This window comes from uncultured Intestinibacter sp., assembly GCF_902468165.1.
In the GTDB taxonomy this organism is placed as follows: Bacteria; Bacillota; Clostridia; order Peptostreptococcales; family Peptostreptococcaceae; genus Intestinibacter.
This window is the reverse complement of record NZ_CABQXJ010000006.1, coordinates 1-57,671: the sequence shown is the minus strand read 5'-3', so window position 1 is coordinate 57,671 and position 57,671 is coordinate 1. Positions and strand designations below refer to the sequence as shown.

The 57,671-nt window shown below is 29.7% G+C and carries 54 protein-coding genes (1 of these 54 running past the window's edge); 10 read left to right on the top strand and 44 right to left on the bottom strand.

Annotated elements, in window-relative coordinates; genetic code table 11:
* The 14 genes from lon to RDX53_RS02210 all read right to left on the bottom strand — a co-directional run.
* Positions 1-608, bottom strand: partial view of an endopeptidase La gene (lon, locus tag RDX53_RS02275; RefSeq protein ID WP_307993648.1) — the 5' end (the start) only. 1,750 nt of this gene lie to the left of the window's left edge; 608 of the gene's 2,358 nt are visible here — the first part of the coding sequence; its start codon is at positions 606-608; its stop codon lies off the left edge, out of view.
* A 300-nt stretch (positions 609-908) separates the two neighbouring features.
* Positions 909-2,156, bottom strand: coding sequence for an ATP-dependent Clp protease ATP-binding subunit ClpX (gene clpX, locus RDX53_RS02270; RefSeq protein WP_195929623.1), 1,248 nt, complete (start codon positions 2,154-2,156; stop codon positions 909-911).
* Between the two features lie 38 nt (positions 2,157-2,194).
* A complete protein-coding gene (gene clpP, locus RDX53_RS02265; protein ID WP_195929622.1) occupies positions 2,195-2,776 on the bottom strand; it encodes an ATP-dependent Clp endopeptidase proteolytic subunit ClpP in 582 nt (193 codons plus the stop codon).
* A gap of 80 nt (positions 2,777-2,856) precedes the next feature.
* Positions 2,857-4,140 carry a trigger factor gene (gene tig, locus RDX53_RS02260; protein WP_195929621.1) on the bottom strand — a complete coding sequence of 428 codons (1,284 nt, stop codon included), beginning with the start codon at positions 4,138-4,140 and terminating at the stop codon, positions 2,857-2,859.
* Between the two features lie 132 nt (positions 4,141-4,272).
* Positions 4,273-4,749, bottom strand: a complete 477-nt coding sequence (locus RDX53_RS02255) for a metallophosphoesterase (protein WP_195929620.1) — start codon at positions 4,747-4,749, stop codon at positions 4,273-4,275.
* 24 nt (positions 4,750-4,773) lie between these two features.
* The gene (gene rph, locus RDX53_RS02250) at positions 4,774-6,123 is read right to left on the bottom strand and encodes a ribonuclease PH (RefSeq protein ID WP_195929619.1); all 1,350 of its coding nucleotides are present in this window, start codon (positions 6,121-6,123) and stop codon (positions 4,774-4,776) included.
* 177 nt (positions 6,124-6,300) lie between these two features.
* Positions 6,301-8,319, bottom strand: coding sequence for an NAD-dependent DNA ligase LigA (gene ligA / locus RDX53_RS02245; protein ID WP_195929618.1), 2,019 nt, complete (start codon positions 8,317-8,319; stop codon positions 6,301-6,303).
* 189 nt (positions 8,320-8,508) lie between these two features.
* Positions 8,509-9,444: a phosphoglycerate dehydrogenase gene (locus RDX53_RS02240; RefSeq protein WP_195931917.1), complete on the bottom strand. Its 936-nt coding sequence runs from the start codon at positions 9,442-9,444 to the stop codon at positions 8,509-8,511.
* Between the two features lie 123 nt (positions 9,445-9,567).
* Positions 9,568-10,131, bottom strand: a complete 564-nt coding sequence (locus RDX53_RS02235; RefSeq protein ID WP_307993647.1) for a carbonic anhydrase — start codon at positions 10,129-10,131, stop codon at positions 9,568-9,570.
* Positions 10,132-10,318: 187 nt separating this feature from the next.
* Positions 10,319-10,741: a DUF3783 domain-containing protein gene (locus tag RDX53_RS02230; RefSeq protein WP_195931852.1), complete on the bottom strand. Its 423-nt coding sequence runs from the start codon at positions 10,739-10,741 to the stop codon at positions 10,319-10,321.
* Positions 10,742-10,765: 24 nt separating this feature from the next.
* Positions 10,766-11,830: a lysylphosphatidylglycerol synthase transmembrane domain-containing protein gene (locus tag RDX53_RS02225; RefSeq protein WP_307993646.1), complete on the bottom strand. Its 1,065-nt coding sequence runs from the start codon at positions 11,828-11,830 to the stop codon at positions 10,766-10,768.
* Between the two features lie 120 nt (positions 11,831-11,950).
* Positions 11,951-12,349 carry a hypothetical protein gene (locus tag RDX53_RS02220; RefSeq protein ID WP_331606549.1) on the bottom strand — a complete coding sequence of 133 codons (399 nt, stop codon included), beginning with the start codon at positions 12,347-12,349 and terminating at the stop codon, positions 11,951-11,953.
* A 221-nt stretch (positions 12,350-12,570) separates the two neighbouring features.
* Entirely contained in the window at positions 12,571-13,173 is a 603-nt protein-coding gene (locus RDX53_RS02215) for a hypothetical protein (protein WP_307993645.1), read from the bottom strand.
* Between the two features lie 148 nt (positions 13,174-13,321).
* Positions 13,322-13,885, bottom strand: a complete 564-nt coding sequence (locus tag RDX53_RS02210) for a DUF5662 family protein (RefSeq protein ID WP_195931877.1) — start codon at positions 13,883-13,885, stop codon at positions 13,322-13,324.
* A gap of 538 nt (positions 13,886-14,423) precedes the next feature.
* On the opposite strand from RDX53_RS02210, the gene RDX53_RS02205 reads away from it, so the two are divergent.
* Complete coding sequence (locus tag RDX53_RS02205; RefSeq protein WP_195929977.1) at positions 14,424-17,093, top strand: cation-translocating P-type ATPase; 2,670 nt, start codon at positions 14,424-14,426, stop codon at positions 17,091-17,093.
* A gap of 123 nt (positions 17,094-17,216) precedes the next feature.
* A complete protein-coding gene (locus tag RDX53_RS02200; protein WP_295572903.1) occupies positions 17,217-17,873 on the top strand; it encodes a hypothetical protein in 657 nt (218 codons plus the stop codon).
* Positions 17,874-18,004: 131 nt separating this feature from the next.
* Here the strand turns inward: RDX53_RS02200 and larA are convergent, their stop codons facing one another.
* A complete protein-coding gene (larA, locus tag RDX53_RS02195; RefSeq protein ID WP_295572906.1) occupies positions 18,005-19,300 on the bottom strand; it encodes a nickel-dependent lactate racemase in 1,296 nt (431 codons plus the stop codon).
* A gap of 175 nt (positions 19,301-19,475) precedes the next feature.
* Here larA and RDX53_RS02190 point away from each other — a divergent pair, with 175 nt between their 5' ends.
* From RDX53_RS02190 to RDX53_RS02175, 4 genes are all read left to right on the top strand, one after another.
* Positions 19,476-20,564: a macro domain-containing protein gene (locus tag RDX53_RS02190; protein WP_307993644.1), complete on the top strand. Its 1,089-nt coding sequence runs from the start codon at positions 19,476-19,478 to the stop codon at positions 20,562-20,564.
* A 107-nt stretch (positions 20,565-20,671) separates the two neighbouring features.
* Positions 20,672-21,325 carry a hypothetical protein gene (locus RDX53_RS02185; RefSeq protein WP_307993643.1) on the top strand — a complete coding sequence of 218 codons (654 nt, stop codon included), beginning with the start codon at positions 20,672-20,674 and terminating at the stop codon, positions 21,323-21,325.
* A gap of 122 nt (positions 21,326-21,447) precedes the next feature.
* Positions 21,448-21,582 carry a hypothetical protein gene (locus tag RDX53_RS02180; RefSeq protein ID WP_279325551.1) on the top strand — a complete coding sequence of 45 codons (135 nt, stop codon included), beginning with the start codon at positions 21,448-21,450 and terminating at the stop codon, positions 21,580-21,582.
* Between the two features lie 322 nt (positions 21,583-21,904).
* A complete protein-coding gene (locus RDX53_RS02175) occupies positions 21,905-23,260 on the top strand; it encodes an MATE family efflux transporter (protein ID WP_295733123.1) in 1,356 nt (451 codons plus the stop codon).
* A 72-nt stretch (positions 23,261-23,332) separates the two neighbouring features.
* On the opposite strand, the gene RDX53_RS02170 is transcribed toward RDX53_RS02175, so the two are convergent.
* From RDX53_RS02170 to RDX53_RS02130, 9 genes are all read right to left on the bottom strand, one after another.
* Positions 23,333-23,611 carry a hypothetical protein gene (locus tag RDX53_RS02170; protein ID WP_295761999.1) on the bottom strand — a complete coding sequence of 93 codons (279 nt, stop codon included), beginning with the start codon at positions 23,609-23,611 and terminating at the stop codon, positions 23,333-23,335.
* 33 nt (positions 23,612-23,644) lie between these two features.
* Complete coding sequence (locus RDX53_RS02165) at positions 23,645-24,442, bottom strand: hypothetical protein (RefSeq protein WP_295675188.1); 798 nt, start codon at positions 24,440-24,442, stop codon at positions 23,645-23,647.
* Between the two features lie 15 nt (positions 24,443-24,457).
* Positions 24,458-26,647, bottom strand: a complete 2,190-nt coding sequence (locus tag RDX53_RS02160) for a cation-translocating P-type ATPase (protein WP_295761996.1) — start codon at positions 26,645-26,647, stop codon at positions 24,458-24,460.
* Positions 26,648-26,674: 27 nt separating this feature from the next.
* Positions 26,675-27,052 carry a cation transporter gene (locus RDX53_RS02155; RefSeq protein ID WP_195929984.1) on the bottom strand — a complete coding sequence of 126 codons (378 nt, stop codon included), beginning with the start codon at positions 27,050-27,052 and terminating at the stop codon, positions 26,675-26,677.
* A 33-nt stretch (positions 27,053-27,085) separates the two neighbouring features.
* Positions 27,086-27,646 carry an HMA2 domain-containing protein gene (locus tag RDX53_RS02150; protein ID WP_295761994.1) on the bottom strand — a complete coding sequence of 187 codons (561 nt, stop codon included), beginning with the start codon at positions 27,644-27,646 and terminating at the stop codon, positions 27,086-27,088.
* A gap of 184 nt (positions 27,647-27,830) precedes the next feature.
* Positions 27,831-31,064, bottom strand: a complete 3,234-nt coding sequence (locus tag RDX53_RS02145) for a two-component regulator propeller domain-containing protein (protein ID WP_307993642.1) — start codon at positions 31,062-31,064, stop codon at positions 27,831-27,833.
* A 216-nt stretch (positions 31,065-31,280) separates the two neighbouring features.
* Positions 31,281-32,651, bottom strand: a complete 1,371-nt coding sequence (locus RDX53_RS02140; protein ID WP_307993641.1) for an MATE family efflux transporter — start codon at positions 32,649-32,651, stop codon at positions 31,281-31,283.
* A 199-nt stretch (positions 32,652-32,850) separates the two neighbouring features.
* A complete protein-coding gene (locus tag RDX53_RS02135) occupies positions 32,851-34,179 on the bottom strand; it encodes a CoA-disulfide reductase (protein WP_307993640.1) in 1,329 nt (442 codons plus the stop codon).
* 112 nt (positions 34,180-34,291) lie between these two features.
* Positions 34,292-35,680 carry a cation:dicarboxylate symporter family transporter gene (locus RDX53_RS02130; RefSeq protein ID WP_295675199.1) on the bottom strand — a complete coding sequence of 463 codons (1,389 nt, stop codon included), beginning with the start codon at positions 35,678-35,680 and terminating at the stop codon, positions 34,292-34,294.
* A 465-nt stretch (positions 35,681-36,145) separates the two neighbouring features.
* On the opposite strand from RDX53_RS02130, the gene RDX53_RS02125 reads away from it, so the two are divergent.
* From RDX53_RS02125 to pcp, 3 genes are all read left to right on the top strand, one after another.
* On the top strand, positions 36,146-36,835 hold the full coding sequence (locus tag RDX53_RS02125) for a DUF969 domain-containing protein (RefSeq protein ID WP_295575725.1): 690 nt from the start codon (positions 36,146-36,148) through the stop codon (positions 36,833-36,835).
* Positions 36,835-37,764 (top strand): DUF979 domain-containing protein, encoded by a 930-nt coding sequence (locus RDX53_RS02120; protein ID WP_007285673.1) that lies wholly within the window; start codon positions 36,835-36,837, stop codon positions 37,762-37,764. The genes RDX53_RS02125 and RDX53_RS02120 overlap by 1 nt, the downstream gene beginning before the upstream one ends.
* A gap of 94 nt (positions 37,765-37,858) precedes the next feature.
* Positions 37,859-38,500: a pyroglutamyl-peptidase I gene (pcp, locus tag RDX53_RS02115; RefSeq protein ID WP_007285672.1), complete on the top strand. Its 642-nt coding sequence runs from the start codon at positions 37,859-37,861 to the stop codon at positions 38,498-38,500.
* Between the two features lie 119 nt (positions 38,501-38,619).
* Here the strand turns inward: pcp and RDX53_RS02110 are convergent, their stop codons facing one another.
* The 20 genes from RDX53_RS02110 to RDX53_RS02015 all read right to left on the bottom strand — a co-directional run bounded on the left by RDX53_RS02110 (position 38,620) and on the right by RDX53_RS02015 (position 56,654).
* Positions 38,620-39,633, bottom strand: coding sequence for a phosphotransferase (locus RDX53_RS02110; protein WP_195929687.1), 1,014 nt, complete (start codon positions 39,631-39,633; stop codon positions 38,620-38,622).
* Between the two features lie 62 nt (positions 39,634-39,695).
* On the bottom strand, positions 39,696-40,247 hold the full coding sequence (locus RDX53_RS02105) for a BMC domain-containing protein (protein ID WP_195929686.1): 552 nt from the start codon (positions 40,245-40,247) through the stop codon (positions 39,696-39,698).
* Between the two features lie 48 nt (positions 40,248-40,295).
* Positions 40,296-41,627 (bottom strand): SLBB domain-containing protein, encoded by a 1,332-nt coding sequence (locus tag RDX53_RS02100; RefSeq protein WP_195929685.1) that lies wholly within the window; start codon positions 41,625-41,627, stop codon positions 40,296-40,298.
* Positions 41,628-41,644: 17 nt separating this feature from the next.
* A complete protein-coding gene (locus RDX53_RS02095; protein WP_295761984.1) occupies positions 41,645-43,057 on the bottom strand; it encodes an aldehyde dehydrogenase family protein in 1,413 nt (470 codons plus the stop codon).
* 60 nt (positions 43,058-43,117) lie between these two features.
* Positions 43,118-44,266: a cob(I)yrinic acid a,c-diamide adenosyltransferase gene (locus tag RDX53_RS02090; protein WP_195929683.1), complete on the bottom strand. Its 1,149-nt coding sequence runs from the start codon at positions 44,264-44,266 to the stop codon at positions 43,118-43,120.
* Between the two features lie 18 nt (positions 44,267-44,284).
* Positions 44,285-44,557: a EutN/CcmL family microcompartment protein gene (locus tag RDX53_RS02085; RefSeq protein ID WP_195929682.1), complete on the bottom strand. Its 273-nt coding sequence runs from the start codon at positions 44,555-44,557 to the stop codon at positions 44,285-44,287.
* A 27-nt stretch (positions 44,558-44,584) separates the two neighbouring features.
* Entirely contained in the window at positions 44,585-45,430 is an 846-nt protein-coding gene (locus tag RDX53_RS02080) for a flavoprotein (protein WP_307993639.1), read from the bottom strand.
* Positions 45,431-45,441: 11 nt separating this feature from the next.
* Positions 45,442-46,263, bottom strand: coding sequence for an ethanolamine utilization protein EutJ (eutJ, locus tag RDX53_RS02075; protein ID WP_195929680.1), 822 nt, complete (start codon positions 46,261-46,263; stop codon positions 45,442-45,444).
* Positions 46,264-46,271: 8 nt separating this feature from the next.
* A complete protein-coding gene (locus tag RDX53_RS02070) occupies positions 46,272-46,910 on the bottom strand; it encodes a phosphate propanoyltransferase (protein ID WP_195929690.1) in 639 nt (212 codons plus the stop codon).
* 33 nt (positions 46,911-46,943) lie between these two features.
* Positions 46,944-47,222 carry a propanediol utilization microcompartment protein PduA gene (gene pduA, locus RDX53_RS02065; RefSeq protein WP_195929679.1) on the bottom strand — a complete coding sequence of 93 codons (279 nt, stop codon included), beginning with the start codon at positions 47,220-47,222 and terminating at the stop codon, positions 46,944-46,946.
* A gap of 12 nt (positions 47,223-47,234) precedes the next feature.
* Positions 47,235-47,903, bottom strand: a complete 669-nt coding sequence (locus tag RDX53_RS02060) for a BMC domain-containing protein (protein ID WP_195929678.1) — start codon at positions 47,901-47,903, stop codon at positions 47,235-47,237.
* Positions 47,904-47,922: 19 nt separating this feature from the next.
* Positions 47,923-48,297, bottom strand: a complete 375-nt coding sequence (locus RDX53_RS02055) for a glycerol dehydratase reactivase beta/small subunit family protein (protein ID WP_243269549.1) — start codon at positions 48,295-48,297, stop codon at positions 47,923-47,925.
* A complete protein-coding gene (locus RDX53_RS02050) occupies positions 48,290-50,113 on the bottom strand; it encodes a diol dehydratase reactivase subunit alpha (RefSeq protein ID WP_195929676.1) in 1,824 nt (607 codons plus the stop codon). The genes RDX53_RS02055 and RDX53_RS02050 overlap by 8 nt, the downstream gene beginning before the upstream one ends.
* A gap of 22 nt (positions 50,114-50,135) precedes the next feature.
* The gene (locus tag RDX53_RS02045; protein ID WP_195929675.1) at positions 50,136-50,654 is read right to left on the bottom strand and encodes a diol dehydratase small subunit; all 519 of its coding nucleotides are present in this window, start codon (positions 50,652-50,654) and stop codon (positions 50,136-50,138) included.
* Between the two features lie 14 nt (positions 50,655-50,668).
* Positions 50,669-51,373: a propanediol/glycerol family dehydratase medium subunit gene (locus RDX53_RS02040; protein WP_195929674.1), complete on the bottom strand. Its 705-nt coding sequence runs from the start codon at positions 51,371-51,373 to the stop codon at positions 50,669-50,671.
* A 17-nt stretch (positions 51,374-51,390) separates the two neighbouring features.
* Positions 51,391-53,052: a propanediol/glycerol family dehydratase large subunit gene (locus tag RDX53_RS02035; RefSeq protein ID WP_195929673.1), complete on the bottom strand. Its 1,662-nt coding sequence runs from the start codon at positions 53,050-53,052 to the stop codon at positions 51,391-51,393.
* Between the two features lie 58 nt (positions 53,053-53,110).
* Entirely contained in the window at positions 53,111-53,950 is an 840-nt protein-coding gene (pduB, locus tag RDX53_RS02030) for a propanediol utilization microcompartment protein PduB (protein WP_195929672.1), read from the bottom strand.
* A gap of 27 nt (positions 53,951-53,977) precedes the next feature.
* Positions 53,978-54,259, bottom strand: a complete 282-nt coding sequence (pduA, locus tag RDX53_RS02025; RefSeq protein ID WP_195929671.1) for a propanediol utilization microcompartment protein PduA — start codon at positions 54,257-54,259, stop codon at positions 53,978-53,980.
* A gap of 354 nt (positions 54,260-54,613) precedes the next feature.
* Positions 54,614-55,417: a response regulator transcription factor gene (locus RDX53_RS02020; protein ID WP_195929670.1), complete on the bottom strand. Its 804-nt coding sequence runs from the start codon at positions 55,415-55,417 to the stop codon at positions 54,614-54,616.
* On the bottom strand, positions 55,410-56,654 hold the full coding sequence (locus tag RDX53_RS02015; protein ID WP_195929669.1) for a PocR ligand-binding domain-containing protein: 1,245 nt from the start codon (positions 56,652-56,654) through the stop codon (positions 55,410-55,412). The genes RDX53_RS02020 and RDX53_RS02015 overlap by 8 nt, the downstream gene beginning before the upstream one ends.
* Positions 56,655-56,998: 344 nt before the next feature.
* Between RDX53_RS02015 and RDX53_RS02010 the strand changes: the two genes are divergently transcribed.
* Positions 56,999-57,634 carry a hypothetical protein gene (locus RDX53_RS02010; protein ID WP_307993638.1) on the top strand — a complete coding sequence of 212 codons (636 nt, stop codon included), beginning with the start codon at positions 56,999-57,001 and terminating at the stop codon, positions 57,632-57,634.
* Positions 57,635-57,671 lie beyond the last annotated feature (37 nt).

Below are 57,671 nucleotides of genomic sequence, written 5' to 3'. Positions count from 1 at the left end.
ATTGAATATAAAAGCTCTAGTCTTTTTGCTATGTCAAACTCTTCTAGTATTTCTTGTTTTTGTTCTGGTTTTAAGTATATATTAGAAGCAATAGTATCAACAAATCTATCTGCATTTTCTATTTCTTCTAAAGATACTAGTATTTCTGGAGAAACTCTATTTCCTATGTTTATATATTCTTCAAAAGAGTCTAAAACATTTCTTACTAAAGCTTCTATTTCTATATCATTTTGAGTTGTAGTTTCATTATATATTATTTCATCTACAACAGCTTCAAAATATCCTGCATCTTGGTTAACTTCTTTTATTTTACCTCTTGATATACCTTCTACTAAAACTCGTACAGTATCCCCAGGTAATTTTATCATTTGTTTTACCTTACAAATTGTTCCGACATGATAGAAATCTTCTTCTGTAGGTTCATCTATTTCTGCCTCTTTTTGAGAAGTTAAAAATATTAACTCATCAGCAAGCATAGCTTCATCTAAAGCTTTTAATGAAACTTCTCTACCTATATCAAAATTTAATATCATATATGGAAAAATTGCTAATCCTCTTAGAGGAATTAATGGTAATTTACGTTCTATTTTAGTGTATTTATTTTCCATAATTTCACTCCTTAAATTATTTATACAATTCTGCTGTCTTACTAAAAATCTTATAGACAATACACTAATTTCCCTAAATATATGTTTATATAATAATATATCTTAATGAAATTTTTATATTGCTTTTTATATTATATATTTACATAGTTTAATTTTCAACATAAATACAAATATACTACTATTTTTTACTTTTATTATCCAACCCTATTCATCAATAATTTAATGTTCAAAAAAAGGAGCTAAACAAGCTCCTTTTTAAATCCAATTTATATGCATATATATATTTAAAATATATATTTATTATGCACTTTCTTCTTGATTTTTAAGTACCATTACTGGTTCACTATCGCCTTCTACAGCTTTTTTAGTTACTATTACCTTTTTGATATCGTCTCTTGATGGAACTTCATACATGCTTTCCATCATAACACTTTCAACGATACTTCTAAGACCTCTAGCACCTGTATTTCTATCGATAGCTTTTTTAGCAATAGCTCTCAACGCTTCGTCTTCAAACTCTAACTCTACATTATCTAGCTCTAATAATTTTTTATATTGTTTTACTAAAGCATTTTTTGGCTCTTGTAATATTCTCATTAGTGCATCTTCATCTAGTAGTTCTAATGTTGCAACAACAGGTATTCTACCTATAAATTCTGGTATTATACCGAATTTAAGTAAATCTTCTGGTAGAACTTTTGAATATATTTTTCCTAAATCTATATTCTTTTTACTTTCTATTTTTGCTCCAAATCCAAGAGTTTTAGTTTCCCCACGTCTTTGAATTATTTTTTCTATTCCATCGAAGGCTCCACCTAGAATAAATAATACGTTTGTTGTATCTATTTTAAGAAATTCTTGATGAGGATGCTTTCTTCCACCTTGTGGTGGAACATTTGCAACTGTTCCTTCAAGTATTTTTAATAATGCTTGTTGAACACCTTCACCACTAACATCTCTAGTGATAGATGGATTTTCTGATTTTCTTGCTATTTTATCAATTTCATCTATATAGATTATGCCTCTTTCTGCTTTTTCTATATCGAAATCAGCAGCTTGGATAAGTTTTAATAAAATATTTTCAACATCTTCTCCAACGTAACCAGCTTCTGTTAAAGATGTAGCATCTGCCATAGCAAAAGGAACATTTAATGTTTTTGCTAATGTTTGAGCTAATAAAGTTTTACCAGAACCTGTAGGTCCTAATAAAAGTATATTACTCTTTTGAATTTCTATATCTTTAGAAGTTGCTTTTTTGCTGTAAATTCTCTTGTAGTGATTATATACAGCTACTGATAATATTTTTTTAGCTCTTTCCTGACCTATGACATAATCATTTAAGATTTCCATCATTTCTTTAGGTTTTGGCAGAGATAGAGTATCTTCTTCTAAAGTTTCTTCCATCTCTTCTTGTATTATTTCATCACAAAGCTCAACACATTCATCACATATATAAACGTTTGGCCCTGCAATTAATCTTCTAACTTGATCTTGAGTCTTTCCACAGAATGAACATTTTAATTGTCTTTTATCTTCATATTTTGACATATTAAGCACCTCTTCCTAAAACTACGCTCTTTCTTCAATTACTTCTTTTCTATTACTTCATCGATTAGACCGTATTCTTTTGCTTCTTGAGCACTCATAAAGTTGTCACGTTCTGTATCTTCTTGTATTTTTTCTATTGGTTGCCCAGTTCTCTCAGAAAGAATTTGATTTAGTCTTTCTCTTATTTTTAGAATCCATTTAGCATGGATTTCTATGTCTGTAGCTTGACCTTTTGCTCCACCTAAAGGTTGGTGTATCATTATTTCGCTGTTTGGTAATGCAAATCTTTTTCCTTTTGCCCCTGCATTTAATAAGAATGCACCCATTGAAGCAGCCAAACCTATGCATATAGTGCTAACGTCTGGTTTTATATATTGCATAGTATCATATATAGCCATACCAGCTGTTACACTACCACCTGGAGAATTTATATATAGATGTATATCTTTATCTGGATCTTCAGCCTCTAAAAATAATAACTGTGCTACTACTAAACTAGCTGTAGTGTCATTTACTTCATCACTTAAGAATATAATTCTATCTTTTAAAAGTCTAGAATATATATCATAGGCTCTTTCTCCCCTACCTGTTTGTTCTACTACTGTAGGTACTAATGCCATAATTCATACCCCCTCTATTCTTTGTGGATAAATTTGTAGTAGTTTATTAAAACTACTACAAATCAGATTTTATTTTATTATTATGCTATAACAGCATTTTCAACTAAGAAGTCTATAGTTTTTCTTATTCTTAATTGACCTTTTATATCTTCTAAATCAGATGGTTTTAAAGCTTCTTTTATTTGAGCTAATGTCATGTTGTAAGCTTCTGCCATTTTAGCAGCTTCTGCTTCAACTTCTTCTTCAGTTACTTCTACGTTTTCTGCTTTAGCTATTGCATCTATAACTAATGAAGCTTTAACTGATTTTTCAGCATCTTCTTTCTTTTCATCTCTTAATTCTTGCATAGATTTACCAGTCATTTCTAATAATTGTTCTACGCTGAATCCTTGGTATTGTAAAGAGTAGTTAAGTTCCATTATAGAGTTATCTATTTGAGCATTTACCATAGTTTCTGGAACTTCTATTTCTGTGTTAGCAACAACTGCATCTACAACAGCGTTTCTTTCTTCACCTTTAGCTTTTGCAGCAGCTTCTTCTTCAGCTTTAGCTTTAACGTCAGCTCTTAATTCTGCTAAAGTATCGAATTCAGTAGTATCTTGAGCGAACTCATCGTTTAATTCTGGTAATTCTTTAACTTTTACTCCATTTACTTTAACTTTGAATACAACTGGAGCTCCAGCTAAATCTTCTGCATGGTAGTCAGCTGGGAAAGTAACGTTAACGTCAACTTCTTCTCCTGCTTTTTTACCTACTAATTGATCTTCGAATCCTGGTATGAATGAACCTGAACCTATAACTAAGTTGTGTCCTTCAGCTTTTCCACCTTCGAAAGCTACACCATCTTTGAATCCTTCGAAGTCTATGTTAGCAGTATCTCCATTTTCTATTTCTTTATCTGAATCTACTAATCTAGAAGCTCTTTCTTGTAATTCGTTTAATTTAGCATCTACTTCTTCTTCAGTTACATTATAGTCAACTTTAGCTACTTCTATACCTTTGTATTGACCTAATTCGAATTCTGGTTGAACTTCAACTTCAACAACTAATACTAATCCGTTGTCTTTGCTTATTTCTTCAACATCTATGCTTGGTCTGTCTATTGGAGCTAATTGTAACTCATCTAATGCACTTGGGTATACTTCTGGGAATACTATATCTATAGCTTCTTCGTAGAATACTCCTTTTCCGTAGTTGTTTTCTATTATTCTTCTAGGTGCTTTACCTTTTCTGAATCCTGCTATGTTAAATCTTCCTTTATTTTTATTGTAAGCTTTGTTTATAGCAGCTTCAAATTTGTCGTTGTCTATAGTTAATTTGAAATTTACAACGTTACCTTCTTTTTTAATTAATTCTGCTTTCATCTAACTTTATCCTCCTAAATATATATGTAATCATTTTAGAATAATTTTAAATTTAATTCTAATAAATATCTAACTCTTTAATTATATCACAACCATTTTTTTATTTACAAGTGTTCCATAGAATTAGAGGGTTTATATTTTTAGCCTTTCATAGGTAATTTCTCCATTTTCTACATCTAATATACCAATACCTTTGCTTGAACCGCCTCTAGGTAAAGATGTACTTCCTGGATTAATAAATATAATACCGTCTTTTTCTTTATAATATGGTACATGTGAATGGCCAAATATTACTATATCAGCTTCTTTATCTTCTGCTCTTTTTTGCAGCTCATCTAAAGAATACTTTATTCCATAATTGTGTCCATGGCAAACAAGAACTTTTTTGTCCTCAGCCATAAACGTCTCCTCATCCTTCCCTGGATCAGAATAAAAATCACAGTTGCCTTTTACAGCAACAACTGGTACATCAGTCACAGCCTCTAGATAGTAAGAATCATCTATATTATCTCCTGCATGAACAATCAAGTCGCAATATTTTAAGTACGGAATCGCTTTGTCCATTGCCGCTGTGAATCTATGAGTATCACTAACTATTCCTATTCTCATTATTATCCACTACCTTTATATTATTTATCTTCCTACTCTTCTTGATAATTCTTCTTTCATTAATTGTAGTGCGTTTGCTCTGTGGCTTATAGCATTTTTTATAGTTGCTGGCAATTCAGCAAATGTTTTATTGTATTTGTTTACTATAAATAAGTTATCGTATCCAAATCCATTGCTTCCCTTTTCTTCAAATCCTATAGTTCCTTCGCAAGTTCCTCTAACAACGAATTCTTTTCCATCTGGGAATACTACCGCTATACAACAAACAAATCTAGCATTTCTTTGGCTCATAGGTGTATTTCCTAATGATTTTAATAGTTTTGCTCTATTTTCTTCATCAGTAGCATTTTCTCCTGCATATCTAGCAGAATATATGCCTGGTTTTTTACCTATTGCATCAACTTCAAGGCCAGAATCATCAGCTATAGTTATCATTTTTGTTCTTTTTGCAACTTCTCTAGCTTTTATTAAGGCATTGTGTTCAAATGTTTTACCATTTTCTTCGATTTCTAGTCCACCAAGGTCGACATCTTTCAATGAATATATATTATAATCTAAGTCCTTTAATATGTCACCTATTTCTTCTAATTTGTGTGTATTTCCTGTAGCTATAACTACGTCATTACCATAATCCACACCTAGAATCTCATCAGCTATTTCACCTAAAGCTTCCCTTTGAGCTTTTAGTAACATTTTATTACCTTTTTCTCCTAGCTCTAGAAGTTTTTCTAAATCTTTTCTTGAGAAAGGACATTCTTCCCCTGTTCCTTGTAACTCAACAAATTCACCTTTATCAGTCATTATTATGTTCATATCTACTTGTGCTTTTGAATCTTCTTCATAACATAAGTCAAGTAAATATTCTCCATCTACTATACCAACACTTATTGCTGATACAAAGTTTCTAACTGGCATATGTTTTATTACTTTATCTTTATGTAATTTATTTATAGCGTCTAATACAGCTACAAATGCCCCTGTGATTGATGCTGTTCTAGTACCACCATCTGCTTGTATTACATCACAATCTATCCAGATAGTTCTCTCTCCCAATTTTTCTAAATCAATTACTGACCTAATAGCCCTACCTATTAATCTTTGTATTTCTTGACTTCTACCATCTATTTTACCTCTAGATGCATCTCTTATTTTTCTTTGTTGAGTCGATCTAGGTAACATAGAATACTCTGCATTTATCCATCCAGTTCCTGTGTTTCTTAGAAAGGGAGGAACCTTATCCTCTATAGATGCATTACATAATATTTTTGTATCACCCATTTCTATAAATACAGACCCCTCTGCATATTTTGTATAATTTCTAGTTATTTTTAAATCCCTAATTTGATCAAACTCTCTACCATCAATTCTAGTCATGTTTTTTCCTTTCTAAAATCAAATACTTCTCTTGAATATTAAATTCGTAAATTCCGTTAAATAACTTCATTCTCTAAATAATTCTATCACTACTTTGACTAATTTACTACATTTATAAGGTAAAATCAACTTTTATATAAGGATGATGAAGTTATTAACGGACGTTTTTGATTAATTTTATAAATTACTTAAAACCTCTTCGTTAGTTTTTAAATTTATTAATTGTAAAAATTTATCTTCGTCTATAACTTTTATGCCTAAATCATTAGCTTTTGTCAGTTTAGAGCCGGCTTCTTCACCTGCTAAAACGAAAGATGTAGATTTACTTACACTTGAAGTAGCCTTTCCACCTCTTTGTTCTATCATTTCTTTAGCATCATTTCGTTTTAATGTTGGAAGAGTTCCAGTTAAAACTATCTTCATTTTTTCAAATATTTTCGGTATATCTTCATTTCCTGATTCAATTAATTTAGTATTTACCCCTGCAGCTTTTAGTTTGTCTATAACTGATATATTTTTTTCTTCTTTAAAGAACTCTACTACACTATCTGCCATAGTTTGACCAAACTCTTCTAGGTTTATTAATTCTGATTCTGTTGCATTCATTAATTTATCTAAATCTTTAAATTCACTTGCTAATATTTTTGCAGCTTTTGTTCCTATTAGTTTTATACCTAGTCCATTTATAAATCTCCATAAATCATTTTCTTTTGATTTTTCTATGGCATTGATTAAATTAGTCGCTGATTTATCACCCATTCTCTCAAGAACTGATATTTGTTCTTTTTTAAGGTAATATAAGTCCGCTATATCTTTTATTAATCCTTCTTTTAATAATAAAGTGATTATAGATTCTCCTAATCCGTCTATGTCCATAGCTTCTCTAGATGCAAAATGGATAATTCCTCTTCTAATTTGTGCAGGACAAGATATATTTATACACTTAACTGCTGCTTCTCCTTCTAGTCTAACTGTAGGCTCACCACATACTGGACATTCTTCTGGCATGTTAAATGTTATTTCATCACCTGTTCTTTTCTCTTTTATAACTTCAACTACTTGTGGTATTATGTCCCCTGCTTTTTGAACTAATACTGTATCGTTTATTTTTATATCTTTTTCATTTATATAATCTTCATTGTGAAGTGTTGCTCTACTTACTGTTGTTCCGGCAAGTCTTATCGGTTCTAAAACTGCTGTTGGCGTTATTGTTCCAGTTCTACCAACTTCCACAACTATATCTAATAATTTTGTTTGTTTTCTTTCTGCTGGGAATTTATATGCAATTGCCCATCTTGGACTTTTCGCAGTATAACCCATTTGCTCTCTTTGAGCTAGGTTATTTACTTTTATAACCATTCCATCTATTCCAAATTCTAAATCTTCTCTATGATCAGTCCAATATTTTATATGTTCTATTACTTCATCCATAGTCTTGAATACTTTAAAATCTGGGCTTACTGAGAAACCTAATGTTTTTAAGTATTCTAATGATTCGCTATGTGTTTTAAATTGTTTAGAATTCATATCCTCTAAGTTAAATATAAATATATCTAGAGGTCTTTTAGCTGTTAATTTAGAATCTAGTTGACGTAAAGACCCCGCAGCTAAATTTCTTGGATTGGCATATAAAGGTTGGTCTTGTTCTTCTTGGATTTTATTTATTGCTTCAAAATCCTTTTTAGATATATAAACCTCTCCTCTTACTGTAAGTTCGTCTTTTTCATCTATATTAAGAGGTATATTTTTTATAGTCATTAAGTTTTTAGTAATATCTTCTCCAACAGTACCATTTCCTCTTGTAGCACCATTTTCAAATATTCCATTATTGTAATTAAGTCCTACTGATAGACCATCTATTTTAAATTCAACTACATATTCAACATCTTGCCCTACTGCATCTCTAACTCTTGAGTCAAAATCTTTTAAATCTTCCCATGAATATCCATTAGAAAGACTAAGCATCGGTATTTTATGTACAACTTGTTCAAACTTGTCTAATGGTTTCCCACCAACTCTATTTGATGGTGAATCATTTCTTTTTAATTCTGGATTTTCTTCTTCTAACTTGATTAATTCTTTCATTAAATTATCATATTCAAAATCTTCTATCTCTGGTGAATCTTGATTATAATATTTGTCATTGTGATAATTTATTAAATTTATCAATTCTTCAATTCTCTTTTGAGCACTCATACATTAAACTCCTTAACTTTTTATATAATCATAGTATTATCTAAATTCTACTTTTTTAATGCTAATATTAAATTAATAATATAAGATTATTTTTTAACTAAATATAAATTAGTCTTATTTATATTATCATAAATTTGTAGATTATTTTATAACCCAAGAAAAATTATCTTTATTTAAAAACTCTATTTTTTAATATCCTCTTTCTATATTTACTATATTATCTACTTGTTTGCCTTCTTTATATTTTTTTAAATTAGAATACATTAATTTCTCTACTCTTATATCATTTTTATCAGATACCCAACAATTATGAGGTGTAACAATTACATTGTCAGCATCCCATAGTGGGCTTTCTTTTGGAAGTGGCTCTTGTTCAAATACGTCTAATGCAACACCCTCAAATTTATCTAGATATTTTATTAAATCTTCTTCGTTGACGATTTTTCCTCTTCCAACATTTATAAAGCTAGAACCTTGTTTCATTAATTCAAATTTATCCTTATCAATCATTCCTATTGTATTTTCTGTGCAAGGCATTGTACTAACTACTACATCGCAGTTTTTAAATATTTCATTTATTTGATTTTTTCCAAAGCATCTATCAAAATATTCTACTTCACGTCCATTAGTATTGTACCCCCATATTTCCACTCCAAATCCATTAAGTCTTTTTGCAGCTTCTACAGCAATTGTTCCTGTTCCCAAAAAGCCAATTCTACTTCCATAAAGTTCACTTATTCCAAAATCCATATGCCAAACTTTATCTTGCTGTTGTTTATAAAGCATTTTAGATTTTTTATATATTTCTAATATGCACATAACTATCCACTCTGACATAGGTATGCTATATCCACCTCTGTTGTTAGTTACTTGTATATTTTGTTTTATGACTTTTTCTTTTGGTAATTGATCAAATCCTACACTTGTAAGCATTATATATTTTAAATTTTTCATTTTTGATATATCTAATCTTTTAAAAGGATTATAAGTGACTAATATATCTGCATCATCTACTTCTTCACAATTTTTGATTTTCGATTCAGATATTCTTATAATCTCATATCCTAGACTTTTTATTTTTTCTAATTGTTCGTCACTAATTTTTACAGTAATTAAAACTTTCATAATTATTATCCCCTTTCTATAGTTAATTTAATTATAATCAAAAAAAAATTGAGATACATATATCTCAAAACATTAAATATAATATTATTTTATTTTAAATTTATAGTTATTATTCATTTTTTATTATTTAATATCTTCACATATAACTTCTCCTGATTCTATATCGTACATAGCTGAAATGATTTTTAACTTATCTTGCTTTTCTAATTCACTTAAAACTTCACTTTTTTTCAAACATTCTACACCATATTTTGCATTTAATACTTCTGCCTTTCGTTGGTCTTTTTCAGTTCCAATAGCTTCTGAAACTTTTTCAGTTATAGACTTTATATAACTGTGTCCTTGATTTCTTACTGTTGCATCAACTGCTCCACAATGAGTATGTCCTAATACAACAATTAACTCAACTCCTAAATGTTCTGATGCATATTCTGCTGAACCTATTTCAAAATCTCCAATTATATTTCCTGCATTTCTTATAATGAATAATTCTCCCATACTTGCAGAAAAAATATGTTGTACTGGAACTCTAGAATCAGAACAAGTTATTATTGTTACATAAGGCTTTTGTCCCTTATTTTTTAATTCTTCACGCAGTTCCTGATGAAAAATTGATGGATTACTCTGACATTCTAAATAAAGTTTGCTACCTTTTTTTAATTTTTCTAGCGCTTCTAAATAATGCATACCATCTCTCCTTTTAATTATAATGTATGAAGTTTTTAAGTTTTTGCATTAATAAATTTAATTCCACAGCAAATTACAAATTCCTTTAAAATCTTATAATTTCTGCTTTTTAAAATTAATTTTTACCTATTAAAAAATCACATAAAAAATAGACCCTATATAAAAATAAGGTCTATTTCAAAGTTTATTATTTATGTTCTGCAAATTGTCCTTTAGATATTGCTTTTCTCTCTTCTTTTAAGTTGTATATTAATGTATTTAGTTTCCAGTCTATTGATACTTCTGTAACCATAGCAGTTAATGGTCTTCTTATTTTCATCTTTTTTAATCCATCTAAAAATCCAGAAACTCTAGTAGTCGGTATATTATTAAATATAATAGCTTTTTCACTCCATACTTCTTCATTATCATCAAGCATATTTCCGTCTAATATATCGTTTATTTTTGTATTTCCATTTTTGCTAGTTACAGCTATTCTATCTCTTATCCCAGCAAAATTGCTTACTGTTTTTATTGCTGCAAGTTCCTTAGCATTAAAATTAACTAATATCATGCAACTTCTATCATGTAAGTTTTGTTGTTCGTTTTCATTTATTTTTTTAAATGTCATAATTTATCTCCTTAAAATAAAAATTTATATTTTACTAACGTTGCTATTATCTGCAATTGTCGGTTTCTCTTTAATTTGAGCATGTGTCAATAATGTCAATATAGCACTTGTAATCAAAATAAAATAATATACTAATGCGCCATATAAAAGTACTGCATATCCCAATATTGATTTTGGAAATACGCCATTAAATATACTAAAAAATGTTATCTCATTAGCACCTATATTACCCGGAGTTGGTATAGGTGAAACAGCCATATATAAAAGTGTTTGTAAAGTTATTAAATAAACAAGATGATTTTGATTTAAATTAAATGATCTATATATCCAATAAGATATGCTAAAATACGCAGTAAGTTGGATTACTGTTAATACTGTTGTTTTAAATAATAACTTTTTATTTGTTATAAAAAATTTAACTGATATGCTGTATTCATCTATAAACTTATTTATTTTCTCTTCTTTATTTTTTAAAAACCCTAGAATTTTAAATTTTGAAATATGTTGTATTAAAAAACTACTTACAGCCTTTAGTTTTACAGGATTTAAAATTGCTAAAACTGCTATTAAAATGGTAAACGCATTTATTCCTAAACCAAGTATAACTAAAGATATTACCCCTAGTATTTGACTTTTTAATATTCCCATATTTAATACAAATAATACTGCACAGTATATAGTTACTACAGATTGATACAATAACGTTTTGTTTGTTATTATTCCTGTAGCTTCACCTAATGGAACTTTATATTTAGATAAAACATATATAAGCATAGGTTGGCTTCCAGATGCAAATGGTGTTACTAGGTTATAATAAAATCCCATACTAGCCAACTTAACGCCTAATAACTTTTCGTTTACTTTATATTGAGCATCAAGTATTTGTTTTAAAATTATTCCTTCTAAAATCATATATACTAAGATTGCACAGACTCCCATTACTATGTATTTTTTATTTATTATATCTTTTATTTTTTCTATAGAATTTATATCTAAATTTTGAAAAACTAAATAAACAGTAAAAATCATTAGAAATAATAGAAAACTATATTTTAATATTATATTCCTGTACTTCTTAAAAAACTCCATAATATTCTCCTCTTCACCCAATAAATATATTATATTGCTAATAAATAAAAATTTATTATATTTATGTATAAATATACTTTAAAGATTAATTATACCAAATATTTGTTTTACGGTTTATGATTAAAAATTATTTTTATTTCCTATAAATTTTGTACCTACTTTTTTACCTTCTAAAATATCATAAATTTTCTCAGGATGTTTTCCGTTAGTAATAATTGTATCAATACCTTGATTAACAGCTAATGTCGTAGCTTGTAATTTTGTTATCATTCCACCTCTTCCATGACTTGAACCTGATCCACCAGCAGATTCATATAACTTTTCATCAATACAATCTATTGTAGATATTAATTTTGCATCAGGAAATAAACGTGGGTCTTTGTTGTATAATCCATCAATATCAGAAAGAATTATTAATTTTGATGCCTGACATAATACTGCGACAACAGCTGACAACATATCATTATCACCAAATAATCTCTCTTCAGACTCGATTTCTGAATAACTGACAAAGTACACGCGAGCCTATCAAATGCTCTCAAATCACTCTTTCCATTTTCATTAGTTAATGTTGAAGTTCCAACCTTTACAACTACACGATTGTGATGCTTATTCATTTTCTACACCTCGATTATTTTTACTTATTATTCATACAAACTTATATTACTTATCTATAATTTTAGTGTAGCACTTAGTATATTATTGTAAAAGTGAATATTTATAATACTTAATATGATGATTTAAGATTTATAATTACTTATCTCCTGCTTAACCTCACTTCTAATATCTTCAAGGTCTTTTTTCTGATGCTCGCTCATTTTAAGTCCATAATTATTAGCCAATTCTAATATAATTTCACATTCATCATCTTCACACTGTAGCCATGCATAACTTAGTGCACCTTTTAATTCTTCACCATTTGACAATACTTTTGTGTCTTTATCATCTTCTATTAATTGTTTTTGAGTTTCTAACACATCTATATATCTAATCGCAAGTTCTTTTAGCTCTGGATTTTTAAAATCTAATTTTTTATATTTCTTTATTTTATCGATTTTCTGCTGTATAAATACGATTTGTTGGTCTTTTATTACTTTATCTTTTTCTTGTTGACTTAAATTATCAAAATCAACATCACTATAGTCTTTATCTAGCTCGGAATTGCTTATTAAAGCATATACATCATTTATAAATTCTTTATCATGGTAAGTTTTTTGTGTTTGGGATTCACTTTTTACATTGCTATTTTCAGTAGTTTTCTTAGTTGTCTTAATTTGACTAATACAACCGACTAATGTAGTTCCTAGCATAAAGACAAGCAATAAATTTATTACTTTTCTCATAAAAATCACCTCTCTTCATCAGTTTTAAAATATTTACAACCTCTTTCCTTAAATTCTCTAAAGTATAAAAATATCCTTCCTTTTTTAAACTACAATTACATACATAATTTCCTTGAAATTAAAAAAATTAGCTAAAAAACTTATTTAGCTAATTCCTTATTTTTATAATATATCCTGTTTTTTTGATATTTTTAATATATTTAAAAGTCTCTTCTTCGCCTTTTTCATCTAACATTACAAGTAAAAATTCTAACTCATCTGATGTCTCTTGATGAATTTGCATTCTACCTTTTGCTCTTAAAAAGTAGTCTAGTGGAGATCTATCTGTATATTTATCTCCCATATATATCTTGCTCGCTGCCACTCTATCACAAAACATCTCTATCAAATAATTCATAGGCATCTTCACTGGTTCTATAGTTCTAGTTTTAGTGTTATAATCCGTCCAGTATTCAAAGTGATGCTTGTTTCTACCTTTGTGATGCATCCATGCAGATGAATAACCCTTTGCTTCTCTTTCAGCTTCGTTTGGACTTCTAGTCCCCTGATAATACTTAGCCCCTACTATAAACTCATGAAAACTATATTTAGATAAATCATGCAGACATCCCTGCCATAAAATCCCTGCCTTAAAGCAATGTTTTATTACTTTATGCCTATGTTTAGTAATTGTGTTAAAGTGCTTACATGCGTTTATTATAAAACTGCTCAATAAAAAATCACACCTCCCATTTATTTTATTGTAATAGACAATTATTTATAATTTTCTCTCATATTATTATATTATTTTTTTATATAAATAATTTTACCATTCTTTTTGTATATTTTAAAATAAATTAAGGTTACAGTATTGAAAAAAATATTGCTAATTTCCAATTTATCGATATTTTATATATTAATTTTACAAAAGATATTATTTTTCTTTATTTTTCTTGATTAAATTACATTTTTATTAGATCTGCATTACAGCTCACCTAAATGTTACTATAAATTTATTATATTAAATTTTTTTAACAAAAAATCTGTTGTATTTTTTGCCAATTATTAATATAATATAGAAAAATAAAAAATTCCCTTGAAGGGGAGTAGCTTTCACACTGTGATAGTCAATCGTCATTTCGGATTTTATCCCGGTTGACTAGCGAGTACATAAACTTGTTAGCAAGACCTTCAAAGTAGATTTTAAATTTATTAATAATCTACTTGGAGGTCTTTTTTATTTGATAAATTTAATATTAGGAGGAATAAATATGTTTTATCAAAAAGATTCAGTTCAAGTTTTAAATGACTTAGATAGTAATTTGACTGGATTAACACAGGAGGAAGTAACATCGCGATTAAAAAATTATGGTCGTAATGTATTAAAAGAAAAACCAAAAACACCAACTTGGAAGTTATTTTTAGAAAGTTTCAAAGACCCATTAGTTATAATCTTGCTAGTTGCAGCAATGACACAAGTATTTTTAGGAGATACAGTTGAATCACTTATTATATTTGCAGTTTTAGGAATAAACGCAGTATTAGGAGTAGTTCAAACAAAAAAAGCAGATAGTTCACTAGATAGTTTAAAAAAATTATCAGTTCCAGAAGCAAAAGTAATTAGAAATAATGAGAAACTCACTATCTCGTCACAGGAATTAGTTCCTGGTGATATAGTACTTCTTGAGGCTGGGGATTATGTTCCTGCTGATGGTAGAGTTATCGAATCTCAAACATTAAAAGTTATTGAAGGAATGCTAACAGGTGAATCAGAACCAGTTTTAAAAAATGCTGATACTATAAATGAAGAAAGTTCACTAGGTGATCAAAAAAATATGGTATTTAGCGGTTCTATGGTTGTCTATGGTAGAGCTACTTATGTAGTTACTTCATGCGGTATGAATACACAAGTTGGTAAAATAGCAAACCTACTTGAAACTGCTGAAAATAAACAGACACCTCTTCAGCAAAAACTAGACGATTTCGGTAAAAAATTAGGAGTCGCAATAGTAATCTTAGCTACACTTATATTTGCACTAGAAGTTTTTAGAGGCGGCGATTTAATGAATTCGTTTATGTTTGCTATAGCAATTGCAGTTGCTGCAATACCAGAGGCCCTAACTTCTATTGTTACAATAGTTTTGGCATCTGGAACAAATACAATGGCAAAAAGACAATCTATAATTAGAAAATTACCTGCTGTTGAAACTTTAGGTTCAACAAGTGTCATATGTACTGACAAAACAGGTACCCTAACACAAAACAAAATGACAGTAGTTGAAACTTATCTTTATGGACCTGATAGCGATAAGTTCAATGGGTTTGATTATATAAAAGATTATACTAATACAAACTCTAACAATAATGAAAATACATCAGATGGCACTGAAATCGCTGTATGTGCTTGTGCAATACAAGAAAGATATTTAAGTTTATCTTCTATTCTTTGTAACGACTCAGATGTAAACGAAGAAGGAATAGAAATAGGCGACCCTACTGAAGTAGCTCTTATAAATTATGCAGAAAAATACGACGTAGATTATAAATCTATAAGAGAAAACTACACTAGAATATCTGAAATACCATTTGATAGTGATAGAAAACTTATGACTACTGTAAATTTAATAGATGATGAAAATATTATGTTTACAAAAGGTGCACCAGATGTAATATTTAAAAGATGTAAATACGCACTTAAATACGACGAAGTTGTAGAAATATCAGACGAAATTTTAGATGAATATAAAAAAATAAATGAAAACTTTTCAAATAGAGCTTTAAGAGTTTTAGCATTTGCTTATAAAAATGTATCTGATGAATTTAAACCTAGTTTAGATGATGAAAATAACTTAATCTTAATAGGTCTTATGGCTATGATAGATCCACCTCGTGAAGAAGTATTTGATGCAGTAAAAGAAGCCAAATCTTCTGGTATAAAGACAATAATGATAACTGGGGACCATAAAACTACTGCTGCTGCAATAGCTCGCGAAATAGGCATAATGGAAAAAGACGACCTAGCTCTTACTGGCCAAGAATTAGATTCTCTTACTGATGAGGAACTTGATAATAAACTTGAAAAAATATCAGTTTATGCTAGAGTTTCTCCAGAAAATAAAATAAGAATAGTCAAAGCATGGCAGAAAAAAGGCAAAGTAACAGCTATGACAGGTGATGGTGTAAATGATGCACCTGCTCTAAAACAGGCTAATATAGGAATTGGAATGGGAAGTGGTACAGAAGTTGCAAAAGATGCATCTGCAATGGTTTTAGTAGATGATAACTTCGCAACTATCGTAAATGCAATTGAAGTTGGTAGAACAGTTTATAATAATATTAAAAAATCAATTACTTATCTTTTCTCAGGAAATTTAGGCGGTATAATAGCAATATTATTCGCTGTGTTTGCTGGATGGGCAAATCCATTCACTACTATACAATTATTATTTATAAACTTGGTAACAGATTCTCTACCTGCAATTGCATTAGGTTTTGAAAAACCTGAAAAAGATACTATGAATAAACCACCTAGAGACCCTAACGAAAGTATTTTATGTAAAGATACATTGAAAGTAGTTCTTACAAGAGGTTCAATAATAGGTATAGTTACAATACTTGCTCAATATATAGGAATGCAGACATCAGATGCTTTAGGTGCAGCTATGGCATTTATAACAATTACATTGTCTAGAATAATACAAACATTTGCTGCACGTTCTAATAGCGAAACTATTCTTAGTTTGGGAGTTACAAGCAACAAATATGCACTAGGCGCAGTAATTATTTGTCTTGGAATGTTATCACTTACTTTCCTTCCTTTCATGAGAGGAATATTTGCAATACCATTGACATTTGAACTTAAAAACTTAGGTGTGTGTCTAGCTTTAGCAATAACTGCTGTAGGATGTATGGAAAGCAGTAAATTTGTTAAAACAAAATAATAATTAGAATAAATATAATCCTTTAGGAATACAGTTTAAGTGAGAAAGTAATTTATTTTCTCACTTATTTTTTTCTAAAAGATAATTTTGATATATTTATCAAATGAACAGGAGGTAATTTAATTGGCCAACTCTGAAAAAATTAAACATAGAAAAACAGGAATTGTCATAATTATAGCATCAATTTTAGTATTGATTATGCACATGTATATTTTATCAGCATTATTATTTTTACTTGGAATAATCGTTATTTTATCACCTTTTAAAACAGATACGATTGAATTGAACGGAACTTCTACTGATGATGAAGATTGTAAGTATCGAAATTGTAATGATTGTAATGATTGTGATGAAATAGATGATGAGTATTGTAATGAAGATAAAAATGACAGTGTCGATAATAAAGACGATATTGATAGTCAGATTGATATTTCTGAAGGTGAAGTCGATATTTTGCCAAGTGCTAAAACGGAAATTGAGACGAATGTTGATACTTTGTCAGGTACTGAAACAGAAATTGATCCAGATATCGATAATTTATCAAGCACTGAAATTAAAATTGAGCCGGATGTTTATGCTTTACCGAGTGATGAAACGGAAATTGAAACAGATATCGATACTTTACCAAGTACTGAAACAGAAATTGAGCCGGATGTTGATGTTTTGCCAAGCGATGAAACGGAAATTAAAGCAGATACTGAGGAAAATATAGATGATAATCCAATAGACTCAAGTAAAAAAGATGATATTGATGATTCTAAAAGCGAAGATGATAAGTAAGATGAGCATTAATTAGATTTTTATATAAGCTTAACTAACGATTTTAATAAACATTTTAATATTATACTAATTTAATCAATCAAATTAGGTCGCACTAAATTGTGCGACCTTTGTTTTTATATAAAATATTTTTATCTATATTTAGGTAGTGTATTAGCACCATGTGGTAATAATGCGACTTTCATGTTGTCGATTGAACCATTATTTAATTCTTTTGCTACTCTCAATGCTTCATCTAAAGTTTTAACAACGTGTATTTTTGTATTCTTAAATTTATCTGCTGGTATTTCAGTCACTAATATCATATTATATCTTTCTGCTGTATCAGAAAAATCAAATCCAACAAATCCACCTATTGAGAAGTCAGCTCTCAATGCTCTTTCTCTATCTTCCATATTTGTAAATTTAACAATTTGATCTTCACAATCTTGATTTCCAAATCCTTCACTACATTCTGATAGTATTATCATTGTTCCACCATCATCTATCATACTTTTAGAATTTGAAAGTGTTTTAGAAGTTTGATATAAGTTTATATCTTTTGGGAAACCGCCCGCACTAGCTATAACTAAATCTGCTCTTTCGTCAACATAAATACCGTCTATAGAATCTACTAATTCAGTTGCTGCTTTATGAGCTTTTATCCAATCTCCTGCAAATGCTGCTATTATTTGTTGGTCTGAATTTGCAACAACATTTAATAAATATGCTGGTTTTGCCATTGCCGCAGCTTCTTCTAAGTCATCATGGAATGGATTTTCTTTTGATAAATTTCCAGAATAAACATTTTCATTTATACCTTGTCCAAACCCAGGATTTAAGGCATTACAGTGGTTAGTATTTATAGTTTCTTTTCCTGCTATTCCAGGGACTAAGCTCTTTCTTCCTCCACCATAACCTGCTAAAAAGTGATACACTACTCCTCCAGTTAATATAATTTTATCTGCATCAATTGCATATTTATTTAACCATACTGGAGTTTTTCTAGATGTCTCACCCATATAAACTAAATGTTCTTTATCATCACATTGATGGTCTACTATTTTTAAACGTTTAAATAAATCTTCTCCTAATAATTCTTTATGTTCTGCGTCTGTTTGTATTCTATGAGTACCACAAGCAGATACGATGATTATATCTTCGTCTGCTATACCACATTTATTTAATCTATCAACTAATATTGGTAAATATGTAGGTATAGCTTGCCATTTTCTTGTTATATCAGATATTATTATTGCTACTTTGTCCCCTTTTTTAACTACTGTTGAAATATCTCCTGCTCCAATTGGATTATCTAAAGCATATTCTATATGCTCTTTTACACTTCTCTGTGGCAAATCCACAACATTAGACTCCAACTCGCAGGCAATTTGTGTTTCTGGTATATTTACTTCAAATTCAATATTACTATATTTCATAGTATGCATAAAATAACCCCTCCTCATATAAATGCCCATAGGCCTTCCCCTTTTTATAATAAGTTAATTTTATCACAAATTACTATTCAATGGAATTTTTTCATTTTATTTTATGTATATTTTTTCCATGATATAATAAACTTAGTATCTATTTCAACTATATTAATTAATCGAGGTGACTTATATGCCATTTGAAATAATAAGACAAGATATTACCGATATGAAAACAGACGCCATTGTAAATCCTACAAATAATAAACTTCAACCAAGTAGTTCTGGTGTTTGCAGCTCTATCTTTAAAAAGGCAGGATTTCAAAAACTACAAAATACTTGTCAAAAAATAGGCAGCATTAAAATAGGTGACGCAGTAATTACAAAGGGTTATAACTTAGGATGTAAATATATAATTCATACAGTTGGTCCCGTTTGGCGTGATGGAAAAAATAACGAATCTACTCTACTTTATAATACATATATAAATTGTTTGAAATTAGCTAAATATAAAAAGTGCAAATCTATAGCATTTCCCTTGATTTCTTCTGGCAATTTCGGATACCCCAAGGACAAAGCTTTAGAAATTGCAACAAAGGCTATAAAAGACTTTCTTTCTGAAAATGATATGCTCATTTATTTAGTTGTATTCGACAAAAAATCTTTTAAAATAAGTAAAAACTTATTTGATTCAATTAAACAGTATATAGATGATAATTACGTTGATGCTCATAAAGACAAACGCTACAAACAAAACATTGATATTTTAGATGACGTAGATTCTTCAACTGTTCTTTATAGTATGACTAAGCCTAAGTCTAAATCTAAAAAATCAAAATTATTTTCTAAAAAATCTTCACCTATAGAGATAAATGAAGAAGCTTCACCTCTTCCTTTTGAATTAGATGATGAAGAAAGTTTACTTCATGCTCTTTCAAATACTGAAGATACATTTTCAGAAAGTTTACTTAAACTTATAGATGAATCTGGACTAACGGATGCCCAAGTATACAAAAAAGCCAATATAGATAGAAGGCTATTTTCTAAAATTAGAAAAAACAAAGATTATACCCCTAGCAAATCTACAGTTTTATCTCTAGCAATAGCGCTTGAACTCGATATAAATAAAACAAAAGACTTGCTTAGAAAGGCTGGATTTGCCCTATCTCACAGCAATAAATTCGACATAATTATTGAATACTTTATATCTAACAATACATATGATATATATACAATCAACGAAGTTCTTTTTGCATTTGACCAAAATACACTCCGAACTTAAAATTTGTCGCATTCTAGGCGACCTTTTTTTTGCAACCTCTTAGTATACTCTAATTATATTAAACAAGGGTATTTAAAAATTAATTATAAATCTAGGAGGTAATAATGATGAAAGAGAATTTAACTGAATTAGTATTTATCTTAGATAAAAGTGGCTCTATGTCCCCTCTTGTCGATGATACAATAGGCGGATTTAATTCACTTCTTAAAAAACAAAAAAATGAAAAAGGTCAATGTGTAGTCACTACTGTACTATTTAATCAAAGCATTCAAATTTTACATAATAGAATTCCTATTGAAGATGTAAAAAACATGACCGAAAAAGAGTGTCAACCTATGGGCTCTACTGCTCTACTAGATGCAATGGGCTCTACTATTGATAAAATTAAAAATGATCATGTAAATACTCCAAAAGAAAAAAGACCTAATAAAGTTTTATTTGCAATAATCACAGATGGTGCCGAAAATTCTAGCACAGAATATAATCTTAAACAAATAAAAAATTCAGTCAGCGCATGTCAAGAATTATTAGGTTGGGAATTTCTTTTTTTAGGTGCAAATATAGATGCTATTGAAACAGCTAGTCAATTTGGAATTCCTAAATCTATGGCAGCAAATTATAATTGCGATTCAGAGGGTACAGAGCTAAATTTTGATGCAATAAATGACGTACTTTGTTGTGTTCGTAGAGATGAAGATATAAGTGATGATTGGAAATTGAAGATTGAAAAAGATTTTAAAAACAGAAGAAAAAATAAATAGTTTTTACTTTTTTATATAAAAATTAAATTTGCTAAAAGTTTTTTAAAAAATTGTCAGCATAAATTTATTTAAAATACACACCATAAATTTGAGATTATTCTTATGGAGGTGTAATACATCATATGGCAAAAGACAGTCAACCAGACAATAAAATGGCAAGAATGAAAAAATGTAATTGTCAAACTCCAATTACTAAAGAAAATCAAAATAAAAACAAAAATGCAAAACACAAATCAGTAAAAAACAATGATGTTTAATCTCTAAAATTTGAGGATATTCCCAAGTAAAATTATTATTTATTTTTGGAATATCCTCTTATATTTATTCTTTTATATTATAGAATTTTTTTCCTTACATATAAATTATATTGACTCCGTGTATACAATATATTATTATAATAGCATACAAAATTTTTATACAGAAAAGAGCCATAATAAGTGGCGTATTATATTTTTTATAATCGCTTTAGTACTATTTTGGTTCTGATCACCTTTTGATTGATAAATCAGCCAAATAAGTACAATACTTATTTGGCTTTTTTTGTTACATAAATTATTATAATTTGAAAGGAGAATGTCTATGGAAAAATTAAATTTACTAAAAGATAAAGAAAGCAAAGTATTTTTTCATTATTTAGTACCAGCAGTTTGTTCAACATTAGTTACATCAGTTTATCTTTTAGTTGATACCCTTATAATAGGTCAAGGCGTTGGTGCTTTAGGGATTTCTGCATTAAATATATTCATGCCTTTCTTTTTATTATTTAACGGAATTGGTTTATTATTTGGAATAGGCAGCGGAATTTTAATATCATCTGAAGATGGAATGGGAAATAAGAAAAAAGCTAACCAATACTTTGCAACTGGATTTGTATCAATATTATCAATAGCAATTATTTTAGGTTTAATATGGAATTATTATTTACAACCTTTATGTGTAATCTTAGGAGCAAACAGCGATACAATAGACTTAGTTTTAGAATATGGTAAATGTATAATGGCATTTGCACCAGTATTTATGATGTCTAATTACTTTGCACCTATTGTGAGAAATATGAAAAACCCTAAACTAGTTATGTGTGCTGTATTAACAGGTTCAGTTCTAAATGTAATTTTAGATTATGTTTTTGTTTTCCCAATGGATATGGGTATGTTTGGGGCAGCTGCTGCAACAGTAATAGGTAGCTTAACTACTCTACTTGTTTTATCTACTCATTTTATTAAAAAACAAAACAGAGTAAAAATAAACAAAGAAACAATATCTTTAAACCTTTTAGCACCAATTTTTAAATGTGGTTTTTCAAGCCTTATAATGGAGGTTGCAAGTGGATTTGTAATATTTATATTTAATATCCAAATCTTAAAATATATTGGAAATAACGGAATTGTAGTGTATGGAATAATATCTAACTGTGTATTAGTAGGTCTTGCATTATTTAACGGTGTGGCTCAAGCAGCTCAACCAATTATCGCAACTAACTTTGGTGCTGGACTAAATACACGTGTGAAAAAAGTATTAAAATACGCTTTAATAACTACAACTATAATAGGTGTTTCACTATTTGCAGTAGTATTTTTATTTACAGGACAAATTATTAAAGTATTTGTGCAAGCAAATTCTGAAATACTATCTGTTGGAATACCAGCATTAAGACTTTATTTAAGTGCTTTTTGCATAATGAATATAAATATATTAATATCTAGCTATTTCCAATCTGTAGGTAAAGAAAAAGTAGCTATATATATTTCTATAATAAGAGGATTCTTATTAAACATAGTGTTAGCATTTTTACTTCCATCTGTACTTCCTTCAACAGTACTTTGGGTAGTAGTTCCAGTAAGTGAATTAATCACTTTAGTTTGTATAACAGTTTATGCTAAAAGAAATACTTCTTTTGAAAATACATCATTAAATAAAGAATTAATATCTGCATAGAAAAAGGGAATGACCCTCTCGTCATTCCCTTTTCTAATTTTATTTTAGCATAATATTTTAGATTATTATTTATTATTCTGCATAAGCTGTTGCTTCCATAGTAGACTCAACATTTACTTCTTTTTCTGCTATTAAATCTTCTATTAATTCTTTTGATTCCATTAACTCTTCTAATGACATATTTGCATAATCTTTGTGGTTAACAGTTTGTACGTTTATACCTTGTTTTTTTAGGAATCCATCTACTTTAGTTTGATTTTTTTTGTATATATAATATCCTACTGCACAAACGCCTACTCCTACTGCTGCTCCTTTTAAATGATCTTTGTTTATTGCATCTAGTACTACCATAATATCTCCTCCTGTGTAGTTAATTTATAATATTTATTTAAGGTTAAAAAACATCCCTTCATTGTTAATGCTTCCTCCGCCTCTATATCCAAAGCCGGAGTTTAAGCTATTTTGTCGTTCGATTATTTCATTTGCAAATAATCGAAATGAATCAAGTTTGTTGTTGTTATTAATATCTTCAGATAAAATTGAGATATCATAACATGGTTTATCTTCACATCTCATTTTTGATTTCTCAATCTTTAAGATAAAAGTTTCATTTGATTTTTTAAGTATATGTCTGCCAAATGTAGTTATCCAAGTTACTAAAGACGCATTTAACATATTGCCTTCTTTTCCAATTGAATTTATTAAATACATTATAGACATCACCTCTGGGTCAATTGTGCCCCTTTGTCTCATTTCTGAATAACCATGTTCTACAATAGCCCCTACTGTAGTTCCTGTTGCCAACCATTTCAAGAACTCTTGAACCTGTCCTGTTGGACTTACATATTTTACTATTTTTGCCCCTAATATTAATATTATAGAATAATACGATAAAAGTGGCATATCTGTTTTGTTATTATTAGATATAAATTTTATTTTAGAAAATCCATATATCTCTGATAGTATTGTTGCTATTTTAAATATTACATTTTCCACGCTTATTTTTTTTGAATTAAACTCAACAAGCAGTGTTTTTATATAAGGGTTGTATCTTACTAATTTTATCCCTTCTTTTTTTGTAAAGAATTGATTTAATTTAATTTCATCTATAATAGAATGCGATAATTTTACCCTTATTCTTCCCTCAATCATATGTTCAACTAATATTACTGGATAGTTCAATTTAAAGTAACACCTCTATCTCTTATTTTCAATTTTTGAAAATAGTAATCTAATTGAATTTGAAACTACAAATATTGTACTAGAGTTGTGAAGTACAGCTCCCCAAAATACTGGTAAAACACCAGCTGCACTAAACACAAGTCCTAAAGTATTTATTCCTATAACCAATCCAAAATTTTCTTTTACTACTTTCATTGTCTTTTTAGATAAATTCATAACTGCTGGAAGTGCCATAGGGTCATCTGTTTGTATTACTACATCAGATGTTTCGATTGCAGCATCTGTGCAACCTCCTCCTAATGATACTCCTACATCAGCATATGCAAGTGCTGGAGCGTCATTTATTCCATCTCCAACCATTATTACCTTAGAATTTTTAGATTGTAATTTAAGTATTGTTTTTGCTTTATCTTCTGGAAGTAATTCAGCTTCATATCCATCGACACCGACTTTGCTCGCTACTATACTAGCTTGATCTTCTATATCACCAGTAAGTAGAAGAATTTCATCGACACCTTGATATCTTATATTGTTAAGAGATTTTTTCATATTTTCTCTCATTTTATCTTGAATTCCAATTACCCCTAATAATTTTTCATTTTGTGCTACATAAACTATACTTTGACCTTTTTTCTTTAAATTAAAGGCTTCATCTTCTAAAGTTATATCTATGTTATTTTCTTTTAAGAAAGTTTTATTACCTACTCTAATTATGTCTTCATCTATATTTGTTTCAACACCTTTTGCTATATGGGTAATTACTTCTCCATGCTTTGGTATTTTTATACCTTCACTTTTAGCTTTAGATAGTATTGCACTAGCCATAGGATGTGATGATGTTTCCTCTGCTGCTGATGCAATTTCAATCAATTCTCTCGAAGTTATATCTTGTGCTGTTACTATATCTAAAACTTCTGGTTTACCTTCAGTTAATGTACCTGTTTTATCTAGTATTAAAGTATCGGCTTCTGCTAATGCTTCTATATAGTTTCCACCTTTAATTAATATACCATTTTTAACTGCATTGTTTATTGTTGCTGAAAATGCAGTCGCTGTCGATAATTTTATACCACATGAATAATCTATTACCATCATATTTAGCGCCCTAGTTGGACTCTTAGTTGCTAGGTAAGTTGCCCCTGCTAAGAAGAAGTTAAATGGTATTAAGTAGTTTGAGAATTTATCAGCATAATCTTGTACTTTTGCTTTATTACATGCTGCATCTTCTACTAAGTTTATAATTCTTGAAACTACAGTATCATCTCCAGCTCTTTCTGTATTTATAACGATATTTCCGTTTTTAACTAATGTTCCTGAATAAACTTCACTTCCAATTTTCTTTATATGTGGAACATATTCACCAGTTACAGCTGACTCATCTACTATAGCTTCTCCACTTATTATTTTTCCATCGACGCATATTTTTTCACCAGTATGTACTACTATTTTGTCTCCTACTTTAGCATCTTCAACTGATATACGTTTAACTGCGCCATTTTCATCTTGTTTCCAAACAAATTCTTCATTTAAATCTATCATATGTTTAATCGAATCTCTTGTTTTTTTCATTGTATAACTTGTCATAAATTCAGCTATATCTGATAATAAAATTATTGTAAGTGCTGAAGTTGAGTTTCCAAGTAATATACTCGCAACTATAGATGAAATTGTAAGTGTATCTGCATTTGGGCGTTTGTGTTTAATCATCCCGCCTATCCCATCTTTAAATAGAGATTTAGTTAAATACAATGCTCCAAGCGAGCAAGGATTAAAAAATCTCTTATAAACAGGGAATATTTCTGCATAATTTGTTTTCTTTATTACTGAATAAGTAATTAAACCTGCATTTAATACAAGTCTCTTACCTATATCATTTACATCTTCTTCTCTTTCTCTTTCAATTATATTTGAAGCCTCTAGTTCTCTATGTTGTTTGTATGCATATAGATAGTATTTATTTAATATATCTGATATTAAATTTTTTAAGTCAGCTTCATCAATTCTATCTTTATCAAAAATTATAAGTATATTACTTGTTATATTATTTATTGTTACTTTTTTTATAAATCCTAAATCCATTATATCTTGTAAGATTTCTTCATTAAATTCTTTAAGATATCCGATAGCCTTACAATTTAAACGAATTCTCCCTGGCAATGAATGGACTATATTTAGCTCAAATAAGTCCTTTTTTTGTCCAAACACTTGCTATCACCCCATTTTTATTATTTATTATATTGTTTTTATTGCTTCATTTAATTTCTGCTCTAAAGTATCTATCACAAATTCAATATTGTCTTGTCCGTTTTCTTCAATCAACTTGAAGTCACCTAGAACTATATCTATTACTTTATTTATCCATTTTATAATTTTTTCTTCGTAAGTCTTTTTCGTATCATAATTTATAACTACGCTTCCAGTTATATAATTAAACTCTACGTCTGTTATACCCTCTAGCATTTTTAATCCCTGTACTACATATTTATCATATTCTTTTGCCTCTTGTGGTATTTTAGATGCATTACTTACTTTAAGTCTCAATCTCCCCGGTATTGAATGTACTACTTTAAATTTTATAAAATGTTTAATTATGTGATTTTTTATATTCATTTTATTAGCGCTTCCTTTCTCAGCTGATTAATATTATCTTGTGATAAGCGAGTATAACCACCATAAGCATGTAAGCCCAGCAGGTCTAAGGCCTGGTCTAGTTTTAATATCATACACTGCATATACACAAAGAAGTAGCATTACTGATGATTTTAAATCTAATATGCCACTAGTCTTTTCATATATTGTATGACTTAAACTCTCTACTATATTTGCACTTTCTCTTGTTATTAAAGATTTGTTTTCATTATGAGCTTCATCTTCTAATCCTAATACCTTTAGTATTATTCCTATAATAAGCATTGGCTGGATTGTTTCTTCATTATATTTTATAATTACTGTTCCAATACAAGGATTCACAGATATATCTATTATCCCCGGTATCTGTGAAAAAGTGTTTAATAATGCTTGCTCTCCCTGCTGATTTCCCTTTAATACCTTACATTGTATTCTTATTCTTCCTTTTATAGAATGTTTTACTTCTAGTATATCTTTGAAATTTGGTAGCTGTGGTTTATATTGATCCTTTTCTTGCTCAGATGTCAGTAAAAAACCCGATGCCAAAATCAACGCTGTTATTAAATTTCTGTTCATAGCAACCTCCTGTTGAAATAGCCGTTTCAATTATTTTACCACATTTTACCTCCAAATGCGACATTATATATTTCTATACAATCCTTACTCGTATACAAGAATAGCCCATATTCGATACGATAATTGTTGTTTTCGTATACAAATATAGGCTATTTATATATATTTCTTTACAAAATATATCTATTTATATAATGATATTTTCATCTATGCTATCATCAACTGGTAATATAATTGTAAATTTAGTTCCTTTATTTACTTCACTTTCAACATATATTTCTCCATTGTGCATATCGATTATATGTTTTGTTATAGTAAGACCTAGACCACTTCCACCTTTTACTTCAGTGTGCTCGTCTACTATTTGATTAAATCTATCAAATATTGCTGCATGATATTTTTCTTCTATTCCGATTCCAGTATCTTCAACTATTATTTTTACTTTGTCTCCTAAATCAAGAATATCTACTTTTATATCTCCACCTACTGGAGTAAATTTAGCTGCATTGCTCAGTAAGTTTATAATACAACGCTCTATTTCATTTCTATCGCATTTTATGATTTTTTCTTCTGTATTAGTATCTATAATTAAATTTAATCCCATTGATTCTATTGCATCTTTAAGACTAAGTGCTGATTCTTCAACTATATATACTATATCTTCTTCTTGAATATTTATTTTATATTTTCCATTTTCAATTTTAGTAGTATCTATTATGTTGTTAATTAAGTTTAGTAATCTCTTAATATTTTTATTCATAACAACCATATACTCATCTATCTTTTCTCTTGATATTCCTTTTGGCGATTTATTTAAATTAGTTATCAATTGTTCTACTGAACTTATCACATTTAATGGTGTTCTAAGCTCATGAGATAAATTTATAAAGTAATTATTTTTATTTCTCTCTACCTCTATAATTTTATCAAATAGCTGTTTGTTCGTTTCCATCTCATTGCTAAGTGCTTCTGTTCTAACAGCTACTAAATTATCTAATCTTTTAACTTTTGTACTATTGTAGCAGACTAGCATTATTATCATTACAATATAAGATATTATTGCACCTTTACTTTTCCAAAGTGGTGGTTTTATAGTAAATGTAACTTTATACTCTTCTCCCATTACACCTTTTTGGTTTCTCGCTTTTATTTTAAAAGTGTATTTTCCTGGGTCCAGCTTATTAAATAAAACTTGGTTATTACTTGTAGATGTCCATTCATCCATAACACCTTCTAATTTATAATAAAATTTTAAGTTGTTATTTCTGTATTGTGGTATAAAATAAGATATTTTTAAATCATTTTGATCATATTTAAATTGTAAATTATCTATATTTTTATATTTTTCTCCATCTACCATAAAGCTCTCAAATGTGATTGTTGGTTCGTAATATGAGAACATGGCTTCTTCGTCTGCTGGGTTAAAAATATTTAAACCTTTTATCCCACCAAATATAAACTCACCGTCTTTCGTCTTATACTCTGATTTATCATTGAATTCATTGCTTTGTAATCCTTCAGCCGTACTTAAATTTCTAAATTCATTAGTTTTTAAATCAAACTTTGAAATTCCTTTATTTGTACTTGCCCATGGATTACCATCATCATCAATTAACACTCCATAAACAGTATTGTTACTAAGACCATCTTCGTCAGTATATTTTATAGACGTTCCATTAGATTTATAAAATTTAACTAGACCATCACTTGTACCAATCCATAATATATTGTCATTGCCCTCGGCTATACATTTTATTGTATTTATTTCTTCCTTAGTTTCATGGTCAAATAGTTTAAAGACTTTTATCTTGTCTTGATTTACATCTATTTTTATCATAGAACCAGCTGTATAAGTTCCAAGCCAATATACTCCATCTTTATCTTCAAAAATTTCTTGTATATGAGCGTCACCGACTTTTTCTTTAATAGTCTTGTTAAGAGTATCTATCATTTTATCAACCGTTACTATCTTCTCAGTTTTTATATCTAAAATACTTATACCATCTTGAGTACCTATCCATAAATACCCTCGACTATCGATTAACAAGGATTCTATCATATCACTTGTCATCCCATTATTCATGGTGTATTTTTTGACTTTCATTGTCTTTCTATTTATCTGATTCAGTCCATAATCCGTTCCAACCCATACAGTATCTCCACTACCTTGGATAACACGTATCAAGTTGCTTGTTATATCATAAGTCCCTTCTCCTGCCGAAATCTTAATATATTTATTGTTTTCTCTATCCATAATATTAAGACCTTTATCTCTTGTACCTACCCATATTAGGCCATCTTCATCTTCATATACACCTTGTATTACATTTGAGCTTAAAGAATTTTTATTTAATGGATCGCTTTTATATTGAATTATTTTATTATTTGGATTAAATATACTAATTCCTGTATATGTTCCTACCCATATTAATCCTGTACTATCTTGCATCAGTGAATATACATTGTCATCTAATAAACTATTAGAGTCGTAATTATTATGATATGTATAAAACTTATTATCACCTAAGTATTTACAAAGACCTGAATCCGTACCTATCCATATCATCCCATTTTCATCTTGTATTATTGATTTTGTGGTGTTAGAAGGTATTGTTGTATCGTCATTTGCATCATGGTAGTACCTAATGACCTTATGTGTTTCACCATTTTTAACAAGTATTTTTATTAATCCGTTGTTATTGGTCGAGACCCATAGATTGTTTTCATCATCAATTAAAATAGAATTTATTCTGTCGTCTTTTAATGTTTCGACATTCTCATGAGAAATATATTGGGTGATTTTCATAGTTCCTCTATCCATTTTAATTAAACTTTTGTCAGTTCCTATCCATATATTATGAAAATTATCTTCTTCAATGTCCATTACATCTTCCTTGCTGAATACATCTTCTTCGCTTAAAGATACTTTGAACTTGTCGAATTCTCTATCATACATATATACATTATCTTGTGTTATTACTAAAACTGTTCCTCTTTTTGTTAATAAAATACTTCTTACTTTAAAAAAAGTATTTCCATCTTCATCATGCTCATAGTTTGTAATTTCTTCTGTTTCTAAATTTATTTTACTTATCCCCTTATTTGTTCCAACCCAAAGATTTTTTTCATTATCCTCTTGAATACTTAGAATATAGTTATTAATTATTGTATTTTTTTTATCTTTATCTGCTTTATATACCTTCATCTCAAACCCATTGTATCTATTTAAACCTTCGTTAGTACCTATCCATATATACCCATTACTATCTTGGTATATAGTTTGGGCATTCGATTGTGATAGTCCATTTTCTATAGTTATATGTTTAAAATTTATATGTTCTTGTGCTTCAGATATATTAGTTAGAGTAATTATAAAAAATACCGATACTAAAACTGCTAAAATACCATTTTTAAAATTCATAGCTTCACCCTCTATTATAGTAAATATTTGCTAAATAATATTTTATAAAATATTATTTAAAAGTTCAATCATTTAATCGTATATATTTGCTATCTTGTGTTATTATTCGATTATTTTCGATTAATCTTAAGTCAATATAACTTACTATGTATAATAAAATAAAAAATAATAAAAAATAGCACTAGACAGATTTTATCTATCCAGTGCTATTTTTTATTATAATTCTTGAGCTGCTTCTAACTCTTCTTTTAAATTATTTCGTTTATCTATTTTTTTCATTTTTATATAATAAGTCAACATAAGTGGTACTGCTGCTGATATCCATGCGATTGGATCAGATAAACATATACCTGTAAAACCTATAACTTTTGGTAATGTAAAAGCTACTGTAGCTCTTGCAGCTAATTCAAAGAATCCTGCCATCATTGGTACAAATGATTCTCCCATTCCTTGAAGCACGTTTCTATATACAAATATAAATCCTAAAGGTATAAAGAATATTGCAGAATAATTTAATACTTGTTGAGCATAATCAAATATTTCTGGCGTTGGATTTTCTATAAATAACATTACAAAATATTTCCCAAGTGTAACTAATACAACTCCAGCTATTAAACTTGTTATTATTGAAACTATATTCATTATTTTTATTCCGTGTTTTATACGATCAAATCTTCCAGCACCTAAATTTTGTCCTGCATAAGTTGCAACTGTAACACCGAAAGATGTAGATGGTTGCATTACTAATTGAAGAACTTTTGATGCTGCTGTGTAAGAAGCTATTACTACAGAACCAAATGTATTTATTGCACTTTGTATTATTATTATACCTACTGCAGTTACTGAAAATTGCATTGACATTGGTATTGCAATTTTTAAATGTGTAGTATAATATTCTTTTTCAACTTTGAAGTCTTCTTTTTTAAGTCTTAATATCTTGAATTTCTTATAGCTATATATAAAACAAAGGACTGCTGATACTCCTTGTGCTATATTAGTTGCATAAGCTGCTCCTGCAACCCCCATATTAAAGTTTATTATGAAAATTAAGTCTAAAATAACATTTAGAATTGATGCCACTATTAAGAAATATAATGGAGTTTTACTATCTCCTAATGCTCTTAATATTCCTGCTGCCATATTATATCCCGTTTGAGTTATTATTCCTGCATAAATTAATGTGATATATACCCTTGCATCTTCATAAATATTTTCTGGTGTATTCATCATATTAAGAAGTGGTTTTACTGCTAACAATGCTACTATTGTGATTATTACTGTCAATACTATAGTAAGTGTTATATTACTTGCTACTGCTTTTTTTACACCTTTTTCGTCCTTTGCTCCGAACTTTTGTGCTACCAAGACGGCAAATCCACTTGTAAGTCCTAATACTAGACCATTTACTAAGAAAAATAGTGAATTACATGCACCTAATGCTGCAAGTGCATTAACACCGACAAATCTTCCTACTATTATAGTATCGACCATACTATAAAGCTGTTGAAAGATATTTCCGATTAAAAGCGGTATAGTAAAATAAATGAATATTTTTAGTGGATTTCCCTTTGTCATATCACTAGTCATAATTATTCCTCCTTATATTTATTTAATTTTTAAAATTTATAATTGTATAAAAAGACCCTCCTTATTATTACTCGAATAAAGAGAGTCCTATTTATCTTGTTTATCTATACTTATTTTAGATAGTAAAATTACTTTAACGTATATTTTAACATCTTTTATTGTTATTGGCTATAGATTATTCTTATTTACATATATTTTATTATTTAGATACGTTTCCTGCTATATTAAGTGCATCCCATGTTCTAGCAAATGGTGGTGCATAACATAAATCAAGCATTCCAAGTTGTTCTGTTGTCATTTTTGTAAATATTGCAGTTGCAAGTACGTTTGTTCTTTGTACTGCGTCTGATTTACCTACTGCTTGTCCACCTAATATTACTTTTGTATCTGCATCATAAATTAATTTTATAGATATTTTTTCTTGTCCTGGACAATAATCAGTGTGATTTTTATCTGTTATAAATGTAGCTTTGTAATTTAAGTTCATTTTTTTAGCATCTGCTTCTGTTATTCCAGTTGATGCTGCTTCCATATCTAATAATTTTATACAGCTTGAACCTAATGTCCCTTGGAATGTTTCAGATTTTCCACCTAAATTAGATCCAACTATACGACCTAATTTATTTGCATTTGTAGCAAGTGGTATATAAACTTGTTGTTGTTTTACAAGGTGGTATACTGTTGCACAATCTCCAGCAGCATAAATATCTTCTATAGAAGTTCTTCCTTGATTGTCTATTACTATTGCCCCATTATCAAGCATTTCTATGCCTGTATCTTTTAAGAATGATGTATTTGGTCTTACACCAGCAGCTAATACAACTAAATCTACTTCTACTTCATCAGTATTAGTTATAACTTTAGTTTTTCCATCTAAAGTATCTATAGATGTTACCATTGAGTTAAAGTATAGTTCTATTCCATGAGCTCTTAAGTTTTCTTCAAGTATTTCTGTAACTTCTTTATCAAGTACATTTTCAAGTATTCTATTTCCCGAATTAAATACACAAACTTCTTTGCCTAATTCTTTTGCAACATCTGCTACTTCTAAACCTATAAATCCAGCCCCTATTACAGCTATCTTTTTAATAGATTTATCTTGCATTTTTGCTTTTAACTTTTCTCCATCTTCTACACTTCTAAGTGTATAAGCCTTTTCTATATTTTTTATAGGTGGTATTACAGTAGCTGCCCCTGTTGCAATCATCAGTCTATCATAATTATCTGTAAAAACTTCACCACTTTGTAAATTTTTCACTTCTATTGTTTTTGTTTTTACATTTAAACTTACAACTTCGTGCTCTATTTTTACATCTATTCCTGTTTCTCTAACTTTTTCTGGAGTTCTAACTAACATTCTATCTACATTGTCAAAATTACCCCCAACATAATAAGGTAGTCCACAAGCACCAAAAGATATATGTGGAGATTTTTCATATACAACTATCTCAGCATCTCTGTCAGTTCTTCTTAATTTAGCAGCTGCACTCATTCCTGCAGCAATCCCTCCAACTATAATTATTCTCATATTTCCTCCTAAATCTGTCTTAAATTTAGAGGACGAACCAAAAGCCAGAATTTCTCCCATCTAATAGCACGCCCTCTTATCTCAAAATTATTTTATTCTATTTTAAAAGAAATTAAACAGCTTTTTGAACTGTCTTATTTGCTTTTTCTTCATCTCTTTTTAAACTTCTATCTACAATAATTGAACTTGCTATTGTACCACTTACGTTTAACATAGTTCTACCCATGTCTATTATTGGGTCAACTGCAATTACTGCTCCAAGAAGTGGGAAGTATGCTTCCATACCCATACCAGATATAACTACAGATATTGCTATTGTAGCAGTACCTGGAAGACCAGCTATACCAAATGAACTAATTGCTATGATTACTAAAAGCATTATACAGAAACTTAAATCTATAGGTGTATTAGTTATTTGTGCAAGCATTATAGCTGTAAGTGCTGGATAAATTCCTGCACAACCATTCATACCCATATTTGTTCCTAAACTAGCAACAAAACTTGCAACCCCTTCATTAACATCAAATTTTTTCTCTAGAGTTTCAATTGTAACAGGTAATGTTCCTAAACTTGAACGAGAAGTAAATGCTATAATTAATGGTTCTGAAGCATTTTTTATATATGTTATTGGGCTAACTCCATTTAACATAGCTAATGTCATATGAACTACTAACATTATAATCACTGCTAAATATAGACAAACTATAAATTTACCAACAGATGCAAGTACACCTATTCCATTTGAAATTATAGTGTTTGCAAGTAAAGCTATAACTGCATATGGCATAAATTTAATTATTGTCATAGTTACACTTATTATTATTTTATAAAAAGCTTCAACCCATTTTACAAAAGGTTCAATAGTATCTGCATGTTTTTTGCTTAAACGTCTTATTGAAGTTCCTATAAATGCTGAGAATATAACTACACCAACTATATTTCCTTCTGCCATAGATGATACTATATTACTTGGTAAAAGTGCTCTTATTGTTTCAGATAAAGAAACTGCTTCTCTTATTTCAGCAGTGTTGTTTCCTGCATCAAATCCTTGACCAAGGTTAAATAATATTGCTAATACTATACCTGTTATAGCAGCGAAAACTGTTAAACCTATTAATGATCCTATTGTTTTTGTTGTAAGTTTTCCAAGGTTATCACCTTTCATATTCATTATTACTCTTGTTATTGATAATAATATAAGTGGAATAACTAACATTTTTAATAAGTCTATAAATCCACCACCAACAAATCCATACCATCCAGATAATTCACTTATCCAAGCTATATCCTTTGGTGAATCTGGGAATTTAGCAACGGCTTGTACTATAACTCCTAAAACTAATCCTAAAACTGTACCAGTAGTCATTCTTGTAGAAAAGCTAACCTTTTTCTTTTGAAGTACGTTGATCACTTTAAATAATGCTATTAATGCTACGATAAATGCCAAAGTTCTAAAATCACTAAGTTGTAAGAACTTTGTAAAAAAATTACTTTCTAACATTCCTCTTTCTCCTGTGTCTTTGTTTGTTTTTTATTTAATTTATTATAAACCCTATGTATATTATAGGATATAATACCCAAAAAAGTATATAATAATATTTACATTTTTTAATTTTTTTTAAAAATACTTCGGCTATCATTTTGATAACACCCAACCATTTCATTGTACTATCATTTTGATAATATTGCAATATTTTTTTATTTTTTTATAATATTTTCTATTATTTCTTTAAAATCCTATTTTTTGCAGTTTATTTTTAAAATCATTTTTTTAATTTTAATTTAATTTTTAATCCGATTTTATGGAAATATTAGCTTTTCTTTATATTTATTTTCAAATTTCTCTTATTTTTTACATTTTTCTATATTTTTTTACATTTAGTCTATACGTTTTCCTATTTTTCTTGTAAAATATAAATATAAAATTCAACAATTTTTAAAAAATTATTTATGGAGGTATATTATAATGGAATTAATAGGAATTTTGATAATCATTTTAGGTTTCGCCCTAAAATTAGATACTATAGCAGTTGTTGTTTCAGCTGGTGTAGTTACAGGATTAGTAGCTCACATGAATATAGTTGAAATTCTTTCAACTTTAGGGGAAGCGTTTGTCACTAATAGAACAACATGTTTATTCATGCTTACACTACCTGTTATAGGACTTTGTGAAAGATATGGATTAAAAGCAAAAGCAGTTATGCTTATAGAAAAAGCAAAAGGATTATCTACTGGTACACTTTTAAGTGGATATTCTTTCATAAGAGAGGCTACAATAGCAGCAGGTGTTGCACTTGGTGGTCACCCTCAATTTGTTAGACCTCTTATAAGCCCAATGGCTGAGAGTGCCGCTACTGTAAAATACGGTAAATTAGAAGAAAAGGATTTAGATAAAATAAAAGCTCATTCTGCACTTGCAGATAATATAGGTAACTTCTTCGGTCAAAACTTATTTATGGCAAACTCAGGTATCCTTTTAATAGTTGGTACTTTAGATTCTTTAGGAATGACTGTTGATCCAATGGCGCTTACTAAAGCTGCAATACCAGTTGCTATAATAGCATTTGTATTATGCGTTGGAAAAAATATATTACTAGATAGACAATTGAGTAGAAAATACAACTCTAAAAATAATGATTTAGGGGGTAATAAATAATGGATATGGCAACACTTTCAAATAATCTATTAGACGTATTTTATATGTTTATAGGATTATGTATGGCAATAACAATGGTGTTTACTTTAAAAGATAAAAATCATAAAACTAGAATAGGTACAGCCCTATTTTGGGGAATATTAGCATTTATATTTATATTCGCAAGAATACTTCCTTCTGTATTAGTAGGATGTCTTGTAATCGTTATAGCAATTTTATCAGCAACTAAACAAATTAATGTTGGTACTTTAAAACAATTAGATACAACTTTCACAGAAATGAAAGCTCAAAAATTAGGTTTAAAAATATTTGTTCCAGCTTTATCAATAGCTGTAATAGCAATGCTTGTTGCTTCATTTACAGAGTTTCCTGGAACTGTAGCTATAGGTATAGCATCTACACTTTCTTTATTATTAGCATTTGCAATAACTAAAGCTAAACCATCTGAAGCTGTTGAAGATACTAACAGAATGTTCCAAGCAATAGGAGTATTCTCTATATTACCACAATTATTAGCTTCTTTAGGTGTATTATTCACTGCTGCTGGTGTTGGTGATAAAATAGCTAGCATAATATCATCTGTTATACCTCAAGGAAATATACTTGCAGGTGTTATAGCTTACTGTGTTGGTATGGCAATATTCACAGCTATAATGGGTAATGCATTTGCTGCATTCTCAGTAATAACTGCTGGTATAGGTCTTCCATTCGTATTTGCTCAAGGTGGAGACCCAGTTATATGTTCAATATTAGCATTAACTGCTGGATTCTGTGGTACATTAGTTACTCCAATGGCTGCAAACTTCAACGTTTTACCTGCTGCATTACTTGAAATGAAAGATAAAAACGGAGTTATAAAAGCTCAAGCACCTTTAGCTGCATTATTATTAGTAGCTCACATAATATTAATGTATACTTTAGGGTTCTAATATAAAAAAACTATTATAATTGATTAAATAAATATACAACAGATTTTGATATATTATTCCGGAGTCTGTTGTATTAACTAAAGGAGAAATAAAAATGAAAGTTTTAATAACAGGATTTGATCCATTTGGTGGAGAATCAGTAAATCCAGCATTAGAAGCTGTTAAACAACTTCCTGACACAATAGCCGGTGCTGAAGTAATAAAATTAGAAATACCTACTGTTTTCAGAAAATCATTAGAGAAAATAGAAGAAAATATAGTTAAACACAACCCTGATATAGTAATATCTGTTGGACAAGCTGGTGGAAGATTTGATGTAACTCCAGAGAGAGTTGCTATAAACATAGATGATGCTAGAATAGAAGATAACGAAAAAAATCAACCAATAGACATAACTATATTCGAAGATGGGCAACCTGCTTACTTCTCAAACTTACCAATAAAAGCTATGGTTAAAGAAATGAGAGAAAATGGTATACCTGCTTCTGTATCTAACACTGCTGGTACATTCGTTTGTAACCACGTTATGTACGGAATATTATACATGATAGATAAAAAATATCCTAACATAAAAGGTGGATTTATCCATGTTCCTTATATACCATCTCAAGTTGTTTGTAAACCAAACACACCATCAATGGCTGCTGCTGATATAACTAAAGGTTTAGAGTTATGTATAAAAGCTGCTGTTGAAAACAAAGAAGATATAAAAGCTGTTGGTGGAGAAATCTGCTAATTGTAATTTAATAAATATGCAATAAATATTTACCCGGAATTTATATTTATTGAAAATAGAAGTATCGATGAAAAAGTCTTGTAGATTTAAATTCATCGATACTTTTTTAATGATTTTAATTAGGTTTTATTTATAAGTATAAATTTTAAATTTTCTATCCACCAATCCATATTTAACATCTGTTCTTTATTATTAAAATCTGTATTTATTATCAACGCTGCTAAAAACATTCTACATGCACATAGTAATCCAACTTGTAATAATGTATTCCATGTATTTTGTGTAAATTTGTATCCTTTATATTCTTCTAGTCTTTTTCGATAAAAATCTATTAGTATAGTTTTGTCTATATCTGCTTCTACAGAAGTTATAATGTACCATAATAAATCTAGTGTACATGGGCCACATCCGCTATTAGCAAAATCAATCATCTTTATATTGTTTTTATCTATATACAGTGTATTATCTGGTCTATAATCTCCATGTAAAAAAGTTTTTGGGAAATATGGATATAATTCTTCTATATTATTTAAATTATTATATTTTTCATATAAATTTTCTCCCAAGATGAGCTTTAGCTCTTTCCATCCTTCGTATACTTCTTTTCTCATATCTTCTGTATATTTAAATTTATCTACGGATAAAAAATTATAATAGCTTTCTGTATTTAATAAGTTCTCGTATTTATTAACATCATATTCTGTAAACTTTGAATGAAATTTCGCTAGTGTGTCTATATAATCCAAATACTCATTCATATGATTTTTGGAGCCTATATACTCCGAAACATCTTTCATTAAAATTGCGTATGTATCACTTCCTAAGTAATATCCTATATAAATTCCATCTATATATTCTTCAAGCTTTGGATATACGTTATCTTTAAATATTACTAACTCCCTACCCTTGTCATTACTGGCTTTTGCTAGCCAATCTTCTTGTAGATTATTAACTTTTAAGTAAAGGTATTTTTTATTTTTATTAGAGTAAAGTTCTATTTTATACATTTTAGATCCAGATAAACCTGATGTATTTATAGGATAAATATCTATATTTGTTAAGTTATCTATTTCTTTTTCTAAGTTTTCTTTGCTTAAAAGATCTCTTATAGATGATGCTTTATAAATATCCAAGTCATTCCCCTCCTTAAAATATTTATCCCAATTTTATATAGTATCACTCTTTTTTAATAGTATTACATTACTATTTTTTCTAATAAGCTTTTATGAGGAGAAGCGATAATTGATGTAGATGTTATTTCTCCCAATTTTGCAAGTTCATTTTCACATGATTTTATAGCTGATTTAACAGAAGATATTTCACCTGTCATTATCAAAAATCCCTTGCCGCCTAGCCCTTTTGCAATTCTAACTTCTATTAATTGGACATTCGATGCTTTTACTGCTATATCTGCAGCTTTTATTATTGTTAAAGCAGATATAGTTTCTATAGCTCCTATAGATTTTAAGTCCTTTATATCTGTAGCTCCAGCAATCGCTACAAGAACTTGTGGTGATACATTATTTATTATATGGCTCTCTACTAAAAATACATCTGCTATTGATTTTCCTCTTTCAACAGAATTTTTAACTGCACCGACATCTCCACTCACTACAATCATGTATTTACCTGGGCAAACGGGATTTGCTAAAACTAATTCTACATTAGCTGCTTTGACCATTTCATCAGCAGTTTGTATACCAATGGGAGTACTTTTTAGTTCTACTAAACCAATTGCTTTTTTCAAGTTTATCCCCTCTTTCTCATAATTTATCTAATAGATATTCTATTTATATTATTTGTCTGAAACAATGACTACTTTATTATCTTTGATTTCTTTTATAACACCACTAATACTTGCATGAATATTGCTTCCCAAACTATTTTTGTCTATTATCCCAACTAAGTCACCTTTTTGAACTTTATCCCCTACTTTAACTGCCACTGCACAAGGTTTGCCTATATGTTGATTCATCAAAATAGTAACACTATCTTCGTCTATTATTTTATCTTCAAGAGGCGACTTTCTATCAAATTCTGTAAGTCCCAGTTGTCTTATTAATTTATTTACTGGATATCTTTTAAATTCTCTAAAAGGGTGTGCCTTCTCTGGTTTATTGTTGCAAGTATTTTTTATATTATTTTGTCTCATAGTCTGTTTTAAAAAGTTGTTTAGTTTCCATGGTTGTAAATTCATAATACATGCATATTCACATAATCTACATCCGCAACATAAATAAGCATTTACCGTACTGATATTGTTGTCACATAGACTTCCATACGATGCTATTCTCATCATCTTATGTGGTTGTATAGCATGTCCTATAAGCCCCCTTGGACATACTTCACTACAATGGCTACAGTGCATGCATGATGTTTTTGCATCTTTTAGCATTTTTCCTATATCTTTTTGTAAGTCTTTTACTAATGAGTGGTCTTTAGGTAGTACTATAAGACCTTTTGTTGTTTTTGTAATTGTAGAATCTATATCTACAACTTTCCCCATCATTGGTCCACCATTAATAACTACAAAGTCAGTTAAACTTGTACCTCCAGCTAACTCTATAGCTTTTTTAACACTCATTCCTATTGGCAATTTTAAAGTTTTAGTATTATTTACAGCACCAGTAACTGTAACATATTTATCAGTTACTGGTTTTTCATAATAATAAGCATTGTAAATATTAAGCATAGTTTCTACATTTGATACTATAGCACCTACATTTAGAGGTATTCCTCCCTCTGGAACAATCCTCCCCGTAACTTCATATACTAAAACTTGTTCATCACCAGCAGGATAGAAGTTTTCAAGCTCGAATAATTGTAATTTATCATAATTCCCTATAATACTTTGTACACTCGAAATAGCTTCTTTATATTTTGATTTTAGTGCTACTACACCATGTTTAGCTCCAACATGTTCAACAACTAAACTTAATGCATCTAAAATCTCTTTTGTATGTAAAGCCATTAATTGTTGATCTACTCTCAACAAAGGCTCACATTCTGCCCCATTTATTATTACATATTCAGCCTTAGCATTTAACTTTGCATGGGTTGGAAATCCTGCTCCCCCTGCTCCTACTATCCCCGCTTTTTTAATAAGGCTTAATAAATCTTTTTCCATTTATTTCACCTCTTTATTTATTTAATGTGGAATCCTCCAACAAGTGTGCATCTTCTTTTTCTTGTAAAAGATTTAGCTGAAGTTAATCCTTCTCCAGTTGGACCTGCTATTGTAAATGTTGTGTATCCTTCTCCACCAACACCTATACCAGCATATGATGGTCCATTTTTAACAAATATTGTAGTTTGAATAAGTTTTGCCATTCTAGTTAATTTGTCCACGTTTTTAGAATGCATCATTGCAGTATGTCTGTTTCCATGTTCAACGTCTACTGCCATATCTATTGCTGTATCTACGTCTTTTGCTCTTACAAGTGGAAGTATTGGCATCATTAATTCTGTTTGGACAAATGGATGTTCTAATTCAGTTTCCATTAATATAACTCTTATACTGTCATCTACTTCTATTCCAATTTTGCTTAATATGTATTTAGCGCTCTTTCCTACAAATTCAGTTTTTATTTTCATATTGTCGTTTAATACTAGTTTAACTAATTTATCTATTGTTGATTTATCTTTAACTTCATATGCTCCATGTTGTTTCATATTGAAGATTAAATAATCGGCGATTTGATCTACTGCTATTATTTCTTTTTCTGCTATGCATGGTAGATTATTATCAAAACTACAACCATCTACTATATCTTTAGCCGCTTTTTCTATATCAGCAGTTTCATCAACTACAACTGGTGGATTTCCTGCTCCTGCACCTATTGCTTTTTTACCGCTTGATAATACTGATTTGACAACTCCTGGGCCACCTGTTGCAACTAATAATCTAACTTTGTCGTGTTTCATCATTATGTTTGCATTTTCTATAGATGGTTCTTTAACAGAAACAACTAAGTTATCTGGTGCACCAGCTTCTTTTAAAGCTCTATTTATTAATCTTATAGTTAATTCAGAAACTTCTTTTGCTCTTGGATGTGGGCTGAATACTACTGAATTTCCAGCAGCTATCATACCGATACTATTGCATATTATAGTTTCAGTTGGATTTGTTGTTGGAGTTATTGCACCAATTACCCCAAAAGGAGCATATTCCACTAACGTAAGTCCATCATCTCCCGCCATAGCCTCAGTTGTTAAATCTTCTATACCAGGTGTTTTGTCTATAGCTAATTGATTTTTAATTAATTTATATTCATATCCACCCATGCCTGTCTCTTCAACAGCCATTTTTGATATTTTTTCTAAATTTTCTTTTTTAGATAATTGATTTCTTATAGCTTTTACAAATCTATCTTTATCTGACATTGAGCAATCTAATAGTTTTCTTTGTGCTGTAAATGCAGCATCTATAGCTTCTTCCATTGTTGGAAATATACCCTCTCCACAATTATCTGAGCATTGTGGTTTATTTTCTGCTGCTTCTACACTTTGCATTACTTGTTTTACGATTTTTTCTATATCCAATGTATTTATTTCCATATTTTATCCCCCTAACCTGACTTTATTATAGATAAAACTCTATTTGTATTTATTTATGTATTAATTTAAATTAACTACAGATTCAATCGCATATTTAGCTACATATGTATCTTCTTCAACAGTGCCTCCACTTACACCTAAAGCTCCGACGACTTTGCCTTTGTATGTAAATGGTATCCCCCCACCAAAAGTAATTATTCGATTATTGTTGCTCTCTTGTATTCCATAAAGTGGGTCACCTGGTTTACATAAATTTTGAACATCTTCTGTCGCCATCTTTAAGCTGAGGGCTGTATATGCCTTATTTAAAGATATATCTATACTCGCTAAAAGTGAGTCTTCCATTCTCTCCATAAGTATGATGTGACCACCGCTATCGACTACAGAAATAACTACGGGTACGTTTATTTCTTTTGCCTTTTGTTCTGCAAAAGCTACCATTTTCTTTGCAGTTTGTAGATTTAAATCTACTGTTTTATTTTGATCTATGCTAATAGATTTTCCTGTCGTAACAGGTTTATCTATCTTTTTTTCTAATTTATCTGTATCTAAAGCCAAACTTTGTTCATCATCTTTGATACATTCGTTTATATTATTATTTAAATCTAAGTTTTCTTCACTTAAATTACCCTGAATATCTTTTAATTTTTCTCTAACTCTCTTTAATACTTTTACTTTTAATTCTTCAACTTCACAATAAAATTCTTCAACTCTTGCCAATGCATATATTGCATCAGACATTCTATTTACATATTTCATTACTTCATTTCTAACTGGCTCTATTCCACTAAGCGCTACTATATTTCGCTCTCCTCTTCTAACTATTGTTCTTGCAACATGAAGAGTCGCCGAAACTTGGTTTTTCCCTGGTACAACAAAGTGAGTTTGTATACCTACAATTTCAGTACATTCATCAACTATATTTTCTAAATAAGATATATCATCCTCAGAGATTTTGCCAGTTAACATCTCTCTTCCTTTTTTATCACTGGCAAGTTCTGCTCCAAGACTGAATATCCTCTTTTGTATTTTATTTATATATGTCCTTACTTTTTCGTTTTTTGATTGTGAATAAGCTAAACCCAACATTGAATTAGCTTCATCCATAATTCCATAACACTCAACTTTTACGCTATTTTTAGAGATTCTCTCTCCTCCATAAAGGCTTGTTTGTCCTTTATCTCCCGTTTTTGTATATAAATTAGCCAAACTTATCACATCCTAACCCTATACATCATCTACTTCAACACTGTCAACTATACCTACAACAGCTGAATCAATAGGAGAATTAGGTTTATTAAGTACATATCTAGCTGAACTACCTTTTGATACTAATACTACCTCTCCTACACCTGCACCAACTGAATCTACTACTATTTCACTGGTTTCTGTCGGCTGCAATGTTTCATTTAATTTTGATACTACTAGAAGTTTAAATCCTACTAAACTTTCATCTTTTGTTGTTGAAACTACTGTTCCTATTACCCTACCTAAATACATATTCTCTACCTCTTATTTCTTAATAATCTATTCTTGTTTTATTTTTAAATTTAACTTTTTAGCTTCTTCTTTTGCTAAATCTGTAATTAGAGAACCTTTATCTACAAATATATAGTTATAACCTCTATTTTCATAAACATCAGCTCTGCTTATTACTTTTTTGTCTAATTTAATATATAGTGAATTTTTATCTTGAGGTTGTTTTAAATCTATTGTTTTTTTATTATCTTTACTTTGATTATTTATAACAAGATTATTTGTATTTAGGTTCTTTTTACTGTATTTTTCAACTTTATAAAATAGATTTTCGGAAGTTGTTAATTCTATTTCATAACTTTTTATTGTTTCTAAATTATTTTTCAATTTATTTTTATAAGCTAAGCTTACATTATCACCATAAATAGATTTTCTTTCTTCATTTTCAATACAACACGCATTTAGCGATGCAATTATCTTCTTTCCACTCATCATAGCTTTTGAAACTATATTCGTGATTAAAGTATCACTAATGCAGTTTGCTATTTTTGATGCTGTATTTATCGTTAAACTAGGAATGATAATTAAATTATTTTGATCTAATAATTCTTTTATATCGGGCTTATCATCTTCTTTTATTACACTTTCTATATTTAGACTTTTCTTTATTAAATCTTCTGTTAATACTTCCTCAGCCGCTTTAGAAATTACAACTTTAAATTGCCATCCATTTTGTTGCAATTTATTTAAAGATTCTATAGATTGTCTAAATCCTATGCTAGCTCCTGTAAATAATACTAAAGCAGTTTTTTGTCTTTGTTCTAATTTTTCTATTACTTTATTTACGATATATTCAATTAATGCATTTTGAATTAAATTTTGTAATTCACTATTCAAATGCTCACCCCCTAAACGTTACAATTCATCGCTATACCTAGAGGTGTTACTAAAAGTGGTTCTATCGGTTTTACTACATCTACATTTATTTCTTTTTTAAATACTGTTGCAAATTCGTCAAAACAACAAGCCCCACCGACTACATAAATATTATCTACATCATATCCTTGTATATATTTTTTTACGATAGATGCCATCTTTTGTACTACTGGTTTTACTATTGTAAAAACATCATTTTCGTTTTTCTTGTCTTTTTTATATTCTTCAGCTTCTTCAAAAGATTTTTTTAAAAATCCTGCCAATACAAGTGTCATATGAGTTCCACCTGTAGCCTCATCTGCTGTAAATATTACTTCTCCATCTTTCAAAATACTTATACCTGTTGTTCCACCACCTACATCAACTACTGCCCCATCTGTAATTCCAAGGACTTCAGCTGCTGCAGTCGGCTCATCTACAATATTTACAACTTCTAAATCTGCTGATTCAACTACATTTGCTATTACCTTTGTATTTCCTTCTGTTATTCCTGGTGGAATAGCTGTTGCCGCATAAGTAAGCTTTGTCCCTAACATATCTTCAACTTGCTCTTTTAACATTCTTACTACTCTTGTGGCACCGATATAATCTACTACTATGCCGTCTTTTACAACAGTAGATGGATAAGTCGCCCCTGCTATAGGTCTATTTTCTTCATCTAAAACAGATAAAACTATATTTGCAGTTCCTAAATCAACCCCTACTTTTAATCTGCCTTTATAATCGTTGCTTTTTTTATCTCTTACTAAAGTAGAGAAATCTTCTAATATTTTATTACAGTTATCTAATTTCAAAATATCACCTATTTCCTGATAATTTTAACTAAGTCTCCATTTTTTAAACAACAAGCATTTGCCTCATCTGTATCTATATGCATTTCTAAAACATATTTGTCAGAAACTCTAATTAAAACATTTCCTAAGATACCTTTTCTTTTACCTTTAATTTCTACATCTACTATATCTTTATCATTTAGTTCTAATTTTTTTGCTGTTTCTTTATCCATATGGATATGTCTTAAAGCGGCTATAGTTCCCTTAGATGTTTCAACACTTCCCTTTGGTCCAATTATTTTTATTCCTGGAGTATTTTCTAATTTGCCTGATTCTCTTATTGGAGCCTTTATCCCAAGTTTAAATCCATCTGTTAATGAAACCTCAATTTGTGTTTCATCTCTTAAAGGCCCTAAGATTCTTACTTTTTCAATCGAACCTTTTGGGCCTTGGATAGTTACTACCTCTTTGGCTGCAAATTGACCAGGTTGTTTTAGATCTTTTATTTTTGTAAGTTCATATCCTTGACCAAATAAAAAATCTAAATCCTCCCTAGATAAGTGTATATGTCTATTTGAAACACCTATAGGGATTAAAATGTCATTATCTTGTTGCATTTTTTCTATAACTATTTTTGTAACTATACTTACTAATTCTTCTTGAGATATATTCATTTTAATCACCTATATATTTAGATTTAATTATTCAGCTCTTTTTGGTAATATTCTTTCAACATCTGTATGTGGTCTTGGGATTACATGTTTAGATACTATTTCTCCAACTTTTTCTGCAGCTACTGCCCCTGCATCTACTGATGCTTTAACAGCACCGACATCTCCTCTTACCATTACAGTTACTAATCCTGAACCTATTTTTTCATATCCTATTAATTCTACGTTAGCTGATTTTGTCATTGCATCTGCTGCTTCTATAGCCCCAACTAACCCTTTAGTTTCTATCATTCCTAATGCTTCACCCATGGCTTTTGCCTCCTATTTATCTTTATTATCCTTATTTTTATCTTTATTTTCTTTGTAGTGAATACAGTAAATTCTTAAATCTCCTTTTTGTCTTGGACATTTAGGGTCTTTACATATGTTACAAGTATATCCTTTAGAAGTTTCTTCACTTAAATCTTGGTTATTATAATCTGAATCTTCATCAGATTCCTGACTAGACTCATCTTGTACAGTCACTTCGTTATTTTTGTCTTCTATTATTTGTCCTTCATCTAAATCTTGATTATTTAAATTTTTATCATTTTCATCTTTTTGTTCTGACTCATCAGCTTTATCTCGATTTAAATTATCTTCTTTATCTGAAGGAGGGTTATTTTGTTTTACTTGTGGAATTTCTTCTTTTTCATCTTCATATCCCACAGTGCTTTCATTTCTTATAAGCATATCAATACTATCGCTTGGTCTTGGTATAACCATCTTCGTATGAACCTTGCCTAATTTACCTAAGGCTGCTGTAGCTGCACTTATTGCAGCTTTTACTGCACCTACATTACCCTCTATTTTTATTACAGTCATTCCGCTTCCTTTTGCAAACTCATATCCAACCAAATTAATATTAGCAGCCTTTAGACAAATATCAGCAGCCTCAATTCCAGCAGCAAGACCCATAGTTTCAATCATTCCAATTGCTAATTTGGACATATCAATACCTCCTTTGATATTACCCTAAATTTTCAATTTCTTTAAAAGGCATTCTTGTCACTAATCTTGCTGCATTTGCCCCTAAAGATCTTTTTTGTTTATCTTCACTTATAAATTTTATTTTGAATATTGGGCTTTCTTCTTTTAATTTATTATAATGAAGTACTATATAATTATTATCGATACCAATTCCTACACCAAGAGTCGACTCTAAACTTGCCTCATGTGCAATTTCAACAGCACTTCCAAATTGTTTGTCTTCTACTTGATATGGAATTCCTTCCTCTTCAATTCCCAATAGTATCTCTTTTATATATTCAATATTTTTGATGTTTTCGTTATAATAAACTTTTATTTGAGGTTTTTTACTTGCAAATCTCCCGATATTATCCAATAGCTTCACCTTCTTCAATAGAAGATAAAATAAGACCTGTAGCAACTGCATTTCTAGGGCCTTCACACCCTCTTATATTTGCTCTTCCGGCAACTATCTTGTACTGTGCAAGAGCATCTGTTACTAGTTGTGGAATTTCAAAATCAAGTGCTGAACCACCTACAAGTACTACAAATTCCATATCTCTTATATTTCCTGTTGGACTTACATCTGCCAAAGCTCTAAGGGCATTAGTTACAAATACTTTTTCTTTAGCATTTTTTCTTATTAATTTAACTTTTTCTAATGAGTAATCTCCCTCCAAAGGAATCATATTTCCTTCTTTTAAAATTACTATTTTTGCAAATACTTTTGAATCTAGTGGATTATTAAAAAATTCAACCGTTCCATCTTCATGTCTCAAGTTAAATAAACTTTCTACTTTTGCAAGAGGATATTTTTTGATATCTTCTGCCAACTCAAAGTCATCTATGCCTAGTTCTGATTTTATAAGCATAGTTACCATATTACCTGCACCTGCTAGGTGTATTGATTTTATGTGACCTTCGCGAGTTATTATAGATGCATCAGTAGAGCCTGCCCCCATATCTAAAATAGCGAGTGGCTTGCTACTACCTGGAGTTGTAAGCGCCCCTCTTATCGCCATATCTGCTTCTACTCCGCCTACTTCTACAGGTATTTTTAACTTTTGGCTTAGTTCATCTGCAATCATCTGCATTTGCAGTTTGTCGGCTTTGACCATTGCTGCAATTCCAACAGCATTTTCTAGCGCAAACTCTTTTGCAAGACCACCTTTTATATGTTGTGGTACAAATGTATCGACAGCTAATAAATCTTGAATTTTTATTAGATTTGGATGTTGGTTTGTAAGATTAGACATTACTTGTCTTACTCTCTCTAACATTCCCCCCGCATTAGTTCCACTTTCACCTTTTATATCATTTATTGGGCTGACGTTATTTATGCATTTCATTATCTCTTGAGCACCTGAATCTACATTTACCCTTGATTTTTTTGTTTGTCCTATTACTTCTAACTCACCTGCTGGGATACGTCTTTCTTTCACATCACCTTTAGGGGTTTTTATAACTACTGCTGATCTATTACCTATAAGAGCTCTAGCAATTGGAACAATATGTTTTGTCTCATCTGAAGTCAAATTAAATAATGTAGCTATACCATATGGATTTGACAATACTTCTATAACCTTACCTATTGGTGCTACTTCTATAGCTGCCAACATTCCTATAGGAACCTTATCTATTAAAGTTACTTCATCGACAATAGGTATTTTATGGTCTAACCTGTTATTTATTAAAACTCCATCATCATTTTTTACTATCGCCCCATTTATATTGAATATATTATTGTAATGATTTATTAATTTTGCAGCAAATTCAAAATTAACATGCTCGGGAACTACGACTATAACTTCTTTTTCTTTTACTTTTTCTAAATCTGTTATTAAAGCTGTAACACCTACTCCAACTCCCTGTCCTCCAGGAGTATTTGGGTTGTGTCCTATCATAGTAGACTCTGTTATTATTGTTTCTGTTATAGTCTCCATCGCAACATCACCGATTACTGGTGCTGCTTCGTTAACCCTAATTCTATCTAAATCACTTAAAGCTAAATTTGCTTTATCTAGAGCTTTTCTAAGGGAATTAAACACACCGTTGATATTTTGCTTAGTTCCCTTAATTCCTGTTGTTGGAACTATGCTACTAGATAAAAATTCAATTTTGTTATTTTGTATTTTAGCTAGAGCTACTTCAGTAGTAGCATTACCTATATCTATACCTGCCACTATTTCCATAGCATACCTCCATAAACATTAATTACTCAGCTCTTAATCTTCCTCTTAATGCGTAAACATCTGCTGCTTCTCTAACAAATGCTGCGTTTATTTTACAATTGTATTGATTTTCTAATTCATCAGCTATTTGATATAATTCAGCTTTTGTAGATCTATAAGGTCTTAAAGCATTGTATATTTCAAGTATTCTTTTATCTGGAACTGCAATAAGTTCAGCAGCTCTTCTAAGGTTTGATGCAAAGGCATCTCTTCCTACAGATTCTGCAACTTGAGCTTGCATTTCTAGTGTTTCTGGAGCTATTCTTATATCTTCAGATTTTATTTCACCGTTTATAACTTTATCTAAAGTTAAATCGTCTAATGCCATACCTGATTGAGCTTTTATTTTTTCGCTCATTTTTTCACCTAATGGGTAGTTTTCTGCTGTAACTTTACAACATTCTTTCTTAGGAGTGCACTGAGCTTGTGGTGCTTGAGTTTGTCCTAAATTTTTTAATACTTCTTCAACAATTTGTTTTATTAATACATCATTTTGACTCATTTTGAACCTCCCTATTATTTAAACTCAACTTTTAATTCTTGAGGTTTTTTATTTCTATCTGCATATTGAGTTTCTTTTATATGTAATAATGCTGCTATTGCTTGATATTTTGGTCTAGCCATTTGGTCATTTCTTACTGGAACTGGTGTTGGTGATTCGCTTTTAGCATATTTAGCTGCATTTTTACCTATAGCTCTATATGTTGGTAAATCTATTAATGGAGCTTGAGAGAATAATTCTACGTTACTAAGTGGTGGTAAATCTTTTTGATGTATTACTGTAGTCCCTTTAGATTGTATTCCTATTCCTATTCCTGAACCACTCATTTCAGCTGCATCATGAGCTATAAAAGAAACGTCTGAAGTTCTGTATACTTTTACAAATCTATAATTTAGACCTTCTTCTTCTATACCTGCTATTATTTCTTTTAATACTTTGGCGTGATCTATTCCTATTATAGTTTTAGTTTGATGTACGCCAAATGCTGGAGCTAACCCAATAACAACTTCGTCTGGTCTGTGGTCTGGAACAAAGTCCCCAACTTCAGTTATAAATAATTTACTTACTTCTTCTTCTGGCACTGGGCTAGCTACTGGTGCTGGAGCTTCTGCTTTAACTTCTTCTTTAGCAGGAGCAGCTTCTTGTGTTATCCCTTCTTGTGCTATTTCTTTTATAACCTCTTCTATTACACTTCTTAAAACTTTTTCATCTATTGCCATAATCTATCACCTCTCTTTTAATAATCCTCTGGACTCTTCGCGTTGTTGATGTTTTTGATTTCTTCCCATCTTTCACCTTCAACTTGATATCCTGTTTTTGGTCCAGCGTATGTATTAGGGCAGTTTACAGCACTTTGAACTTTGAAGTCTTTATCAAGTATTGCTGCTGTGTGTAAGTAATCCCCAGCAACTTTTTGTTTACTCAATTTGAATACGCTATCTGCAACATCTTCAAATCCTGCTTTATATAAAGCTTTTATTATATCTATTCCTGTAGTACCTCTCGCCATCATATCTTCTGCAGCTTTTAAATCTTCAACTACATTTCTATCTGGCATATCTTTACTACCATGTGCATAAGTAGCTGCTTCTACTTCTTCATCAGTTATTTCTGTTAATCCTAATTCTTTAAATAATCCTTGTATAGCTCTAGCAGCTTTATTTCTAACTCTTACTACATCTTCTTCTTTAACCGGTCTTAGACCACCATCTATTTTTAAATCTCTTTGGATTATATTCCAGTCATCATAATCTTCTGCATCCCAGTTAGAACCAGCGAACATATTATCATAGTTTGGAGTAGCACTATATCCTGAACATATAAAGTCAGTTCCTGGTACCATTTGCATTAATGAACGAGCAACTCTTCTTAAATCAGAGTGAGTGAATGTTTGGTCATTACTAGATGCACACTCTAAATCAAGCATTGCAGCTATTAAGTTTTCTGCTAATACGGCTCTTATACCACTTGGAACACCAGCAGGCACACCTATACAACTTACTGAACCATTTTGGATACCTTGAACACCGCAACCTTTAGTTACATATAAGCATCTAGATTCTAAGTAAAGCATTGATTTACCTTCAGCATATCCCATTTGTACTTCTGAACCTGTACCAGATGTAAATCTCATTTTTAATCCTCTTGATGCATAAGAAGATGCTAAGAAACCTTTAGACCATGGAGTATCATCACCATCCATGAAAACTGGTTCTGTTCCATATACTGAAACTGTTTCAGCATATGCAGTAAAACCTTTCATACCTAATTCAAGTTCAGTCGCTTCTTCAACTGCGCATTGAGTAAGTATACCTGGTCTACCAACTTGTGCACCTATCATTATTGCAAGTGCATTAAATGGTGCATATCTAACTATACCAACTGTTGTTTCTTGTTCATCAAATCCTCTAAGTGCAGCTTCGGCAGCATCTGCAGCTATTTGGATTGGATTGTCTTTTACATTTGTAACGTGGCATTGATTTGATGGTCTTTGTCTAGCTCTCATTTTTGTAAGAGCCATCATCATCTCTAATACATTTAATTGAGATACAACTTCTGTTATTTTTGCTGGAGTCATAGCAGTTGTCAAACCTACTATGTCAGCTCTTGTAACATTTATATCTACCAACATCCTAGCTAATTTTAGAGAATCCATAGCCATAACTTCTTCAGTTTTTTCTAGATTAATACCGTGGTCTGCTATAAAGTAATCTAGCATGTCGAAGTCTTTTCTTGTTTTTCCATCTAACTCTACAACTAAACCGTTTTCTAATTTTATACTTGGAGTTGGGTCATTTGGTCCTTCCATAGCTATTAAACCAACTTCTGGCCATTCTTTTACGAAACCGTCTTGGTTAACTGGTCTATTTTCTAATACTTCAAAACGTTTAGATCTCAAAACGTTCACTCTCCTTCTTTAATCGTTATTCTATTTAAACTCAATCCTTAATATCTATTTATATATATGGAACTGTAGTTGATGTTGGTTCTGTTCCATCTAAAGTTTTAAGAACTTTTAAACCTACTTCTCTTGCAGCTATTATCGCTTGTCTAACTGCTCCTGAATCTCCTGAGAAAGTTAATATAACTTCGTTTGAAAAGCTTGTTCCACCATTACCTGGAGTAGATACGCCTACTACATCTACGTTTGCCGCTTTGACAGCAGTATCTGCTAATAAAACACCTATTGCTGCTGGTGCACCAACTGTTATACCAAAAGATTTTCCTATTGGAGCTCCGAATGCTTTATTTAAAGCATAACTTGCTCTTGCAGTATATTGGAATTCTAAATGACCAGCAGAAGTTCCATATACATCACCAAAAGTTCTATCTAATTCTTTTAATGTAACTTCTACAGCACGTCTTGCATCTGATACATCTTCTGCTCCAAATATAATTAAAGAACCATGTCCTGCTCCACCTTCTGTATCTCTTGGAAGTTCGATTAATACTATTTCACTATTTGTAGCTTTTACTGCTTCATCTGCAGCGAATATTTGAGGACCTGCCCCTGTTCTATCCCCAATTATACCTATTGATCTATATTTAGGGTCTATTTTTAAAGCTTCATGTATACCTGCATCTAAGTTTGCTATTACAAGACCTATAGTACTACCTATAGCTGTTCCAACAAATTCTGTTAATCCGCAACCTGTAAAATTTGCTGTGCAAGGAGCTTTAGCTTCTTCTTTAGATTCGCATTTTTCTTCTTGTACTTCTTGTTTTTGTACTTCTGGGGCATCAGCCATTTTTTTCATAACCTCACCCATAATTTTTTGCATTAAATCTTCGTTCATATTTTATTCCTCCTTAAATTTATAGGTTTATAATTGTTGTTTTGGTAATATTCTTTCAACATCTGTATGTGGTCTTGGGATTACATGTATAGATACTACTTCTCCAACTTTTTGAGCAGCTACTGCTCCTGCATCTACTGAAGCTTTAACAGCTCCGACATCCCCTCTTACCATTACAGTTACTAACCCAGAACCTATTTTTTCATATCCAACTAAAAAAACGTTTGCTGATTTGACCATTGCATCTGCTGCCTCAATCGCACCAACTAATCCTTTAGTTTCAATCATTCCTAGAGCTTCTCTTTGCATATCTAGTAACCTCCCTCCTATTTCATACAAAATAAGATATTATTTAGAATTGATAAATTTGTTGCTATTTAATTTTATTTTTATTTACCTAATTAAAAGTGTATCTCAATTAATATGAGAATTAGTTGAACTATTAGTGCATATTTTGGCAAAAAAAAATTACCTTTTTACAGGTAAAATCTAATTTATCTTTTTTTATTGTATACGATACAATAAAATTTTGAATTTCAAACTATAATTTGTCACTTTTATGCCATAATGATAACAAAATATTATATAGTAATAACAAAATAGTATCATACAAACAAAGGCGAAGGTTTTCCTCCGCCTTATCTATTCATTATTTAGTTGTTTCTACATACGTAAATGCATTTTATTTTTTATGCACTGCTCTCTATACTCGCTAGGTGTTACTCCTACCTTTTTCTTAAATACTTTGCTAAAATAATTAGGTTGGTTAAATGCTAGTGATATAGATATATTTACTATAGGTATATTTTTATCAGCCAACATCTCTTTAGCTAAGTCTATCTTTCTATCTGTAACATATGTCACAAAGTTTATTCCAACTTCTTTTTTAAATATTTTGCTCAAGTAGTGTGGTGTTATATTTATATTTTTTGCAACTTCTTCTAATGTTATATTCTTTTTAATATTTTTTTCGACATATTGAATTGCCTCTTGTGTATAATCATTTAAATTGTTTAATTCTTTGTCGTATACTTCTTCCCCACTATCTGTTTCTAAACAATCTAAAAAACTATTTTTATCTTTTGGAAGTTCTTGATTATCCTTATCCATATATTTATTTATTGTCTTAATAATAATCTCTTCTCTGACTGGTTTTATAAAGTAATCATTTACTTCTAGTTCAAAAAGTGTTTCTGCTAAATTATAACTACAATCACCAGTGATAACTACTATTGGCATATCATTTTTCTTTATTCTAATATATTTACAAAGCTCTGTCCCATTAATTATAGGTATATTAATATCTATAATCGCTAAATCAATTTCTCTTTCATTTATTGTATGTTTAGCTGTTAGACCATTATCAACTTTTATTATCTCTACTTTTTCTTTAAATTCCTTTGAAATAATTAATTCTAAAACATTAGCAGACAAATATTCATCCTCTACAATTAATATCTTATACATTGTTTTCCACCTCAACCATAGGTATTTTTATATTTATGATAAGCCCTGTTGTTTTAAAATTAGCACTATACATCTCTAATTTATATTCTTGTCCATATAAACTTATCAGCCTTTGATTTATATTATAAAGACTTGTAGATTTATCTTTATTTTTATAATCAATATCTTCTATGATTCTCTTTATATTTTCTGCTGAAATACCATCTCCATTGTCAATTACTTCTATTATAAAGTTGTTACTATCCTCATATCCTTTTATTCTAAGTTCTGATGTTTTTATGTTTTTCTCCACTACATATTTAATAAAGTTATCTAAAACTGGTTGTAGTATCATAAAAGGACACTTGAGGTCGTGGTATTTTTTATCTATGGCTATGCTATAATTTATTTTTTCTCCAAATCTTACCTTTTGGATATTCATATAACTCTCAGCATAATTTATCTCATCATATAAATAAGTAATACCTTCGTTTTCATTTCTCAAACTATATCTAATTAAATCTGAAAAACTGTGTATAATATCTAATGTTTTTGGCGCTTGCTCTATATATGCCAAGTTTTGAATAGTATTTAACGCATTGAATATAAAGTGTGGATTTATTTGGTACTGTAATGTTTTTAATTTTAATTCCCTTAATGTCTTTTCTAAAGCTACTCTCTTTTTCTCTTCTTCTATCAATTTTGTTTCTTTTTGCATTAATTCTTCTTTTATCATATTTACAAATTTGTTTTCTAACATATATGTAGAAATCCTGTAAATTAGATCTGCTGCCGATTCTAAATCGTCATACTTTTTTTCTTCAATAGAATTGTAGCATTTTTCTAATTTCTCACCACTCCATTTTGATAACTTTCCAAAAGCCCCTGTTTTTTCGTCACATTCATCTTCATCAATTAACTTAGATTGTCCACCTAATATTGCCCCAATATAATTATTATTTATTACAAGTGGAACAGAAAAATCATATAGACCTGCATGGCACTTATATATGTGTGGTTTTCTATTAATTAATGATTGTATCCCTCCATATGCATCACATTTATAGCATTTATCTCTCCACTTAGGATCTTTTCTAATTTCTGTGCAAAAATTTGTGAAATTACTTGGAGTGGTAATGGGTCTTCCCTCATAATCTACTGTTACAGCAGCTACATTTGTTGATTTTGCAAATATATCCTGAATTTCTTGTAGGATATTAATATCGATTAGTTCTTCTAATTTAATATCTGTAACCATATAAAATCCCCCTTATTTAAAGACCATATAGTTAATATCTGGCCCTCCTATTAATAGGCTAAAAATAAATTTAAAATAATTATAAGATTCTATCAAAGTTTGTTTTCCATTTATTGTATATGTTAAATTTTATCATAAGTATCATAGAAATAGTAATTTTTATTACTCACAAGCAACTATTTTTTATAAAGTGTAATTTTTTATTCAGTTATTGCAAAATATTTGCTTATTATAAATTTATCATTCTTCTATGATACTATATTTATAACCTTGTTTTTCTTATATGAATAACGCTGACATAGATTTATATTTTGTAATTTCACATCTAAAGGGGGGAATATATTTTGAGTGAATTGTTTATTGTTATATTTGCATCACTTGGAATTGGTATTTATCATATAGGACATTATTTCTTATTTGATTCCAATTTATCAACTTATTTCAGAATATTATTCGGTTTAATTGTATTATTTTTTATACTTCGATTTTTATATTATAAAATAAGATTTAAGATTTCACTATCTAAAGTAAATATCGATATATATGATTATAAATTTTATAAGACTTGCAATAATCTGTTCAATAAGTTATCTTATATAATAAGCAGTTTTTTATATAATTCTATATCTGAATATAAATTCACTATAAAAGACTTCAGCATTACCAAAAACTACTCTACTAGAGAAACAAATGATACAGAGTATTATCTAAAATTGAGATTACGTTGGTATGCATATGTAAGGTTTACTTATACAAGAACTAGGATTGCTATAAAAAAAGCTGATAATTTTTCATTTGAACACCAAAACACTATGATTTTAAGGGCTTTATCTGAAGAAGATAGAGAGAAATACTTAAACTATAAATCTAAAATTGAAGAATTAGAAAATGAAAACGCCGAGTTGCGTGAAGAATTGAAATATTATAAAAATTTAAATATCCTCTTTTCAAAACGTAATATTTATGATAATATGACATAGTAATGAAAACTACTTGTTATTACAAAGAAAAACATAA

Coding starts and splice junctions, on each gene's coding strand:
- RDX53_RS02170 (WP_295761999.1), bottom strand. CDS start 23,611: ATGGTAGTACTAGATGCAATAAACAAAGATCATTTAAAAGGAGCAGCA.
- pduA (WP_195929671.1), bottom strand. CDS start 54,259: ATGCAAAGAGAAGCTCTAGGAATGATTGAAACTAAAGGATTAGTTGGT.
- ligA (WP_195929618.1), bottom strand. CDS start 8,319: ATGAGTGCTCAAAAGAGAATTGAAGAATTGATAAATTTAATAAATTAT.
- RDX53_RS02140 (WP_307993641.1), bottom strand. CDS start 32,651: ATGACTAGTGATATGACAAAGGGAAATCCACTAAAAATATTCATTTAT.
- rph (WP_195929619.1), bottom strand. CDS start 6,123: ATGACTAGAATTGATGGTAGAGAGTTTGATCAAATTAGGGATTTAAAA.
- RDX53_RS02040 (WP_195929674.1), bottom strand. CDS start 51,373: ATGGCAATAGATGAAAAAGTTTTAAGAAGTGTAATAGAAGAGGTTATA.
- RDX53_RS02180 (WP_279325551.1), top strand. CDS start 21,448: ATGGCAAAAGACAGTCAACCAGACAATAAAATGGCAAGAATGAAAAAA.
- RDX53_RS02235 (WP_307993647.1), bottom strand. CDS start 10,131: ATGCATTATTTAGAAGCGCTAGAAAAATTAAAAAAAGGTAGCAAACTT.
- pduA (WP_195929679.1), bottom strand. CDS start 47,222: ATGGGTGAAGCATTAGGAATGATAGAAACTAAAGGGTTAGTTGGGGCT.
- tig (WP_195929621.1), bottom strand. CDS start 4,140: ATGAAAGCAGAATTAATTAAAAAAGAAGGTAACGTTGTAAATTTCAAA.
- RDX53_RS02085 (WP_195929682.1), bottom strand. CDS start 44,557: ATGTATTTAGGTAGGGTAATAGGAACAGTAGTTTCAACAACAAAAGAT.
- RDX53_RS02155 (WP_195929984.1), bottom strand. CDS start 27,052: ATGAATATAAAAAATCACATAATTAAACATTTTATAAAATTTAAAGTA.
- RDX53_RS02045 (WP_195929675.1), bottom strand. CDS start 50,654: ATGAGTCAAAATGATGTATTAATAAAACAAATTGTTGAAGAAGTATTA.
- RDX53_RS02175 (WP_295733123.1), top strand. CDS start 21,905: ATGGAAAAATTAAATTTACTAAAAGATAAAGAAAGCAAAGTATTTTTT.
- RDX53_RS02230 (WP_195931852.1), bottom strand. CDS start 10,741: ATGACATTTAAAAAAATAAATGAAAACGAACAACAAAACTTACATGAT.
- RDX53_RS02190 (WP_307993644.1), top strand. CDS start 19,476: ATGCCATTTGAAATAATAAGACAAGATATTACCGATATGAAAACAGAC.
- larA (WP_295572906.1), bottom strand. CDS start 19,300: ATGCATACTATGAAATATAGTAATATTGAATTTGAAGTAAATATACCA.
- RDX53_RS02205 (WP_195929977.1), top strand. CDS start 14,424: ATGTTTTATCAAAAAGATTCAGTTCAAGTTTTAAATGACTTAGATAGT.
- RDX53_RS02185 (WP_307993643.1), top strand. CDS start 20,672: ATGAAAGAGAATTTAACTGAATTAGTATTTATCTTAGATAAAAGTGGC.
- RDX53_RS02060 (WP_195929678.1), bottom strand. CDS start 47,903: ATGTCCAAATTAGCAATTGGAATGATTGAAACTATGGGTCTTGCTGCT.
- RDX53_RS02150 (WP_295761994.1), bottom strand. CDS start 27,646: ATGAACAGAAATTTAATAACAGCGTTGATTTTGGCATCGGGTTTTTTA.
- RDX53_RS02240 (WP_195931917.1), bottom strand. CDS start 9,444: ATGAAAGTTTTAATTACTGTAAAAATTAGTGACGAACAATTAGAAAAA.
- RDX53_RS02215 (WP_307993645.1), bottom strand. CDS start 13,173: ATGAGAAAAGTAATAAATTTATTGCTTGTCTTTATGCTAGGAACTACA.
- pcp (WP_007285672.1), top strand. CDS start 37,859: ATGAAAGTTTTAATAACAGGATTTGATCCATTTGGTGGAGAATCAGTA.
- RDX53_RS02130 (WP_295675199.1), bottom strand. CDS start 35,680: ATGTTAGAAAGTAATTTTTTTACAAAGTTCTTACAACTTAGTGATTTT.
- RDX53_RS02125 (WP_295575725.1), top strand. CDS start 36,146: ATGGAATTAATAGGAATTTTGATAATCATTTTAGGTTTCGCCCTAAAA.
- RDX53_RS02255 (WP_195929620.1), bottom strand. CDS start 4,749: ATGAGAATAGGAATAGTTAGTGATACTCATAGATTCACAGCGGCAATG.
- clpP (WP_195929622.1), bottom strand. CDS start 2,776: ATGGCATTAGTACCTACAGTAGTAGAACAAACAGGTAGGGGAGAAAGA.
- RDX53_RS02020 (WP_195929670.1), bottom strand. CDS start 55,417: ATGTATAAGATATTAATTGTAGAGGATGAATATTTGTCTGCTAATGTT.
- RDX53_RS02095 (WP_295761984.1), bottom strand. CDS start 43,057: ATGGAAATAAATACATTGGATATAGAAAAAATCGTAAAACAAGTAATG.
- RDX53_RS02120 (WP_007285673.1), top strand. CDS start 36,835: ATGGATATGGCAACACTTTCAAATAATCTATTAGACGTATTTTATATG.
- RDX53_RS02225 (WP_307993646.1), bottom strand. CDS start 11,830: ATGGAGTTTTTTAAGAAGTACAGGAATATAATATTAAAATATAGTTTT.
- RDX53_RS02135 (WP_307993640.1), bottom strand. CDS start 34,179: ATGAGAATAATTATAGTTGGAGGGATTGCTGCAGGAATGAGTGCAGCT.
- RDX53_RS02015 (WP_195929669.1), bottom strand. CDS start 56,654: ATGGTTACAGATATTAAATTAGAAGAACTAATCGATATTAATATCCTA.
- pduB (WP_195929672.1), bottom strand. CDS start 53,950: ATGAACGAAGATTTAATGCAAAAAATTATGGGTGAGGTTATGAAAAAA.
- RDX53_RS02050 (WP_195929676.1), bottom strand. CDS start 50,113: ATGGAAATAGTGGCAGGTATAGATATAGGTAATGCTACTACTGAAGTA.
- clpX (WP_195929623.1), bottom strand. CDS start 2,156: ATGTCAAAATATGAAGATAAAAGACAATTAAAATGTTCATTCTGTGGA.
- RDX53_RS02100 (WP_195929685.1), bottom strand. CDS start 41,627: ATGGAAAAAGATTTATTAAGCCTTATTAAAAAAGCGGGGATAGTAGGA.
- RDX53_RS02145 (WP_307993642.1), bottom strand. CDS start 31,064: ATGAATTTTAAAAATGGTATTTTAGCAGTTTTAGTATCGGTATTTTTT.